This window comes from Streptomyces sp. NPDC047017 (assembly GCF_040644175.1).
In the GTDB taxonomy this organism is placed as follows: domain Bacteria; phylum Actinomycetota; class Actinomycetes; order Streptomycetales; family Streptomycetaceae; genus Streptomyces.
Genome location: NZ_JBEYVW010000009.1, coordinates 56,281 through 113,570 on the forward strand (window position 1 = coordinate 56,281; position 57,290 = coordinate 113,570).

At 73.7% G+C, this 57,290-nt stretch carries 44 protein-coding genes and 3 pseudogenes (2 of these 47 only partly in view); 25 read left to right on the plus strand and 22 right to left on the minus strand.

The genetic code is table 11. The annotated features are described in order from the left end of the window. From ABZ858_RS17045 to ABZ858_RS17060, 4 genes are all read right to left on the minus strand, one after another. A protein-coding gene (locus ABZ858_RS17045) for an MFS transporter (RefSeq protein ID WP_361378198.1) crosses the window boundary here: on the minus strand, positions 1–1,094 show its start. It extends 1,234 nt beyond the left edge of the window; 1,094 of the gene's 2,328 nt are visible here — the first part of the coding sequence; the start codon lies at positions 1,092–1,094; its stop codon lies off the left edge, out of view. After that, entirely contained in the window at positions 1,091–1,585 is a 495-nt protein-coding gene (locus tag ABZ858_RS17050; protein WP_361378201.1) for a MarR family transcriptional regulator, read from the minus strand. Before ABZ858_RS17050 ends, ABZ858_RS17045 begins: the two co-directional genes overlap by 4 nt. Before the next feature lie 94 nt (positions 1,586–1,679). Further along, positions 1,680–3,569: an ABC transporter ATP-binding protein gene (locus tag ABZ858_RS17055; protein ID WP_361378204.1), complete on the minus strand. Its 1,890-nt coding sequence runs from the start codon at positions 3,567–3,569 to the stop codon at positions 1,680–1,682. 5 nt (positions 3,570–3,574) lie between these two features. Beyond that, the gene (locus ABZ858_RS17060) at positions 3,575–5,455 is read right to left on the minus strand and encodes an ABC transporter ATP-binding protein (protein WP_361378207.1); all 1,881 of its coding nucleotides are present in this window, start codon (positions 5,453–5,455) and stop codon (positions 3,575–3,577) included. Positions 5,456–5,607: 152 nt separating this feature from the next. Here ABZ858_RS17060 and ABZ858_RS17065 point away from each other — a divergent pair, with 152 nt between their 5' ends. From ABZ858_RS17065 to ABZ858_RS17090, 6 genes are all read left to right on the plus strand, one after another. Further along, complete coding sequence (locus ABZ858_RS17065; protein ID WP_361378210.1) at positions 5,608–6,390, plus strand: helix-turn-helix transcriptional regulator; 783 nt, start codon at positions 5,608–5,610, stop codon at positions 6,388–6,390. A 146-nt stretch (positions 6,391–6,536) separates the two neighbouring features. Then, a complete protein-coding gene (locus ABZ858_RS17070) occupies positions 6,537–7,658 on the plus strand; it encodes an iron chelate uptake ABC transporter family permease subunit (protein ID WP_361378213.1) in 1,122 nt (373 codons plus the stop codon). After that, complete coding sequence (locus ABZ858_RS17075) at positions 7,655–8,773, plus strand: iron chelate uptake ABC transporter family permease subunit (RefSeq protein ID WP_361378216.1); 1,119 nt, start codon at positions 7,655–7,657, stop codon at positions 8,771–8,773. The genes ABZ858_RS17070 and ABZ858_RS17075 overlap by 4 nt, the downstream gene beginning before the upstream one ends. Before the next feature lie 683 nt (positions 8,774–9,456). Next, positions 9,457–10,518, plus strand: coding sequence for an ABC transporter substrate-binding protein (locus tag ABZ858_RS17080; protein WP_361378219.1), 1,062 nt, complete (start codon positions 9,457–9,459; stop codon positions 10,516–10,518). A gap of 84 nt (positions 10,519–10,602) precedes the next feature. After that, the gene (locus ABZ858_RS17085; protein WP_361378222.1) at positions 10,603–11,637 is read left to right on the plus strand and encodes an ABC transporter substrate-binding protein; all 1,035 of its coding nucleotides are present in this window, start codon (positions 10,603–10,605) and stop codon (positions 11,635–11,637) included. Positions 11,638–11,837: 200 nt separating this feature from the next. Then, positions 11,838–12,374 carry a calcium-binding protein gene (locus tag ABZ858_RS17090; protein WP_361378225.1) on the plus strand — a complete coding sequence of 179 codons (537 nt, stop codon included), beginning with the start codon at positions 11,838–11,840 and terminating at the stop codon, positions 12,372–12,374. Positions 12,375–12,495: 121 nt separating this feature from the next. On the opposite strand, the gene ABZ858_RS17095 is transcribed toward ABZ858_RS17090, so the two are convergent. The 3 genes from ABZ858_RS17095 to ABZ858_RS17105 form a co-directional block, all read right to left on the minus strand. Continuing rightward, positions 12,496–14,025, minus strand: coding sequence for an MFS transporter (locus ABZ858_RS17095; RefSeq protein ID WP_361378228.1), 1,530 nt, complete (start codon positions 14,023–14,025; stop codon positions 12,496–12,498). Positions 14,026–14,184: 159 nt separating this feature from the next. After that, complete coding sequence (locus ABZ858_RS17100) at positions 14,185–15,624, minus strand: cytosine permease (protein WP_361378231.1); 1,440 nt, start codon at positions 15,622–15,624, stop codon at positions 14,185–14,187. A 392-nt stretch (positions 15,625–16,016) separates the two neighbouring features. Beyond that, the gene (locus ABZ858_RS17105; RefSeq protein WP_361378234.1) at positions 16,017–17,084 is read right to left on the minus strand and encodes a substrate-binding domain-containing protein; all 1,068 of its coding nucleotides are present in this window, start codon (positions 17,082–17,084) and stop codon (positions 16,017–16,019) included. A 169-nt stretch (positions 17,085–17,253) separates the two neighbouring features. Here ABZ858_RS17105 and ABZ858_RS17110 point away from each other — a divergent pair, with 169 nt between their 5' ends. Then, entirely contained in the window at positions 17,254–18,756 is a 1,503-nt protein-coding gene (locus ABZ858_RS17110) for a right-handed parallel beta-helix repeat-containing protein (RefSeq protein WP_361378238.1), read from the plus strand. A gap of 85 nt (positions 18,757–18,841) precedes the next feature. On the opposite strand, the gene ABZ858_RS17115 is transcribed toward ABZ858_RS17110, so the two are convergent. Then, positions 18,842–20,920 carry a DUF2264 domain-containing protein gene (locus tag ABZ858_RS17115; RefSeq protein ID WP_361378241.1) on the minus strand — a complete coding sequence of 693 codons (2,079 nt, stop codon included), beginning with the start codon at positions 20,918–20,920 and terminating at the stop codon, positions 18,842–18,844. 331 nt (positions 20,921–21,251) lie between these two features. Here ABZ858_RS17115 and ABZ858_RS17120 point away from each other — a divergent pair, with 331 nt between their 5' ends. From ABZ858_RS17120 to ABZ858_RS17135, 4 genes are all read left to right on the plus strand, one after another. Then, on the plus strand, positions 21,252–22,589 hold the full coding sequence (locus tag ABZ858_RS17120; RefSeq protein WP_361378244.1) for a sugar ABC transporter substrate-binding protein: 1,338 nt from the start codon (positions 21,252–21,254) through the stop codon (positions 22,587–22,589). Next, positions 22,586–23,584 carry a sugar ABC transporter permease gene (locus ABZ858_RS17125; protein WP_361378247.1) on the plus strand — a complete coding sequence of 333 codons (999 nt, stop codon included), beginning with the start codon at positions 22,586–22,588 and terminating at the stop codon, positions 23,582–23,584. The genes ABZ858_RS17120 and ABZ858_RS17125 overlap by 4 nt, the downstream gene beginning before the upstream one ends. Further along, positions 23,581–24,462, plus strand: a complete 882-nt coding sequence (locus ABZ858_RS17130; RefSeq protein WP_361378250.1) for a carbohydrate ABC transporter permease — start codon at positions 23,581–23,583, stop codon at positions 24,460–24,462. The genes ABZ858_RS17125 and ABZ858_RS17130 overlap by 4 nt, the downstream gene beginning before the upstream one ends. 116 nt (positions 24,463–24,578) lie before the next feature. Continuing rightward, positions 24,579–25,562 (plus strand): hydroxyacid dehydrogenase, encoded by a 984-nt coding sequence (locus tag ABZ858_RS17135; protein ID WP_361378828.1) that lies wholly within the window; start codon positions 24,579–24,581, stop codon positions 25,560–25,562. A gap of 167 nt (positions 25,563–25,729) precedes the next feature. On the opposite strand, the gene ABZ858_RS17140 is transcribed toward ABZ858_RS17135, so the two are convergent. Together ABZ858_RS17140 and ABZ858_RS17145 are read right to left on the minus strand one after the other, a co-directional pair. Then, complete coding sequence (locus ABZ858_RS17140) at positions 25,730–28,165, minus strand: polysaccharide lyase 8 family protein (protein ID WP_361378253.1); 2,436 nt, start codon at positions 28,163–28,165, stop codon at positions 25,730–25,732. After that, the gene (locus ABZ858_RS17145) at positions 28,162–28,347 is read right to left on the minus strand and encodes a hypothetical protein (protein ID WP_361378256.1); all 186 of its coding nucleotides are present in this window, start codon (positions 28,345–28,347) and stop codon (positions 28,162–28,164) included. The genes ABZ858_RS17140 and ABZ858_RS17145 overlap by 4 nt, the downstream gene beginning before the upstream one ends. A gap of 444 nt (positions 28,348–28,791) precedes the next feature. On the opposite strand from ABZ858_RS17145, the gene ABZ858_RS17150 reads away from it, so the two are divergent. Then, complete coding sequence (locus ABZ858_RS17150; protein ID WP_361378259.1) at positions 28,792–30,996, plus strand: glycosyltransferase family 39 protein; 2,205 nt, start codon at positions 28,792–28,794, stop codon at positions 30,994–30,996. A gap of 18 nt (positions 30,997–31,014) precedes the next feature. Here ABZ858_RS17150 and ABZ858_RS17155 read toward each other — a convergent pair whose 3' ends face one another. Genes ABZ858_RS17155 through ABZ858_RS17170 form a run of 4 tightly spaced genes read right to left on the minus strand, consistent with a single transcriptional unit; the run spans position 31,015 to position 34,778 of the window. Further along, positions 31,015–31,683, minus strand: a complete 669-nt coding sequence (locus tag ABZ858_RS17155) for a response regulator transcription factor (RefSeq protein WP_361378262.1) — start codon at positions 31,681–31,683, stop codon at positions 31,015–31,017. Further along, positions 31,680–32,987, minus strand: a complete 1,308-nt coding sequence (locus ABZ858_RS17160) for a sensor histidine kinase (RefSeq protein WP_361378265.1) — start codon at positions 32,985–32,987, stop codon at positions 31,680–31,682. Before ABZ858_RS17160 ends, ABZ858_RS17155 begins: the two co-directional genes overlap by 4 nt. Positions 32,988–33,006: 19 nt before the next feature. Next, positions 33,007–33,846 (minus strand): ABC transporter permease, encoded by an 840-nt coding sequence (locus ABZ858_RS17165; RefSeq protein ID WP_361378268.1) that lies wholly within the window; start codon positions 33,844–33,846, stop codon positions 33,007–33,009. Further along, positions 33,843–34,778, minus strand: coding sequence for an ATP-binding cassette domain-containing protein (locus ABZ858_RS17170; protein ID WP_361378271.1), 936 nt, complete (start codon positions 34,776–34,778; stop codon positions 33,843–33,845). The genes ABZ858_RS17165 and ABZ858_RS17170 overlap by 4 nt, the downstream gene beginning before the upstream one ends. 245 nt (positions 34,779–35,023) lie before the next feature. On the opposite strand from ABZ858_RS17170, the gene ABZ858_RS17175 reads away from it, so the two are divergent. From ABZ858_RS17175 to ABZ858_RS17190, 4 genes and pseudogenes are all read left to right on the plus strand, one after another. Next, on the plus strand, positions 35,024–37,366 hold the full coding sequence (locus tag ABZ858_RS17175) for a GH92 family glycosyl hydrolase (protein ID WP_361378274.1): 2,343 nt from the start codon (positions 35,024–35,026) through the stop codon (positions 37,364–37,366). A 33-nt stretch (positions 37,367–37,399) separates the two neighbouring features. Further along, positions 37,400–37,670, plus strand: a pseudogene (locus ABZ858_RS17180) (DinB family protein); the annotation flags it as partial. Positions 37,671–37,725: 55 nt separating this feature from the next. Further along, positions 37,726–38,163 (plus strand): hypothetical protein, encoded by a 438-nt coding sequence (locus tag ABZ858_RS17185; RefSeq protein ID WP_361378277.1) that lies wholly within the window; start codon positions 37,726–37,728, stop codon positions 38,161–38,163. A 19-nt stretch (positions 38,164–38,182) separates the two neighbouring features. Beyond that, the gene (locus tag ABZ858_RS17190) at positions 38,183–38,767 is read left to right on the plus strand and encodes a TerD family protein (RefSeq protein WP_361378280.1); all 585 of its coding nucleotides are present in this window, start codon (positions 38,183–38,185) and stop codon (positions 38,765–38,767) included. Positions 38,768–38,830: 63 nt separating this feature from the next. On the opposite strand, the gene snpA is transcribed toward ABZ858_RS17190, so the two are convergent. Then, positions 38,831–39,529 carry a snapalysin gene (gene snpA, locus ABZ858_RS17195; protein WP_361378283.1) on the minus strand — a complete coding sequence of 233 codons (699 nt, stop codon included), beginning with the start codon at positions 39,527–39,529 and terminating at the stop codon, positions 38,831–38,833. Between the two features lie 182 nt (positions 39,530–39,711). Here snpA and ABZ858_RS17200 point away from each other — a divergent pair. Then, positions 39,712–40,635 (plus strand): annotated as a pseudogene (locus ABZ858_RS17200) (LysR family transcriptional regulator); the annotation flags it as partial. Between the two features lie 396 nt (positions 40,636–41,031). Here the strand turns inward: ABZ858_RS17200 and ABZ858_RS17205 are convergent. Next, positions 41,032–41,397, minus strand: coding sequence for a DUF1330 domain-containing protein (locus ABZ858_RS17205; protein WP_361378286.1), 366 nt, complete (start codon positions 41,395–41,397; stop codon positions 41,032–41,034). A gap of 89 nt (positions 41,398–41,486) precedes the next feature. Further along, complete coding sequence (locus ABZ858_RS17210; protein ID WP_361378831.1) at positions 41,487–42,539, minus strand: ABC transporter permease; 1,053 nt, start codon at positions 42,537–42,539, stop codon at positions 41,487–41,489. Positions 42,540–42,856: 317 nt separating this feature from the next. Between ABZ858_RS17210 and ABZ858_RS17215 the strand changes: the two genes are divergently transcribed. Beyond that, the gene (locus tag ABZ858_RS17215; RefSeq protein WP_361378289.1) at positions 42,857–44,284 is read left to right on the plus strand and encodes an amino acid permease; all 1,428 of its coding nucleotides are present in this window, start codon (positions 42,857–42,859) and stop codon (positions 44,282–44,284) included. A gap of 49 nt (positions 44,285–44,333) precedes the next feature. On the opposite strand, the gene ABZ858_RS17220 is transcribed toward ABZ858_RS17215, so the two are convergent. Then, positions 44,334–45,725, minus strand: a complete 1,392-nt coding sequence (locus ABZ858_RS17220; protein ID WP_361378292.1) for an FAD-dependent monooxygenase — start codon at positions 45,723–45,725, stop codon at positions 44,334–44,336. A gap of 78 nt (positions 45,726–45,803) precedes the next feature. On the opposite strand from ABZ858_RS17220, the gene ABZ858_RS17225 reads away from it, so the two are divergent. Then, on the plus strand, positions 45,804–46,391 hold the full coding sequence (locus ABZ858_RS17225; protein WP_361378295.1) for a helix-turn-helix domain-containing protein: 588 nt from the start codon (positions 45,804–45,806) through the stop codon (positions 46,389–46,391). Positions 46,392–46,526: 135 nt separating this feature from the next. Here the strand turns inward: ABZ858_RS17225 and ABZ858_RS17230 are convergent, their stop codons facing one another. Beyond that, positions 46,527–49,901, minus strand: a complete 3,375-nt coding sequence (locus ABZ858_RS17230) for a pyruvate carboxylase (protein WP_361378298.1) — start codon at positions 49,899–49,901, stop codon at positions 46,527–46,529. A 315-nt stretch (positions 49,902–50,216) separates the two neighbouring features. Here ABZ858_RS17230 and ABZ858_RS17235 point away from each other — a divergent pair, with 315 nt between their 5' ends. The 3 genes from ABZ858_RS17235 to ABZ858_RS17245 all read left to right on the plus strand — a co-directional run bounded on the left by ABZ858_RS17235 (position 50,217) and on the right by ABZ858_RS17245 (position 51,963). Further along, complete coding sequence (locus tag ABZ858_RS17235; RefSeq protein ID WP_361378301.1) at positions 50,217–51,008, plus strand: polysaccharide deacetylase family protein; 792 nt, start codon at positions 50,217–50,219, stop codon at positions 51,006–51,008. 209 nt (positions 51,009–51,217) lie between these two features. Beyond that, positions 51,218–51,697, plus strand: coding sequence for an ATP-binding protein (locus tag ABZ858_RS17240; RefSeq protein WP_361378304.1), 480 nt, complete (start codon positions 51,218–51,220; stop codon positions 51,695–51,697). 71 nt (positions 51,698–51,768) lie between these two features. Further along, on the plus strand, positions 51,769–51,963 hold the full coding sequence (locus ABZ858_RS17245; protein ID WP_361378834.1) for an antitoxin: 195 nt from the start codon (positions 51,769–51,771) through the stop codon (positions 51,961–51,963). Between the two features lie 4 nt (positions 51,964–51,967). Here ABZ858_RS17245 and ABZ858_RS17250 read toward each other — a convergent pair whose 3' ends face one another. Both ABZ858_RS17250 and ABZ858_RS17255 read right to left on the minus strand, forming a co-directional pair. Then, complete coding sequence (locus ABZ858_RS17250; RefSeq protein ID WP_361378307.1) at positions 51,968–52,762, minus strand: SAM-dependent methyltransferase; 795 nt, start codon at positions 52,760–52,762, stop codon at positions 51,968–51,970. A 134-nt stretch (positions 52,763–52,896) separates the two neighbouring features. Next, positions 52,897–54,037: pseudogene (locus ABZ858_RS17255) on the minus strand (enolase C-terminal domain-like protein); the annotation flags it as partial. A 210-nt stretch (positions 54,038–54,247) separates the two neighbouring features. Here ABZ858_RS17255 and ctaD point away from each other — a divergent pair. The 3 genes from ctaD to ABZ858_RS17270 all read left to right on the plus strand — a co-directional run bounded on the left by ctaD (position 54,248) and on the right by ABZ858_RS17270 (position 56,899). Then, a complete protein-coding gene (ctaD, locus tag ABZ858_RS17260; RefSeq protein ID WP_361378310.1) occupies positions 54,248–55,966 on the plus strand; it encodes a cytochrome c oxidase subunit I in 1,719 nt (572 codons plus the stop codon). Beyond that, the gene (locus ABZ858_RS17265) at positions 55,963–56,352 is read left to right on the plus strand and encodes a cytochrome c oxidase subunit 4 (protein ID WP_361378313.1); all 390 of its coding nucleotides are present in this window, start codon (positions 55,963–55,965) and stop codon (positions 56,350–56,352) included. Before ctaD ends, ABZ858_RS17265 begins: the two co-directional genes overlap by 4 nt. Positions 56,353–56,428: 76 nt before the next feature. Then, positions 56,429–56,899 (plus strand): SPW repeat protein, encoded by a 471-nt coding sequence (locus ABZ858_RS17270; RefSeq protein ID WP_361378316.1) that lies wholly within the window; start codon positions 56,429–56,431, stop codon positions 56,897–56,899. Between the two features lie 75 nt (positions 56,900–56,974). Here ABZ858_RS17270 and ABZ858_RS17275 read toward each other — a convergent pair whose 3' ends face one another. Beyond that, positions 56,975–57,290, minus strand: the 3' portion of a protein-coding gene (locus tag ABZ858_RS17275) for a ubiquinol-cytochrome c reductase cytochrome b subunit (protein WP_361378319.1). Its footprint extends 1,328 nt past the window's final position; only the last 316 of its 1,644 coding nucleotides appear in the window; the start codon falls outside the window, past its right edge — the gene reads right to left on this strand; its stop codon occupies positions 56,975–56,977.

Sequence of the window (57,290 nt, forward strand, 5' to 3'; positions counted from 1 at the left end):
CGAGCGCCGAACCGGTCGGACAGCGCCCCGGATATGGGCCCGGCCAGCAGGAAGCCGATGGTGAGCGGCAGCATGTAGACGCCGGCCCACAGGGGGGTGTCGGCGTAGTCGTAGCCGTGCAGGGGCAGCCAGATGCCCTGGAGCCAGATGATGAGCATGAACTGCAGTCCGCCGCGGGCGATGGCGCCCAGCAGGGTGGCCGCGTTGCCGCCCGCGAAGGCGGCGTCGCGGAACAGGCGCAGCGGGAACATCGGCTCGGGGACCTTGGTCTCGACGTAGCAGAACACGCCGAGCAGCACGAGGCCGCCGATCAGTCCGGCCAGCACCCACGGGTTGGTCCAGCCCATGGTGTGGCCGCCGTAGGGCTGGATGCCGTAGGTGATGCCGGCGAGCAGTGCCGTCAGGCCGGCCGCGAAGGTGACGTTGCCCCACCAGTCCATCCGCCCCGGCCTGGGCACACCGGTCTCGTGCAGCGACTTGTACGCCCAGACGGTGCCGATCAGGCCGATGGGCACGTTGACCCAGAACACGGAGCGCCAGTTCCAGGTGACGAGGACGCCGCCCAGGACCAGGCCGAGGAACGAACCGGCGATGCCCGCCACCATGTTGACGCCCAGGGCCATGCCGCGCTGGCGGGCGGGGAAGGCGTCGGTGAGGATCGCCGCGGAGTTCGCCATCAGCATCGAGCCGCCCACGGCCTGCACGATGCGCCAGCCGATCAGCCACAGCGCCCCGCTGCCGCCCTGGAAGGGGTCGAGCGAGAGGACCACCGAGGTGAGGGTGAAGACGAGGAACCCGGCGTTGTAGATCCGCACCCGGCCCTTCATGTCGCCGAGCCGGCCGAGGGCGACCACCAGGACGGCGGTGACGAGCATGTAGCCCATCAGCATCCACAGCAGATAGCTGACGTTGCCCGGTTCGAGCGGGTCGAGGCGGATGCCGGTGAAGATGCCGGGCAGCGAGATCAGCACGATCGAGCTGTTGATGGTGGCGAGCAGCATGCCCACCGTGGTGTTGGTGAGCGCCACCCACTTGTAGCGGGGGTGGTCGACGCCGATCCACGCTCTGCGGCCGCGTTCCTGGACGGTGGTCATGGCGTGCTCCCGGTGGTGTGGTGGGCGGGGAGCGGACGCGGGGCGGTGGTGTCCCCGAGCATCCGCAGCACGATCGGCAGCGCGGTGCGCAGCGCGGCGCCCAGCGCCCGCTGCTCTTCGTCGGGCAGGGCGGCCAGCAGGCCGGCCAGCCGGGCGTCACGCGCCCGGCGGCGTTCGGCCAGCACGTCCTGTCCGGCGTCGGTGAGCAGGACCAGGGTGACCCGTCCGTCGCCGGGGTCGGTGTCCCGTGCCACCAGGCCCTGGGCTTCGAGCCGCTGCACGAGCTGGGTCATCGACGGCTGGGTGACGCCCTCGGCGGTGGCGAGGGCGGTCAGCCGGGCCGGGCCCTCCCGTTCCAGGCGGCCCAGGGTGGCGGCCGCGGTGAAGCTCAGGTCCCGGCGGTCGGTCAGCGCCCGGACGACCGCCGAGGCGGCGTCGGCCAGGTCCCGAGCGGTGTCCTGCGGGGTGTACTCGGCGTACGACTCGTCCACATGTTCTTCGTATCACGTTCTTATATAGGCGGCCTATCAAAACTGGGTAAGGAAACCTCCCCGGAGACCGCCCTCCGCGCGCGGGCGCGCTCGCTCACCGCCGCCCGTTCGTCCAGGCCTCCCAGAGACCGGCGTAGACGCCGCCCGCCGCGCACAGGTCGCCGGGCCGGCCCCGCTCGACCACCCGGCCGTCGTCCATGACGACCACGGTGTCGGCGCCGGCCGCCTGGGACAGCCGGTGCGCGACCACGACCGCGGTGCGTCCCTCGGTGACGGCCAGCGCCGCCCGGTCGAGCGTCTGGGCCGCGTCGCTGCCGCCCTCGGCGGTCGCCTCGTCCAGCACCACCACGTCGGGATCGAGCAGCAGCACCCGGGCCAGGGCGAGCTGCTGGGCCTGGCGCGGCGTCAGATCGCCGCCGCCGGTGCCGACGACCGTGTCCAGTCCGTCCGGCAGGGCGTCGGCCCAGGCCGTGGCGCCCACGGCCGCGAGCGCGGACGCCAGATCCTGGTCACAGGCGTCACGGCGGGCCAGGCGGAGGTTGTCGGCGACGGTGCCGGCGAACAGGTGGTGCTCCTGGGTCACCAGGACGATCCGGCGCCGCCCGTCGGCGGCCGGGCGGGCCAGGTCGGCGGTGGGCACGCCGCCGAGGGCGACCTCGCCCGCGTACGGGGTCCGCAGCCCGGCGATCAGTGTCGCCAGCGTGGACTTGCCCGACCCGGTGGTGCCGACGACCGCCAGGCGCTCCCCGGCGGCCACCTTGAGGCCGACGCCGTGCAGCACCTCCGGGCCGTCCTGGTAGCGGTGGCGCACGTCGCGCAGGACGAGGGTGCCGCCGGGGCGGCCCGGCGGGGGCGGCGGCCCGTCCGGCGTACGGCCGTACGTGGTGACGCCGACGATCCGGGCCAGGCCCGCGCCCGCCTGCTGCACGCTGTCGAAGGTGCCCAGCATGGTGTTGACCGGGTCGAACAGGCCCACGAAGAACAGCGCGGCCGTGGTCGCCGCGCCGATGCCCGCCAGGTCCGCGTGGACCAGGACGTAGGCGACGACCAGGATGGCGCTCAGGCCGAGGAACTCGGCCGCGTTGAGCCGCCCGTAGAACCGGGTCGCCACCCGGGTCGCGGCGAACTCGTACGACATCGCCTCCCGCGACGCCTCGGCCACCCGGGCGCGGCGCCCCGCTCCCAGGCGCAGGGCGCGCAGGGTGGGCAGCGCGGTGAAGGCACCGAGCAGGGCGGAGGCGCGGCGCCCGTCGGCGGTGCGGCCGGCCGCGTACAGCGGACGCGAGGTGCGCAGGTACCAGCGCAGCGTGTACGCCTGCACGGGCACCGCCAGCAGTCCGGCGAGCGCGAAGCGCCAGTCCAGCGCGGTCAGTCCGACGAGGGTGGCGGCGATGGTCAGCGCCGCCGTGGCGAAGTCGCCGAGCGCCTCGGACGCGGCGGCCGAGACGCGTTCCACGTCACCGGAGACACGGGAGACGAGATCGCCGGTGCCGCCCGCCTCGACGACGTCCACGGGCAGCGCGACGGCGGCGGCGACGGCGTCCTCGCGCAGCCGTCCGGCCATCGGCTGCACCACCCGGGCCAGCAGCACGGCCGCGCCCCACACGGTCACGGCGCCCGCCACCGTCGCGGCGGCCAGCAGCACGAGCGGCACCACCAGCGCGCCCGCCCCGCGGTGGTCGGCGATGGCCTGCGTGATCCGCCCGGTCGCCACCGGCCCGGCCAGCGTCAGCGCGCTGTCCGCGACCAGGACGGCCACCGCCCCGGCCGCCAGGCCCCACCGCCCGCGCAACAGCCCGCGCAGACACTCCCGTGTCTCCCGGGCGGAGGCGACGGGCAGCAGGGTCCGGGGGGTGGGGGCGGGCGGTTCGGCTGTGCTTGCGGTCGGGGCGCCCGGGGCGGGGGTGGCCGCCCCGGTGGCGGTCGGCTCCGTGGCGGTCGGCTCCGTGGTGGTCCGGTCGAGATCGGCGGGAGTGGTGCTCACCCCGGTCACCGTCCCTTCGTGGTGGGGTGGGTGGCGGGGGCGGGCGTGTCCGTGCGGGTGGCGCCGTGGGGGTCCGGGGCGGGCGGAGCCGGAGGGGAGGCGGGCGTGTCCGCTTCGGCGGTGCCGTCCTTCCCGGTCGGTGCGGGCGCATCCGCCCCGGTGCCGTCGCCGTCGCCCTCCCCCGCCGGTACGCGAATCACCTGTTCGCAGCGGGCGAGCCAGGCCGGGCTGCTGGTGACGACGAGGGTGGTGCGGCCGGTCCGGAGGCGGTGCACGCGGTCGGCGACGGCGTCCTCCGTGACGGCGTCCACGGCGGTGGTGGGGTCGTGCAGCACCAGCACGCGGGGCCGGGCGGCGAGGGCGCGGCCGAGGGCGATGCGCTGCCGCTGGCCGCCGGACAGGGTCTCCCCGCGATCCCCGACCGGGGTGGCGGCGCCCCGGGGCGCGGTGCGCACGACCTGATCGGCGAAGGACGCGCGGGCGGCCTCCTCGACGGCGGTCCCGTCCGCCGCGAGGGCGCCCAGATTGTCGGCGATGGTGCCGGGCAGCAGCACGGGATCGTGCGGGCACACCAGGACGTCCGCGCGGAGCGTGTCGAGCGGCAGGGCGTCCAGGCCGCTGCCGTCCAGCAGGACCCGGCCGCCGCCTGCGGGGTCCTCCTCGCGGGCCAGCAGGCGTACGACGGCGTCGGCGTCGGCCGGGTCCTCGCAGACGAGGCCGGTCATGAGAGCGCCGGGCACGGACCACCGCGCGCGGTGACCGCCGGGTAGGGGCACGTCCTCGAAGGCGAGCGCCCCGGGGCCCGCGGGCTCCGCGCCGCCGGGCGCCGCCGGTGCCGTACGGTCCTCGACGGCCGCGGGCACGGTCAGCGTCTCGTGGAGGCGGGCCGCGCAGGCCATCGCGCGGGCGTACGCGGCGTGCGTGGCGGAGACCACCCGCATCGGCCCGATGACGAACCGGGCGAGGCCGAGCACCGCGATCAGCTCGCCCAGGCCGAGCCGCCCGTCGAGGGCGAGCCAGCCGCCGACCGCGGCCACGGCGGTCAGATAGAGCCCGGTGAACAGCTGGCCCACCGACAGCAGCGCGGCCTCCGCCGACGCGGCGCCGCGAGCGGCCCGTACGGCGTCCCGGCTGACCCGGGCGTAGTCGGCGGCCACCGTGCGCTCGGCGCCGATGCCCTGGAGCACGCGCAGCCCGCGGATCAGGTCCTCGGCCAGCGCGGCGGCCCGCGCCTGGTGCGCCTGCTCGCCGGTGCTGGTCCGGCGCAGGGCGCGGGCCAGGCGGTTCTGCGCGGCCAGCAGGACGGCGGTGCCGACCACGACCAGCGCGCCGAGCGCGAGGGAGATCCGCAGCAGCAGCGCCGTCGAGGCGAGCAGCACGACGGCCGCGGCCACCGTGGAGGCGACCACACCGGCGAAGGCGCCGACCCGGCCGGTGTCGGCCGAGGCGCGGCTGAGCAGCTCGCCGGGGAGCAGCCGGACGCCGCCGGTGGGCCGCAGCACCCGCTCGGTCAGCCACATGCGCATCCGGTGCTCGGTGTGCTGCTTGGCCCGCATGGAGGCGCGGGCCCCGAACCGGTAGGACAGGGACAGCAGCACGAAGTCCGCGGCGAGCACGCCGAGCCAGCCGGCCAGGGACAGCGCGCTGCCGTGCCGGACGGCCCCGCCGACCGTGGCGCCCACGATCACGGGCACCAGCGACTCGCCGAGCTGGTGGCTGCTGTAGAGCAGCGAGGCCGCCACCAGATCGCGCCGACGGCTGCCCAGCGCCCGCCACAGCAGGGCGCGGGGGGAGGCGGCGGGGGCCCTGGCGGCGTCGGCCGGGTCCGCTGGGTCTTCCGGCGGGGCGGTGGCGGTGGGCGGGGCGGCCAGGGCTGGTGCGGTCACTCCGTCACGTTAGGGTGACCTCACTTTTGTCGTAAACACCGCGGTGCGCCACCGAATGTCGCGCAACAGCCACCGGAGCGGGAAGCCCTTCGGAAAACTCCGAAAAAATCCGAAAAACTTAGAAAAACTTAGAAAACAGGGACACACCCGACATGACACCACCGGACACGCCACCGGACTCGCCACCGGACAACTCCATCGATCTCGAACGGTTCGAGATGCTCCGGGGGCAGACCTTCCGGCACCACACGCACCCCGACCACCAGCTCGCCTGGGCCCGCACGGGTGTCCTCATGGTCGACATCCAGGACCGCTGCTGGGTGCTGCCGCCCCATCTGGCGCTGTGGATCCCGGCCGGGGTCGGGCACGCCACCGCCGCGCTGCGGGAGTCGGTGCTCCAGGGCATCTACCTGGACCCGGCCCTGTGTCCGCTCGCCTGGAGCACACCGACCGTGCTGGCCGTGCCGCCGCTGGCGCGCCATCTGATCGACCACCTGACCGGCGACCTCTCCCCCGGCGCCCGGGCCCGCGCCGAGATCGTCCTGCTGGACGTGCTGCGCCCGGCGGCCGGGGCCGTGTTCGAGCTGCCGCTGCCGGCCGACCCGCGCGCCCGCGAGGTCGCCGGGCTGCTCCTCGAAGACCCCGCGGACCCGCGCGGCCTGGGCCAGCTCGCGCACGTGGTCGGGTCCAGCGCGCGGACCCTGCTGCGGCTGTTCCTGGCGGAGACGGGGATGACGTTCAACCAGTGGCGTGTGCACGCCCGGCTCCAGGCCGCCCTGGCGCATCTCGCCGAGGGGGCGCCGGTGGCGCGGGTGGCCGAGCGGGTGGGCTACGGGACGCCCAGCGCGTTCGTGGCCGCGTTCCGCCGGGTCACCGGGGAGACGCCGGCCGCCTACTTCGCGCGGGCCCGGAGCGGGGCGGACGCCGTGGGGTGAGCGGTGGCGGATGGGCGACATGGCGTGGCGGTCCGTCGGCTTGTCGCCGTCACCGCCCGGCTTATAACTTGCTTAGGCAAGGCTAAGCTAACAACCCCCGCCGGTTCCTTGCATCGGCACCTGTACGTCGTCGAGGAGCAGCACGGATGAGCACCACCAGCATGAACACCGCAGGTGGGGTGGCGACTGGCCAGGACTCACACGGACGGGAAGCGTCGCGGACGGAAGCGGAACCGGAGGGCGACGCCCCGCCCGGCCGGCGCCGGGCCGGCGTCCTCGCCGCCCGGCTGCTGGGCCTGCTCGCCGCGTGCGCGCTGCTGCTCCTGATCGCCGTGGTCAGCATCGGCGTCGGCGCCAAGGCCATCCCGCCCGGCGACGTCGTCCGGGCGCTGCTGCACGGCCGCGGCTCCGTGGACGGCTCGGTCGTCCTGGACCTGCGGCTGCCCCGTACGCTGCTGGGCGTCGCCGTCGGCGCCGCGCTGGCCGCGGCCGGGGTGCTGATGCAGGCGCTGACCCGCAATCCGCTGGCCGACCCCGGCATCCTCGGCGTCAACATGGGCGCCTCGGCCGCCGTGGTCACCGCCATCGCGCTGTGGCACCGCACCGACACCGCGTTCTGCGTCTGGTTCGCCTTCGCGGGCGCGGGCCTCGCCGCCACGCTGGTGCACCTGCTCGGCTCGCGCGGGCGCTCGGGTCCGGCACCGGTCCGCCTGGCGCTGGCCGGCACCGCCGTCAGCGCCGTGCTCGGCGCGCTGATCTCCGTCGTCACCCTGCTGCGGCCCGACGTCTTCGACCAGTTCCGGTTCTGGGGCGTCGGCTCGGTGGCCGGCATCCAGCTCTCCGTGCTCACCGGGGTGCTGCCGTTCCTCGCCGTGGGCGCCCTGCTCGCCCTGGGCCTGACCGGTTCGCTCAACGCGCTCGCGCTCGGCGACGACACCGCCCGCGCCCTCGGCAGCGGCGTCGGCCGCACCCGTCTGCTGGGCACGCTCGCCATCACGCTGCTGTGCGGTGCCGCGACGGCGGCGGTCGGCCCGATCGCGTTCGTCGGCCTGGTCGTCCCGCACCTGGCCCGCGCGGTCACCGGACCCGACCACCGCTGGCTGCTGCCGTACTCCATGGTCCTCGGCTCCGCCCTGCTGGTCGGCTCCGACGTCCTCGGCCGTCTCCTCGCCCGCCCCGGCGAGATCCAGGCCGGGATCGTCACCGCCTTCGTCGGAGCGCCCGTCTTCATCGCCCTCGTCCGCCGCCGCAGAATCGCCGAACTGTGACCCTCCCGACCCTCCCGGCCGCCCCGCCCGCCGCCGCCCGCACCGCACCGCGCACCGGCCGCCCCGGCAGCGTCGTCCAAGGACGTGTGCTGCGCCTGTACGGCGGGCGGGTGTCGCTGCGCTGGCGGCCCCGCACCGTGACCGTCTGCCTGCTGCTGGCCGCCGCCTGCCTCGTGGTGGGCGCGCTCGGCCTCACCACCGGCGCCTTCCGGGTGCCGCTGGCCCGGGTGGTGGCCTGCCTGCTCGGGCAGGGCACCGGGGCCGAGTCGTTCATCGTCGTCAGCCTGCGGCTGCCGCGCCTGGTGTGCGCGCTGCTGGCCGGGGCGGCGCTCGGCATGAGCGGCGCCGTCTTCCAGAGCCTGTCGCGCAACCCGCTGGGCAGTCCCGACATCGTCGGCTTCACCAGCGGCGCGGCGGCCGGCGCCGTCGTGGAGATCGTGCTCCTGCACGGCGGCCCGTACGCCACCGCCGTCGCGGCGATCGCGGGCGGCCTCGCCACCGCCCTGCTCGTCGCCCTGTTCTCGCTCAAGCGGGGCGGCGCCGCCGGCTACCGGGTGATCCTGGTGGGCATCGGCGTCAGCTCCATGCTGACCTCCCTCACGGCGTACCTGCTCACCCGGGCCAGCCTGTACGAGGCCCAGGACGCGCAGATCTGGCTGATCGGCAGCCTGAACTCGGTCAACTGGGCCGTGGTCACCCCGCTCGCCGTCGCCCTGGCCGTGCTGACGCCCGTCACCGTGCTGTCGGCGCGGGCCCTGAACTGGCTGGAACTCGGGGAGGACACGGCCCGCGCGCTGGGTGTCTCCTCGGGCCGGGCCCGGCTGGTGGCGGCGCTCGCCGCCACGGCGCTGGCCGCGGTCACCACGGCCGCGGTGGGACCCATCGCCTTCGTCGCCCTGGCGGCCCCGCAGCTGTGCCGCCGGCTCGTCCGCGCGCCCGGCGCCCTGGTCGTACCGGCGGGTTTCATGGGCGCGCTGCTGCTGGCGGTGAGCGACTTCGCCGCCCAGCGCGTCCTGCCCGGCACCGAACTGCCCGTCGGCGCCATGACCGGCGTGCTCGGCGGCCTCTACCTGTGCCGGCTGCTCGTCGCCCGGCGGAGAGCGGACAGCACATGACCACCGCCCCTCGCACCCGTCCTCCGCGGCGGGAACGGTTATCCCGGGACCGGCCACCGACTCGGGACCGGCGGCCCGGGACCTGATCGGGAACCGTGGCCCGGTACCCGATCGGGGACCGGTGGCCTGGAGCTGGTGGGGAACCGGCGGCCCGGAGCTGGTGGGGAAATCGGCAGCCCGGTACCTGATCAGGGCCCGGCCGCCCGGCAGCTCGGGACGTGATTCGGTCCCGGCTCCCGGCCGACCGGCTCCGGACCAGTGCTCCCGGACCCGACGGCTCCCGCGGACCGGCCTCCAGCGGACCGGCCTCCAGGCCAGTACTTCCGGAGCCCGGCAGCTTCCGCAACCGGTGCTTTCCCGGCCGGGGCCGTGGAACCCGGCCGAGCCGGGCGCCTGGGGCGGTGCCGCCACCGGGTGGCCGGCCCGCAGGCTCCGGAGCCGGACGGTTCCGGGACCCGGCGCCCCCGCTCCGGTGACGGCGAGCCACCCGCCACCTCTGGCCCCCACCCCGGGCCGCCTCCGCCCCACCAAGGGCCTCATCCACCACCGCTCCCCCCGGTGGGCAGCGGGCCGTACGGACCCGCCGCCCGTACGGCACCCCCTGCCCACCCCCGTGCGCCCGTCCCCGTGCGTACGGTCCCCGCGGCCCGACGCGCCGCCCGAACACCTCCGAGGACACCACCATGACCGCCACCGCGACCGGCTCGACCCTGCTGCGTCCCCTCGCCGACCGCCCCGCCCTCACCGCCTCCGCCATCGGCCGCCCCACCCGGCGCGGGCTGCTCGTCGGCGGGCTGGGGGCCGCCGGCCTGTTCGGCCTCACCGCCTGCGGGGCCGGCGGCTCCTCCGCGAAGGCGTCCGGCGGCGCTTCCGCCGGGGCGTGGTCGTTCACCGACGACCGGGGCCGCACCGTACGGCTCCCGCGGCGCCCCCGGCGCATCGCGTTCCTCACCGACACCGTGGGCGCCGCGCTGTGGGCGGCCGGTCTGCAGCCGGTGGCGGCGGCCGACTCCGGCCAGGGCATCGTGCCGGCCGTCAAGCCGGACTGGACCGGGGTCACGAAGATCTACTCGGCCGACAAGGGCGTGCGGCTGGAAGCGCTGGCGCAGGCCCGTCCCGACCTCCTGGTCGACGCCGTCCAGCCCGACGGCACCCTCCAGGTGTCCTCGCAGCTCTCCGAAGTGTCCAAGATCGCCCCCGTGGTCGGGCTCAGCACGTACCAGCCGATCGAGAAGATCGCGGGCACCGCCGACCGGCTGACCGCCTCCCTCGGCTCCCATCTCGCCGACGCCGGCGCCAAGGCCCGCTACACCGCGGCGAGCGCCCGGCTGAAGTCCGCCGTCGCCGCCAACCCGGGCGTCAGGGTCGGCTTCGTCTTCGGGATCGACAAGAACACCATCGGCGTGATGAACCCGGCCACCTGGGCCGTGCTGAAGACGGTCCGCGCCCTCGGTATGCGCCTGGTCCCGGTGCCGGCCGGCTCGGACAACACCTACAGCCAGGCGGTGAGCTGGGAGAACGTCCCGTCCATCCCCGTCGACCTGCTGGTGTGGGCGGTCTCCGACCCGATGCCCGACGCGCCCCTGTGGAAGCGCACCCCCGCCGTGGCCGCCGGACAGGTGTGGAAGCCGGAACTCGCCTCCTGGTACGCGTACAGCTGGGAGAACTTCACCGTGCTGCTCGACGGTCTCGCCTCGCGTGTGGGCTCCGCCCGCGCGGGCGTCGGCCCCCGCGACGCCTCCTGACACCCCCGCCGCCACCCTCCCGAGCCCGCGCTCCCTTCGCCCTCCCCCCTCTCGCATCCGAGACCACACCCACAGGGATCCCCCGTGACCGCCGTACCGTCCCCCGCCACCCCCTCCCCTGCCCCCTCTCCCGCCGTCCCGGGCGCTCCCGCGGCCCGGCGGGTCCGCCGCCGGCTGTCCGCGGTGCTGGCCGCCGCCGCGCTGGCCGCGGTCCTGACCGCCTGCGGCTCCTCCGCCGCCGACGGCACCGGCGGCAAGGACAGCGCGACCCGCGCGGTCACCACCGCGCACGGCACGGTCCGCGTGCCCGACCGTCCGCTGCGGATCGTCTCCGTGCACTCGTGGACCACCGAGTCGCTGTTCGACCTCGGCCTGAAGCCGGTGGGCGTGGAGAACAGCGGCGCCACCTACGTCCCGCCGCGCTACCTGCCGAGCTGGAAGGCCGCCGCCAAGGTGACCACCGGGGCCGACATCGACTACGAGAAGATCGCCGCGCTCAAGCCCGACCTGATCGTGGGCGTCGACGTGCCCTACCTCTCCAAGGCGTACCAGAAGCTCTCCGCCATCGCGCCCACCGCGTTCACCTCGTTCCGGGACAACTCCACGTGGACCGAGTTCCCCGAGGCCACCGCCCGGTTCGTGAACCGCACGACGCAGCTCGCCGCGCTGAAGAAGGAGTACGGCGACCGGATCGCCGCGGTGCGCAAGACCTACGGCGCGAAGCTGGCGGCGAGCCACTGGGACGTGATCCAGGGCGGGTTCGACACCGGCAACTACTGGATCTACAGCTCCGCCTCGCCCGTCGGTGAGATCCTCACCCAGCTGGGCGCCGGGTTCGCCTCGGCCAGCGCGTCGGTCGGCAAGGGGGCCACCAAGTCGGTGTCGTACGAGCGGACGGACCTGCTCCACGACGCCGACCACCTCGTCTACTACACGAACAACGACGGCTCCCCCGCCAACGACATCGGCAAGCTGTTCGCCCTGGACGGGTTCAAGCGGCTGCCCGCCGCGCGGGGCCACCGGGTGGTCGGCACCCCGGACTTCCTGCCGGGGTCGTACCGGGACGCCATGGGCGTCGTCGACAGCGTCGAGGCGGCGCTGCGCGGGGAGCGCGGCTGAGGCAGAGAAGACGGCGGGCCGCTCCGGCTCGCGGCCCGCTTTCCAGGATCGCCGCCTTTCATGCGCCGCGCCCCGCTTTCCCCTCGTTCGTGTGCAGCCGGTCGGCTTTCCCGGCCGGGGCGAGCGCGGCGGCCCGATAGTGAAGCCGCTCCCCGGTCCGCAGGCCGGGTGGCGTACACCGAGCGAAGAGGTGAGGCTTCATGCGTACTCCCGAGGCGACCGACCGCGTCCAGCTCGTCTTCTCCCTGTTCGACGCCAACGGGAACGGCGTCCTGGACCCGGACGACTTCGAACTGATGGGCAGCCGGGTGGTCGCGGCGGTCCCGGCGGCCGACGAGGCCGCCAAGGGCGCGCTGCTCGCCTCCCTCCGCCGCTACTGGACCACGCTCGCCACAGAACTGGACGCCGACGGCGACGGCCGGATCAGCCCGGAGGAGTTCACCGCCTGCGTGCTGTCGCCGGAGCGGTTCGAGTCGACCATCGACGAGTTCGCCCGGGCGCTGTCCACGCTCGGGGACCTGGACGGCGACGGCCATGTCACGCGGCCCGTCTTCGTCGCGCTGATGACGGCCATCGGCTTCGAGCGGCCCAACATCGAGACGCTGTTCGACGCGTTCGGCCCGGTGGACGGCGACCGGATCAAGGTGGACACCTGGGCGGAGGGCATCCGGGAGTACTACCGCCCGGAGAAGGCCGGCATCCCCGGCGACCACCTGACCGCGGGCACGAAGCGGTGACGCGGTGCCGCGGTGTCGTGCGGTGTCGTGCGGTGTCACCTTGACGCTGTGACGCGCTGACACGGCGAGGTCCCGGCGGACAACCGCCGGGACCTCGCCTCCGCCCGCACCGGCGCTGTGCCTAGCCCGCCTTCCGGCCGGCCCGGTACAGCGCCTCGGAGGTGGTGACCAGTTCGCGGCGTTCCTCCGCGGACCCGACCATCGGCTGGGAGCCGTTGAGCGGCACCTGCGCGCTCTCCGGCAGGAACTTCACGGTGATCAGGCCGATCACGCCCGCCAGCATCAGGTAGTAGGCCGGCATGAGGTCGTCGCCGGTGGCGTTGACCAGCGCCGCGGTGACCAGCGGTGTGGTGCCGCCGAACGCGGCGACGGCGAAGTTGAAGCCGATGCCCATGGCCGCGTACCGCACGGCGGTCGGGAACAGCGCGGGCAGGGTGGCCGCGCTCGGGGCGGCGAAGCAGGCCAGCAGCGTGGACAGGATCAGCACACCGCACACCGGCGCCCAGGTGCCGTCCATCTTGAGCAGCAGGAAGGAGGGGATGGCGAGGACGATCATCGCCACCGCCGCGACCGCGTAGACGGGGCGGCGCCCGACGTGGTCGCTGAGGCGGCCGATGAAGGTGATCAGCAGCACGATCCACACCATGCCCACCAGCACCAGGAGATCGGCGGAGCCGCTGGAGCGGTGCAGGGTCTCGGTCTGGTAGGTGGGCAGGTAGCCGGTCACCATGTAGTTGGTGACGTTGTAGAGCAGGACCAGGCCCATGCAGATGAGCAGGGCCGGCCAGTGCTTCTTGACGATGGTCCGGAACTCGCTGCCCGCCGACTTCTTGGCCAGGCTCTCCTCGTGTTCGTCGAGCTGCTTCTGGAAGGCGGGCGACTCCTCCAGCTTGAGCCGCATGTACAGGCCGATCGCGCCGAGCGGCCCGGCGATCAGGAACGGCACCCGCCAGCCCCAGGAGAGCATCTGGGCGTCGCTGAGGGCGAGGTTCAGCACGGTGACCAGGGCGGAGCCCAGCGCGTACCCGACGAAGGTGCCGAAGTCCAGCCAGCTGGAGAGGAAGCCGCGGCGGCGATCGGGTGAGTACTCGGCCACGAAGGTGGTCGCGCCGCCGTACTCGCCGCCGGTGGAGAAGCCCTGGACCATCCGGGCGAGCAGCAGCAGGACGGGCGCGGCGATGCCGATCGTGGCGTAACTGGGGATCAGGCCGATGACGAACGTGCCGATCGCCATCATGATCATGGTGGTGGCGAGCACCTTCTGCCGGCCGAGCCGGTCCCCGAGGGGCCCGAAGACGAGACCGCCGAGGGGGCGCACCACGAACGCGGCGGCGAAGGTCGCGAAGGAGGAGATGACCTGGGCGCCGGGTGAGGCGCCGGGGAAGAAGACCTTCCCGATGGTCGCGGCGAGGTAGCTGTAGACCCCGAAGTCGAACCACTCCATGCAATTGCCGAGGGCGGAGGCGCCGACCGCGCGCCGCAGCAGCGGCGGCTCGACGACCTGGACGTCCTCCTTGCGCAGGGCCCGCCGGTTCCGGCGCAGCCTGCGCGTCAGTTCCTCGCGGACCTGCCGGGGCAGGTGCGCGACGGAATCCCGCAGCCGTTCCGTGCCGGCCGGCCCGGTCTGCCCGTCGGGAGTCACATCCACCACACGCCACCCTTGTTCGCTTGCCGTTGTCTGTTCAGTATTTGCACCCGCGCGGAATTCCGCAGAAGAGCGGCATCCGGTGCGTGGATACGCGCCTGCCCAGACACACATGGTTCACACCAGCAACTTCTGCCCCTCGGGTGCGGCAGGCGGGTGGGCCCGTCACTCCCCCTCGGGTGTCCCGGGGACGGCCGCGGCCTGTTCCCGGGGCGCGGCCGGGGCGGCGGGGGCGGGCGGCGGGGTGGAGGCGTTCCGGCGGGCGCCGGCGAACCGGTACAGCACGGCCGGTACGACCAGGCCCACGATCCAGGAGATGTCCGCGCCGCCCAGCGGGCTCACCAGGGGGCCGGTGTAGAAGCTGGTCGACAGGAACGGGAACTGGGCGGCCAGGCCGATGCCGTAGACGGTCAGGGCCTCCCAGCGCCAGCCGCCGTAGCGGCCGTGCGGGTCGCTGAGCGCGGGCAGGTCGTAGCGCTCCTTGGAGATGAGGTAGTAGTCCACCAGGTTGATGGCCGACCACGGGGTGAAGAAGGTCAGCAGGAACAGCAGGAAGTCGGCGAAGGAGTCCAGGAAGGAGTTGCGGCCCACGATCGCCACGGCGGTGCCCGCGACCATGATGGCGGCGATGTAGGCGGTGCGGCCGCGCTGGGACAGGACGCGCCGGCCGCGGAAGCCGCTCACGCTGGTCACGATCGACATGAACCCGCCGTAGGTGTTGAGCACGTTGACGGTGAGCTTGCCCAGCGCGATGACGAAGTACAGGAAGGACGCGATCAGGCCGGTGCCGCCCAGGCCCACGACGTAGCCGACCTGATCGTCGAGGAACGCGGCGCCCGCGGTGGCCGCCACCAGGACGCCGAAGCACATGGACCACTGGGCGCCCAGCACCGTGCCGGCCAGCGTCCAGCCGAAGGTGGCGCGGGGCGAGGTGGTGCGGGGCAGGTAGCGCGAGTAGTCCGCCACGTACGGCCCGAACGCGAGCTGCCAGGACGCCGACAGGGACATCGCCAGCAGGAACATGGGCAGCGTGAAGTGGTGCTGGTGGGCGAGGTGGCCAAGGTCGGCGCGGCTCAGCAGCCGCCCGCCCAGGTAGAGGAAGCTGAGCGCGCACACCACGCTGGCCACCCGGCCCAGCGCGTGGATGACGCGGTAGCCGACGATCGCCGTCACGGCGGTGATCAGCGCGAAGATGACGATGCCGGGCACCGGTCCGAGGTGGGTGAGTTTGCCGACGGCCTGTCCGGCGAGGACCGATCCGCTGGCGAAGAAGCCGACGTACATCACCACGACCAGGGCGAGCGGCACCACCGCTCCGCGGACGCCGAACTGCGCCCGTGAGGAGATCATCTGCGGCAGTCCGAGCCGGGGGCCCTGGGCCGAGTGCAGGGCCATCACCGCGCCGCCCAGCAGGTTGCCGGCGAGCAGGCCGGCCAGCGACCAGATCACGTCACCGCCGAGGACGACGGCGAGGGCGCCGGTCACCACGGTGGTGATCTGGAGGTTGGCCCCCAGCCAGAGGGTGAACTGCGAGAACGCCGTTCCGTGGCGCTCCTCGTCCGGGACGACATCGATGGAACGCCGTTCCACCATTATCTGGGCCATGGATTGCTCCGTCCTGTGGGCGCCGGTCGGGGGCCAGGGGGGCGCGGGGTGCCGCGCGGGCACCGGCGCCGGGGCCGGTCGACGCCCCGTGAGGAGTTCGGACGCCGCGGAACGCTGTGGCGCGGCCGGGCGAGCCTCTAACCGACTGCATATGACTATGCAGACTATGGCGTCATGAATGGATTGCCAATAGTCCGCAACCGAATCACTTTCCGCCGCCCGGCGCCGGGTGACCGCCTGCCGTACACCCACGTCTGCGACAGCGCCGAACTGTGGGCCTGGGTTTTTCAGGTCCTGTCACCCGGACCGGACCGGACCGGGCCCGACCAGGCCGGACGGGCTGAACCGGGTCGGACGGGCTGAACCGGTCGGATCAGGCGGTGCCGGTCGGATCAGGCGGTGCCGGGGCGGCCGCAGGAGGCGCGCACCTTCAGCTCCGGGAGCAGTTCGACCCGGTGGACCGGGAGGGCCGCGCCGTGCCGCAGCCGGCGCAGCAGCAGGTCGACGGCGGCCGCGCCGACCGCCCGCTTGGGCGGGGCGACAGCGGTCAGCGGCGGGGCACCGAGCGCGGCGAAGACATCGTCGTAGCTGATCAGCGCCAGGTCCTCGGGCACGGACAGGCCCCGCGCGCGCAGCAGCGCCGGGAGCTGGATGGCGTCCTGGTCGTTGTGCACCAGCGCCGCCCGCACGCCTTGCGCGATCGCCTCGGCGAGCCGGCCGGCCACCCGCTCGGGGGCGGTGGCGGGATCGTCGACGTCGATCACCGGCTGCGGCGCGAGCCCGAGGGTCCGGCAGCCCTCCTCGTAGCCACTGCGCACCTTCATCGCCGTCCAGGTGTCGCGGCGGGCGGCGAGGACGACGGTCTCGTGGCCGAGCGCGGCCAGGTGGCGCAGGGCGAGCAGGACGCCGTGGTGGTGGTCGGAGCTGACCGAGTCGAGTTCCGCGGCGGCGGTGCCGGCGGCGGCGCGGCGCTCCACCAGCACGGCCGGCACCGGCAGTTCGTTCAGCCAGAGGCGTTCGTCCGGGGCGTCGGGGGACCTCCAGTTGGGCGTCAGCATGAGCCCTTCGGCGCCCGACTTGAGCAGCTGCTCGGCCTGGCCCCGGTCGGCTCCCGGGTCGTAGGAGGAGATGCCGAGCACCAGATGCGCCCCGGCGTCGGCGGCCGCGGCGCGCGCACCGGCGATCACCTCGTCGAAGTACTGGCTGACGGTGTGGCTCACCGTGGGCACGATCAGTCCGAGGGTGCGGGCGTCGGCCCCGGCGCCGGTGCGTTCGTCGGGTCCGGAGACCGAGCCGTGCGAGCGGCGCAGCAGGCCGGCCTCGGCCAGGCCGGCCACGTCCCGGCGTACGGTGACCGCCGGCAGGTCCAGACGGGCCGCCAGGTCCGTCACCCGGACCGTGCCGAGCTGACGCACGATCTCCAGGATCCGCGTCCGGCGCTCGTCAGCCGCGATCGACATGACGGTCCCTTTCTCCCTGGCCTGACTCACTCCGAGTGTATCATTCGATACACACCTGATCTACTGCTCAGCGATCTGATCGATATTCGATCGCCTCGTTCATGTGCATTGACTCGCTCAGAGGGTGCTCCTAGCTTCTGGAGCCCATCCAGCGCAGGAGTGCACCTGTATGAGAAACAGCGCCTTCGCCACCGGAATCCTCGCCGCGGCCCTGGCCGCGGCCACCGCGTTCACCCCCGCCCCGGCCTCCGCCGCCCCGGTCTCCCCGGCCGCCTCGGGCACCACCGTCCACCTGGACTGCTCCCGGTCCACCGACGGCACCGGCTCCGCGAGCGATCCGTACAACTCCCTGGCCTCCGTCGACGCCCTGACCTTCCGGCCGGGCGACACCCTGGCCATCACCTCCGGCACGACCTGCCACGGCACGCTCGCCCCCAAGGGCAGCGGCAGCGCCGACGCCCCGGTCACCATCACCCCGTACGGTACCGGCGCCGCCCCGGTCATCGACGCGGGCGGTGCGGAGAACGCGCTGCACCTGGTGAACCAGGACCACTGGAGCATCAAGGCCGTCGAGCTGACGAACCCGGCCGGCACCCTCGCCCAGCGCCAGGGGCTGCTCATCGAGTCCACGGACGGCCGGACGCACTCCGGGTTCGACGTGGACGGTCTGATCGTCGACAAGGTCGCCGGGCAGACCGACAAGGCGGCCCAGGCCACGGCGTTCTCCCAGTCCGCCTGCATCCGCACCGGCGTCACGGGCACCGGCTCACTCCTCGGCGACGTGCGTGTGCACGGCACCCGGGTGTCGAACTGCGGCGGTGGCGGCATCAAGGTCCGGGTCGGCTCGGTCAACACCCGCCTGGGACAGGGCGTCCACGTCGACGGCAACACGGTCGGCACGGTCGGCGGGGACGGCATCATCGTCTCCTACGCCGAGTCGCCGCTGATCGAGTACAACACCGCGGCCGGTCTCGGCACCGGCACCTACCCGTGGACGGGCGGCAACTTCGCCGGGATCTGGGTGCTCGGCGACCACGACGCCGTCATCCAGAAGAACGCCGTGTACGGCAGCGTCATGTCCGCCCACGACAGCGAGGCGTTCGACTGCGACTGGGGCAACACCGGCCACTGCACGGTCCAGTACAACTACAGCCGGGACAACGCCGGCGGGCTCTTCCTGGACTGCGACGGCTGCGGGACCAGCGGCGGCGCCACCGAGGTGGTGCGTTACAACGTCTCGCAGAACGACTGCCGCATGGTCGGCGCCGCCGGCGGCCGGTCGGCCCTGAACTTCTACGACAACGTCGTCTACTGCCCCGGCCGCACGCTCTCCGTCGGGGTGCCCGCGCACAGCGTCCTGGAGAACAACATCTGGGTCGGCTCCGCGGACTCCCGGCTGCCCACCGGGTCCGGCATCTCCTGGCAGTGGAACGTCTTCCAGGGCGTGCCCCGGCCCACGGCCAACGGCATCACGGGCGACCCGCGGTTCACCGCCCCCGGCACCGGCGGCGACACCCTCGCCTCCGCCGACGGCTACCGGCTCCGCGCCGACTCGCCCGCGCTGGGCAACGGCGGTGTCGTCACGGACAACGGCGGCCGCGACTTCTGGGGCAACCCGGTCAGCGCCACGGCCAAGCCCCACCGGGGGGCGTACAACGGCCCGGGACTCTGAGTGCCGTACGGACGAGGGACCGCGGCGCTCACCGGTCGACCGATCCCCGATCCCCGGTCATCGGTCATCGGTCATCGGTCATCGGTCATCGGTCATCGGTCAGGTCATCGGTCATCGTTGATCGGTCGCCGCGGTCCACGGTCACCTCGTCCGCGCGGACCAGCGCCTCGCACCGGCGGCCGTCGGGCCAGGTGACGAGCAGCCGGTGCGCGGCGGTCCCGGCCACCACCCGCACGCGCGGCGCGGGCCCGGCCTCCGCCGCGCTCAGCCGCAGCGCCGAGACGAACAGGCACGCGTCCCCGGTGACCGTGCCGGCCAGCACCGGAACCGCCGCCGCCGGCCCGAACGCGGTACCCGCCGGCACAGGCTCGGCCGCGGCGGTGCGCAGACCGTGCAGGGCGGCCGCCTCGGACACCAGCGCGGGCCCGGACACCAAAGCCGCCCCGGACGCCGAATCCGGCCCGGACACAAAAGCCGCCCCGGACCCCGGCACGGACCCGGACCCCGGCGAGGGCCGGGCCGCCCGCACCCGGGCCCGGCCGCCACCCGCGTCCGTCTCCACCGTCTCCCCGGCCACCGCCCACCCCGTGTGCCGCACTTCGGTCCCGGCCGCGGCGCCGGTGACCAGATGCGCGTGGATCTCGTCGGCGCCCGCGGCCAGCACCAGCGAGGTGACGCGCACGCCGGGCAGTTCGGCGCCGCCGGCCCGGGGCCGGTGGGTGGAGGCCGCCCAGCCGGGCCCGGTGCCGAGCGGCAGGATCCGGCCGCGCTCGCTCGCCCCCTGCCCGGTCAGCAGGGCGAAGTGGTTGTCGGCGACACCGACGCGGTCTCCGGCGGTGCCCGCGCAGGCCGGGCCGGTGACGGTGGAGTACGCCAGGCGCGCGTACAGCGGGTCGTCGGGCAGGACCTCGTCGGCCGGCTGGTCGTCGCTGCCGTGGTTGTGCACGCGTACGACACCGTCGGCGGCCGTCGACTGGACCAGCCAGCCCGGCCCGCTCAGCGGGACGACGGCGTCGGCGCGCTCGGCCGGCCCGGGCTCCTCAGCCTCGGTCCACACCGGGTGCCCAGGGGGCAGCAGCAGGCCGAGGAAGCCCTTGCTCGCCCAGTACGGCGAGGCCGGGCCCGAGTAGGACTGCACCAGCGGCGGGCAGGGGCCGTACCAGCCGAGTGTGAGCAGTCCCTCCTCGTTCAGGGCGCCGCGGTCCAGGAAGTGGCGCAGCGCGCCGGAGGCCAGCCGCCGGGTGGTGCCCGGGGACAGCGGGGTGTGCCCGGTCAGGGCGCCGGACCAGAGCGCGGCGGCGGAGGCGAACCGGTAGCTGAGCGAGCGGCCCTGGTGCAGCGGGGCGCCGTCGCCGCCGAAGGTGTGCGCGTACCCCTCCAGATGGGCGGCGAGCCGGGCGCCGTAGCGGTCGAGCAGGTCCTTGTCGCCGGACAGGTGGGCGTGCAGGACGGGGTAGAGGTGGAAGGCCCAGCCGTTGTAGTGGTCGAAGGCGCGCGGCCGGCCGTCGGTGTACCAGCCGTCGCCCCGGTACCACCGCTCGATCCGGGTCAGGCCGCGGGTGACGGCCGCCTCGGCGGCCTCGGTGTGGTGGCCCGTCGCGGCGAGGAAGCCGCCTACGGTGACCTGGAAGAGCCACCAGTTGTTGTCCACGGGGGTGTGGCGCAGCGCTCCGGCGAGCCAGTCGGCGGCCCGGGCGCGGACCGGGCCGGGCAGCCGGTCCCACAGCCAGGGCCGGGTCAGGCGCAGGGCGAGCGCGACGGAGGCGGCCTCGACCATGGCCTGTCCCCGGTCGGTGACGCGGGGCCAGGCGGCCGGGTCACGGCCGGTCAGCTCCCGTTCGGCGGTGGGGGAACGCGTCCCGGCGGCCAGTCCTTCGGCGTACCGGCCGAGCAGGTCCAGCGGGTCCCGGCCGCCGGCACCGGTGACGCGGAGGGCGGCGAGCAGGAAGGTGCGGGCGTAGCCCTCCAGCGCGTCCGAGCGCGGTCCGGAGCGGCTCGGGCGCGGGCCGGGCAGGGCGATCAGCGCGTGGCCGGGTCCGGCGTGCCGCAGCGCCGCGGTGAGCAGTCCGTCCGCGGCGGCCTCCCAGTGGGCGCGGGTCCAGCCCGTGTACGGGCTGAGCGAACGGTCCTCGGACGGGAGGGACATGTACGGCATGGCAGGCATGGCGGGCTCCTGGCTCGGGGTTCCGAATCTAGGAGTGGCCCGATCGATCGTCAATGCGATCGATCGAATGATCTGAAGCTTGGGCGCCGATGCCGCGAAATCCCCAGAATGACCGCATCGAAGCCACCCAACCCCGCGATCAGGTTCGATCGTTCGATCGAAAGGTATTGACTTCGATCTGAACTCTTCCCAAGATGTGCCTACTCGGGCCCGACGACCTCGGAGCCCGGCGGCCCCGGGCTCGCCGCCTCCGACGCACGCGCCGGGCACCCGCCACCCAGCTCACCCCACCCATCCCGCCCCACCCGTCCCGTCTCCCAGGAGCCGAGCCATGTCCGCTGCCCCCGCCCGCAGTCGCAGAGCCCTCCGCGCCGCCGCCGCGTTCACCGCCGCCGCGCTGTCCGCCACCCTCCTCGCCGCCTGCGGCAGCGACGACTCCCCGTCGGCCGGTTCGGGCAAGGCCGTCGACATCACCTTCTGGGGCTGGGCGAAGGGCACCCAGCAGGTGGTGGACGCCTTCAACGCCGCGCACAAGGACGTCCACGTCACCTACGAGGAGATCCCCTCCGGCTCGGCGGGCGGCTACGCCAAGCTCTCCAACGCGGTCAAGGCGCACAACGCGCCCGACGTCTTCAACGTCGAGTACCCGCAGCTGCCGGACTTCGTCAGCCAGGGTGCCGTGAAGGACATCAGCGAGTACGTCGGCGCGGACCTGAAGGCCAAGTACCTGCCGCAGGCGGTGCGGTTGACCACCCTGGGCGGCGCCAGCTACGCGCTGCCGCTGGACGCCGCGCCGCAGTCCTTCTACTACCGCAAGGATCTGTTCGACAAGGCGGGCATCGCGGTGCCCAGGACCTGGGACGAGTTCCGCACGGCCGCCGAGAAGCTGAAGAAGGCCGACCCGGCGAGCCGGATCGCCACCTTCTTCCCCGACGACCCGACCACCTTCGAGGCGATGGCCTGGCAGGCCGGCGCCCAGTGGTTCGGCACCTCCGGCGACACCTGGCAGGTGGGCCTGGAGGGTGCCGAGACCAAGAAGGTCGCCGACTACTGGCAGAAGATGATCGACGACGATCTGGTCCGGGTCGAGCCGTCCTTCAGCCAGCAGTGGACGGCCTCCCTCCAGAAGGGCCGGACCGCCGGGTATCTCGGGGCGTCCTGGGGCGGCGGCGTGCTCAAGGGCACCCTGCCCAAGGACCAGTCCGGCAAGTGGGCCGTCGCCCCGCTGCCCTCCTGGGACGGCACCGCCGCCAGCGGCATGCTCGGCGGCACCACCTTCGCCGTCTCCAAGGACAGCGAGAAGGCGAAGGCCGCCGTCGAGTTCGCCACCTGGGCGACCACCACCGCCCAGGGCATCCAGGCCCGGATCTCCTCCGGCGACTCCTCCGCCTACCCGGCCGACCCCGCGCTGGTCCCGGTCGCCGCCAAGGCGTTCAAGGCCGGCTTCTACGGCGGCACGGACGTGTACGCGGTCTACCAGGGCGCCGCCGAGTCCATCGGCCAGAAGTGGACCTGGGGCCCGGCGATGGGCGTCACCAACAACTCCCTCAAGGACGCCTTCGGCAAGCTCGCCAACCACTCCGGCACCATCGGCCAGGCGCTGGCGGGCGCGCAGAAGGACACCGTCGGCGAGCTGAAGAACCGCGGCCTGAAGGTCTCCACCCGATGACACCGACCACTCCCGGGACCGCCCCCAGGACCGCCCCCACGGCCACCCGCGCGGTCCCCGCCGCGCCGCCGCGAACCGCCGCCGCCCGCGGGCGGCGGCGGTTCGCGGCGCCCACCGTGCTGCTCGCGCCGTTCTTCGTACTCTTCACCGGCGCCACGCTGGTGCCGATCGGCTACGCCGTCTACCTGAGCCTGTACACCGAGCACCGCTCGGGGCTCGGCTTCGGTGGCGGCGAGACCGTGTTCACCGGCCTCGGCAACTACACCCGGGCGCTCGGCGACGCCGCCTTCCGCGGCGGTTTCGCCGGCCTCGCCGAGTACTGCCTGCTGTACATCCCGCTGATGATGGGCCTCGCCCTGGTGCTGGCCCTGCTGCTGGACTCCGCCCTGGTCAGGGCCCGCCGGTTCTTCCAGCTCGCGCTGTTCCTGCCGCACGCGGTGCCCGGCACCATCGCCGCCCTGATCTGGGTGTACCTCTACACCCCCGGCATCAGCCCGGTGATCGGCGCGCTGAACTCCCTGGGCACCCAGGCCGATCTGCTGGGCCATCCGCTGCCGGCCGTCGTCAACATGGCGGTGTGGGAGTGGACCGGCTACAACATGGTGATCTTCTTCGCCGCGTTGCAGGCCATCCCGCGCGAGGTCCTGGAGGCCGCGGTCGTCGACGGCGCCGGGCCGGTGCGCACCGCGCTCAGCGTCAAGGTCCCGCTGATCCGCTCCTCGCTCACGGTCGTCGGCCTGTTCACCGTCATCGGCTCGCTCCAGCTGTTCACCGAGCCGATGATCCTGCACGGCACCACACCCAGCGTCGTCTCCACGTGGTCCCCCAACATGTACGCCTACACCGCGGCCTTCGAACGGCACGACTACGGCCTGGCCGCCGCCTCCTCGGTGCTGCTCGCGCTGGCCGCCGCCGCGCTCTCCTTCGTCGTCACCCGGGTCACCCGCGGCCGGGGCGAGCGCCGCTCCCCGCACGGAACGGAGGCCGCCGCATGACCACCACCACCGCACGGCCGGGCGCCACCCGCGGCGAGCACCGCCCCTGGTCGCTGTCCAGGACCGCCGTCAACGGCGCCCTGGTGCTGGCCACCGCCTACACCCTGCTGCCGCTGGGCTGGCTGCTCACCGCCGCCGCCAAGAACACCGGTGACCTGCTCGGCGGGCGCACCCTGTCCCCCGCCACCTGGCACCTCGGCGCCAACCTGCACGCCCTGTTCACCACCGGCGACGGCATCTACGTCCGCTGGTACGTCAACTCCCTGCTGTACGCCGGGATCGGCGCGGTGCTGTGCGCGCTGGTGTGCGTCTGCGCCGGGTACGCCTTCCATGTGTACCGCTTCCCCGGCAAGGAGCAGCTCTTCGGTCTTGTCCTGCTCGGGGTGCTGGTGCCCACCACCGCGCTCGCCCTGCCGATGTACCTGCTGGCGTCGAAGCTGGGCGTCGTCAACACCTTCTGGGCCGTGTTCGTGCCCAGCCTGGTCAACCCCTTCGGGGTCTACCTGGCCCGGGTCTTCTGCGCCGGGTACGTGCCGGGAGAGGTGCTGGAGGCCGCCCGCATGGACGGCGCCGGCGAGCTGCGGACCTTCTGGTCGGTGGGCCTGCGGATGGTGATGCCGGGCTTCGTCACCGTGTTCCTGTTCCAGTTCACCGCCATCTGGAACAATTTCTTCCTCCCTCTGGTGATGCTGTCCGACAACCGGCTCTTCCCGCTCAGTCTCGGCCTGTACAGCTGGAACACCCAGACCCACGCCTTCCCCGAGTACTACCCGCTGGTCGTCACCGGCTCCCTGCTCGGCATCGTCCCGCTGGTCGTCGCCTTCATCGCGCTGCAGCGCCACTGGAAGGCCGGCCTCACCGCAGGAAGCGTCAAGTGACGTCCGCCCCTGCCGCACCCGCACCGGAGAACCGAGTGTCCAACCCCCCGACCGCACCCGCCGCGCAGCCCGCCCCCGGCCCCACCGGGCACCGGCGCCCGCGCACCCTCCTCGCCATGCACGCCGACCTCGCCGGCCGGCTGATCGACGACACCACCCGGGACCGGCTCACCGCCCTCGCCGACCTCGACCCGGCCCTGGTCGTCGACGACTTCACCGACCCGCGGGCCGCCGAGGCGCTGCGCGGGACCGAGGTCATCGTCTCCAGCTGGGGCTGCCCGCCGCTGGACGAGGACGTGCTCGCCCGGGCGCCCGCGCTGCGCGCCGTCATCCACGCCGCCGGGTCGGTCAAGCACCACATCACCGACGCCTGCTGGCGGCGCGGCATCCAGGTCACCTCCGCGGCCTGGGCCAACGCCCTGCCGGTAGCCGAGTACACGGTGGCCGCCGTCCTGCTCGCCAACAAGCGGCTGCTGCGGCTGCGCGAGGACTACCGGGCCCGGCGCGGCACCCCCCAGGACTGGCTGGCCGCCTACCCGGACATCGGCAACTACCGGCGCGCGGTCGGTGTCGTCGGCGCCTCCCGCATCGGCCGCCGGGTCCTGGAGCTGCTGCGCCCGCACGATCTCGACCTGCTCCTGTACGACCCCTACGTGGACGCCGCCGAGGCTGAGCGGCTCGGTGCCCGTGCCGTGGAGCTGGACGAGCTGTGCGCGGCGAGCGACGTGATCACCGTGCACGCCCCCGAACTGCCCGCCACCCGGCACCTGATCGACCGCCGCCGGCTGGCCCTGCTGCGTGACGGCGCGACCCTGGTGAACACCTCCCGGGGCTCCCTGATCGACCAGGACGCGCTGGTCGCCGAACTCGTCACCGGCCGTCTCGACGCGGTCCTTGACGTCACCGAACCCGAGGTGCTGCCCGCCGGCTCGCCGCTGTACGACCTGCCGAACGTGCTGCTCACCCCGCACGTCGCCGGTTCGCTCGGCGGCGAGCTGCACCGGATGGCCGCGGCCGCCGCCGACGAACTCGCCCGCTACACCGCCGGGCTGCCGTTCGCGCACCCGGTGCACCACGAGGAGACCACGCGCTCGGCGTGAGGTCGGGCGCGCAGCGCGGTGCCGCCCGGGAAGGCCACGGTCACCGCCTCGCCCGGCTGCCGGGGACGGACCTGTCCCCGGACAGCACCACCGGGGACACGTGCACGTGGCGGCCGTCCGGGCCGGGGCCCGTCCCGGCAGGCGGGCGGGTCCCGGGCCGGTGGGGGTCAGCGCAGTTCGGCGGTGTGGGTGTGGCCGTGGGAACCGCCGACGGCCACGGTGAGCGCGGGGCGGCGGCCCGTGGCCACGGTGACCGTGCCGTCCGCGGCGCGCACCCGGTACGCGGGCCAGGGCAGGGTGACGGTGAGGGTGGTGGCGGTGCGGCCGGGGTCGGCGACGGCCACCGAGACGCCCCCGCCCCGCCGCCGTACCAGGACCGTGCCGGGCCCGTCGCAGGTGATGCCGCCGGCGGTGCCCGCGCTCCAGAAGTGGACGGCGGTCAGGCCGAGCGAGGGCACGTGGACGGCCTGCGCCCGCGCGGTGTTGGCGAGGACCCGCACCGGCCGGGAGCGGGACCAGGCGGCGGTGTGCCGGGCGTCCAGGCCCGGCAGCAGGACGTAGGCGTAGTCCGCGGCGGCCGGGGAGACGCCGTGGTCGATCCACAGCGTCTCGTAGCGGCGGGTCAGCCGGGTGGCCGAACCGGCGGTGTCGGCGCCGGTGTTGATGTCCGACCAGGCCCCGGTGCGCTCCTCGCGCCGGGTGCGCAGCGCGACCCCCTCCGGGAAGACATAGCCGCCGACGCCCTCCAGGTGGGCCCAGCGGACGTGCCCGTAGGCCCTGTCGCGGCCCGGGGCGCTCGACCGGGCCGCGCCGTCGACGGTGAGCCGGGCCGTGCCCGCCGCGTGCAGGCTGCGGTTCTCGACGACCGTCTCGACGGTGCGGCCGTCGGAGGCGGTGATGTCCGCGCCGAGGGCGACGACCGCGTCGTCGAGGAAGAACCACGCCTTCCTGGCCCGCAGGGTGCTGCCGGCCGCGATCAGTTCCATGGCCGAGGCCCCGAACCGGTCCTCCAGCACGGCGCCGCCGGCCACCGCGTTGGCCGGCCGGTAGGTGCCGGTGCCGCCGCCGGTGCCGAGATCGGCGCGGGGACGGGTGTCCACCGTGGTGCCGGGCAGCCGGTACGCGTCGACCGTGGGCCAGAAGCCGTCGGAGAACTGGGTGCGGTCGCTGTCGTACAGGTACAGCATGCCGTCGCCGGTGTACCAGCCGCGCAGGTTCTCGCCGTTGCCCGCCTCCCAGGCGGCGATCCGCCGGGAGGACAGGCTGAGCGCGGCGGTCCAGCCGGGGCGGCGGTGCACGATCCGGTCCATGTCGGCGAGGACGGTGTGTCCGGTCGGGGCGGGGGCCGCGCGGACGGCGGGGTCGGCCAGCACGGCGGCGGCCCGCCGCAGCGCGGGCAGACCGGCGAGGCCGGTGTACGGGGTGTCGGTGTTGCGGCGGATCCAGCCCTTGGCGAGCGACCGCCAGCGGGCGGCGTGGGCGGCGGGTGCGCCGGTGGCCAGGAGCAGCACGTTGGTGGTGGTCCCGGCGCCGGTGTCGTAGTCCTTCTCCCGTTCGCGGGAGATCGCCCGGCCGCGCGCCGCGTCCATGGTGAGCCCGTCGAAGGTGACGGCGGCGAAGGCGCGTTCGACGGCGTCGTGGATCACCGAGATGCCGGGGTCGGTGATCTCCCAGTCGGAGCCGGTGAGCAGGGCGGCGAGGTAGGCGACGCGGCTGAGCAGGACGTTGCCGTAGGTGCCGGTGTAGGCGACGCAGTCGTGCTGGACGAAGGAGCCGTCGCGGTAGAAGCCGTCCCCGGAGGTGACGTAGGTGAACAGGCTGTACCGGCCGGCGTCGCGGGTGTCGGACAGTCCGTCCCGGGCGAGGGCGAGTTTGCCGGCGCTGCGGCCGACGATGCCGCGCAGTGCGACGATGGCCGCCTTGTCGGCCCGGTTGGCGCCGGTCTCGGCCAGTGAGGGGCTGTTGGTGCGCCGGTCCGGGTCGGGGCAGAAGCGGTCGACGGCGGCGCAGTAGGCGGCGATCCGCTCGGCGGGGATGCGGTCGTACAGCAGGACGCACAGGTCCATGAGGCCGCGCGGGGCGCCGATCTCCCAGAACCACCAGTTCCCGGTCTCGGGCCGGGACGGGTTGAAGGCGGTGTCGTCGAGGAAGGCGAGGGCGTCGGTGAGGGCGCCGGCCACGGTCTCGTCGCCGTGCAGCGCGGTGCCGGGGGTGGCCCAGGCGGTGGCGAGGGTGAGCAGCCGCCCGTAGGACTGGCTGAAGTTGCCCGGGTCCGTGACGGGGGCGAGGTCGGGCCAGAGCGCGGTGCGGCCGGTGGCGCGGTCCATGGCCGTCCACTGGGCCGCGGCGGCGGTGTCGAGCGCGGTCAGCGCGGCGGCGAAGACCGGGTCGGCGGGGTCGATGGCGCCGCCGGTGGTCAGTTCGGCGGCCCGGGCCCGCAGGGCGGCGAACGGGTCCGCCGGGTCGGTCGCGGTCGCGGCGGGCTCGGTGGCGACGGGCTCTGTGGCGGCGCGCGCGCCCGGCGTTCCCGTGGCGAGCGGGAGCAGGAGGCCGCCGGCACCGGCGGCGAGCAGGGTCCGGCGGCGGGGCTGGGCGAAGGTCATGGGTGTCCTACTCGGCGGTGTCGGTCGGTGAGGGTGCTGGGGTCGGTGGTGGGCGCGGGCAGGTGCGGCGCGGCCGGTCCGGCCTCACCCCGGTGCGGGCCGGGGCCGGCGCCCGGTGCCGCGGCGGTGCCGGCCCGGCCGAGCAGGACGCAACCGCGGCCGGGGCGTGCGGAGATGCGCATACGTTCTCCCTCGCACTCCCTCGAAGGCGGGCGACCGTGGGCGTGGTGCGCGGGGAGCCGCCGGACAGCATGTAAGCGGTTGCCGTCCGAGAGCAAGAGGCGGTGCGATGTTTCTGCGTCTTTCTACGGCCGGTCGGACGGCGTACGCGGGAAAGCGCTCACTGCCCGTAGAGGCCACGCCGGGGCGGGGCGTGGCGCGGCTTCGGCGCCAAAGGGCCGGCCGGACGGGACGCCTGACGGTCGCGGGAGCTGCCGGCCCTGCTCCGGCATGCCCGCCCTCGACCCCGAACCGGCCGCCTACTTCGCGCGCGGCCAGAAATGAAGGCGGGCCCGTACTGAATTCGACGAAGGCCGGTTAAAGAGTTGTTCTGAGGTTGATGAGAATTCACTTGAAGCGGCCTGCCCCGGCTCGGGCGGCCTGAGCCGTGGCGAAGACTGCTGCCCATGGCTACGACAGTCCTCGACCCGACCGCCCCCGCCGGCGCCGATCGGCGCGCGCCGTGGAGATCGCCGGCGGACCAGCCGGCGTACGCGCGTCCGGCGCTGCTGGTCATCACCGTGCTGGCCGCCGTGCTCTACACCTGGGGCATCGGCCACAGCGAATACCACACGTTCTACGCGAACGCCGCCCGCAGTATGACGGAGAGCTGGAAGGCATTCTTCTACGGCTCTTTCGATCCCGGTAATTCCATCACGCTCGACAAACTCCCCGGATTCCTCTGGCCGCAGGCGCTCTCCGCCCGCGTCCTCGGTTTCCATCCGTGGTCGCTGGTCCTTCCGCAGGTTCTCGAAGGGGTGGCGAGCCTGCTGGTCCTGTACCGGCTGGTGCGCCGCTGGGCGGGCGTGCACGCGGCGCTGATCGCGGCGGGCGCGTTCCTGGTGACGCCGGTGGTGGTGGGCCTGTTCCGCACCGCGGTCGAGGACCCGCTGTTCACGCTGTGCGTGCTGCTGGCCGCCGAGGCCGTGCAGCGGGCCGCGCGGGACGGCCGGGCGCGCCCGCTGGTGCTCGCCGGGGTGTGGGTCGGCCTCGGTTTCCAGGCCAAGATGCTGGAGGCGTGGGCGGTGCTTCCCGCGCTGGCCCTGGTGTATCTGGTGTCGGCGCCGCTCCCGCCGCGGCGGCGGCTGGCGCATCTGGCCGTGTCCGCCGTGGTGATGACCGCCGTGTCGGCGTCCTGGGTGCTGGCCGTGACGCTGACCCCGGCCCGGGACCGGCCCTATGTGGATGGGACCACCAACAACTCGGCGTTCAGCATGGTGGTCGGCTACAACTTCCTGAACCGTTTCTCCTCACTGGGTGTCAGCGCCGCCGCCACCGGCAGTGTGAGCGCGACCCAGGGCGGCGGCCGGACGGGCGGACACGGCACCGCGCGGCACACCGCGGAGGCCGCCGGCGGCGGGGCGCGGGAGCAGGCCGGGCGGACGACGGGCGGCGGCGGTGGCGGCGTACGGACCGGCGGCCAGGAGGGCTGGTCGAAGATGTTCGGCACCTCGCTGGCCTCGCAGACCGGCTGGCTCTACCCGATCGCGGCGGTCGCCGCAGGCTGCGGGCTGCTGTGGCGCCGGGGCAGGCCGCGCACCGACCCGGTCCGCGCCGGATATCTGTTGTGGGGCACCTGGCTGGCGACGTACTTCCTGGTGTTCAGCGCGGGCAGCGTCGGCGGCCACACCTACTACATGGGCGTGATCGCCGTGCCGCTCGCCGCGCTCACCGGCGGCGGCACCGTGCTGCTGTGGCGCGCCCACCGGGCGGGCGGCCGCCGGGCCTGGGCGCTGCCGGGCGCGGTGGCGGCGACGGCGGCGTGGAGCGCGTACCTCGCCGGGGAGTTCCCCTCGTTCCTGCCGTGGCTGGCACCCGCCGTGGGCCTGCTGGCCCTCGGCGCCGTCCTCCTCCTGGTGCTCGGCCGCACGGGCGGCGCCGCGCGGGGCGGCCGGCTCGCCGTCGCGGGGCTGGCGGCGTCCCTCGCGGCGGTGCTGCTCGCGCCGGCCGCGTGGGCGGTGCAGGTCTTCGACCCGGTGTACGGCAGTTCGGGGAGGGGCGCGGTCGGCCCCACCGGGGCGGGCGGCGGTCACGGTCGGGTGGCCTCGGCGGCCGGACGGCCGGGCCCGCCGGCCCAGGCGGGCACCGCGCGCGGGAAGGCGGCGGCCCAGGGCCCGGCGGGCGGCTTCGCCGGTCCCCGGGGCACCGACGGCCGGCTCACCGCCGCACAGCGCGGGCTGCTGCGCTACACCACCGCCCATCAGGGCTCGGCCGCCTACGTCTTCGCCACCACCGGCTGGAACGGCGCGTCCCCGTACATCCTCACCACGGGCGCCCGCATCCTGCCGCTCGGCGGCTTCAGCGGCCGGGTGCCGTTCCCCACCGAGGCGCGGTTCCGGCAGCTGGTCGACACGGGCCGGCTGCGGTACGTGGTGCTGGGCGGCGGGCGCGGCCCGAGCGCCCTGTTCGGCGGCTCGGGCGAGTCCGCCACCGAGCGGATCACCCACTGGGTCGAGGGTTCCTGCGTCAAGGTGCCGGCCTCGGCGTACGGCGGCACGGAACCCTCCGGCCGCACGCGGCCCTCCGGCGCCGCCTCGGCCGCCCCGCGCCCCGGGAAGGACCCCGGGGCGGCCGAGGCCCAGACGCTGTACCGCTGCGGCCCCGGCCGCTGAACACCGGCGGCCCGCCCCTCAGCACGCCTGGGGGCGGGCCAGCCCGAGGTCGTAGGCGAAGATCACCGCCTGGACGCGGTCGCGCGCGCCGGTCTTGGCGAGGACCCGGCCGACATGGGTCTTGACGGTGGACTCGGACAGGACGAAACGGGCGGCGATCTCGGCGTTGGTCCAGCCCTTGCCGATCGCGACGAGGATCTCGCGCTCGCGGTCGGTGAGGGCGCCCAGCCGGGGATCGGCGGCCGTCCGCTCCGGCCGCGGCGGGACGTACCGGGTGAACTCCTCCAGCAGGCGGCGGGTGAGCGCGGGGGCGATGACGGCGTCCCCGGCGGCCACCGCGCGGATCCCGGCGAGGAGTTCCTCGGGGCGGGCGTCCTTGACGAGGAAGCCGCTGGCCCCGGCGCGCAGCGCGGCGTGGACGTACTCGTCGAGGCCGAACGTGGTCAGCACCAGGACGCGCGAGCGTTCGCCCGCGGCGACGATGCGCCGGGTGGCCTCGATGCCGTCCATGCCGGGCATGCGAACGTCCATGAGGACGACGTCGGGACGCAGTCCGGCGGCCATCCGGACGGCCTCGGCACCGTGCCCGGCCTCGCCGACCACCTCGGTACCGGGCACGGAGTCGAGCAGCATGCGGAAGCCGAAGCGCTGGAGCGGCTGGTCGTCCACGACGAGCACGGTGGTCACCGGCCATCACCGCCCCGCGGCACGGGCGCGAGGTCGAGGGCCGCGTCCACGCTCCATCCGCCGCCGGGCGCCGGTCCCGCGCCGACGCTGCCGCCGTACAGCGCGGCCCGCTCCCGCATGCCCACCAGGCCGTGCCCTTCCCCGCTCGCCGGGCCGGGCCCACAGGCGCCCGCGGGCGGTCCGGTGTCGCGGACCCGGACACGCAGCCGGGTGTCCTCCACCGCGATCTCCAGGGTGACCCGGGTGCCGGGGCCCGCGTGCTTGAGGGTGTTGGTGAGGGCTTCCTGCACTATCCGGTACACCGTCAGCTGCACTCCGCCGTCCAGGGCGTCCATGTTCCCCGCGGTGCGGTAGACGACGTCGAGCCCGGCGGCGCGCACCCCGGCGCACAGCGCGTCGACGTCAGCGATGCCGGGCTGCGGGCTGAGTTCCGGCTCGCCCGGCGGGCCGTCGGCGGCGGCGCGCAGGACACCGAGCAGGCGGCGCAGTTCACCGAGGGCCTGCCGTCCGGTGTCGCCGATCAGCCGGAGGGCCTCCTGCCCGCGTTCGGGGGCGCTGCCGGTGGCGTACGCCCCGGCGTCCGCGAGGGTGATCATGACGGACAGGTTGTGGCCGACGATGTCGTGCATCTCGCGGGCCACCCGGGCGCGTTCACCGGCGGCCGCGAGCCTGCTGCGCTGGTCGCGTTCGATCTCCAGCCGGGCGGCGCGCTCGCGCAGTCCGGCGAGCTGGGCCCGGCGGATGCGGACCACCAGGCCGAGGGCGAGCGCCGCGGTGGCCGTGCCCAGCAGGAAGAACAGGGCGTCGCAGACGGACACCACCGGCGCCATGCGCAGCGCGACCAGTGCCATTCCGGCCGCCATGACGGCGCAGGCCCAGGGCAGCTGCCGCAGCCGTCCGTGCAGGGCGAGGCTGTACAGCGCAATGAACAGGGCGATGTCGCCGCGCAGCGCGGCGCCCAGGGACCACTGGAGCACGAACACGGCGGCGACGGTGGTGAAGGCGAGCGCGGGGCGGCGCCGGCGCCACAGCAGCGGCAGCACGAGACCGGCCCGCAGGACCAGCAGGCCGGCCGGCGGCAGCCGGCTGAAGACCAGGTGGAACCGGCGCGGGCCGGCACCGTCCGGGGCCGCGGCGTGCAGCAGGTCCGGCAGGCACACCAGCAGCAGGGCCGCCGCCACGACGGCGGTGTCCAGGACCCACGGGCGGGCCCGGTCGGCCAGGCGCAGCCGCCGGGCCGCCCGGACCAGCCGGGCGGCCGGCGGTCCCAGTCCGCCGATGTCGTCGGTGATCGCACAGGTCACCTGGCCATGGTGGCGTGGATCAGGCGTCCGCGCGCTTCAGCCGGTACGCCGCCCCGGCCAGCGCGAGGGCCGTCCAGCCCAGCAGGACCAGCCCTCCGGCCAGCGGGGACAAGGTGGTCGAGTCGTGCGTGAGGGCGTACATCGACGCGCCCGCGTCACCCGGCAGATAGGGGCCGATGGTGTCCTTCCAGGAGCTGGGCAGCAGCGTGGTCAGTCCCGGGATCAGCAGGAGGGCGGCGACGAGCACCGAGATGCCGCCGGCGATCGAGCGCAGCAGCGCGCCCACGGCGGTGCCGATCACCGCGACCAGGGCGAGGTAGAGCCCCGCGCCCAGCAGGCTGCGTACGGCGCCGTCGTGGGAGAGGTCCATGGCCGCGGGCGTCGTCGCGAGGACCCGGTGGCCGGCGAGGAAGGCGGCGAAGGCGCCGGCCGTGCCCACCACCAGGGCGACCAGACCGAACACCGCCGCCTTGGACCACAGCACGGGCAGGCGGCGCGGCACCGCCGCCAGCGTCGAGCGGATCGTGCCGGTCGAGTACTCCCCCGCGGTGGCCAGCACCCCGAGCACGCCCAGGGCGAGCTGGGCGAAGTTCGTCCCGAAGAGGGACAGGCTGACGGCCGACTGCCGGGCGAAGCCGGGATCGATGCGGCCGGAGTTCATCCCCGACCGGTAGCGGACCGAGGCGATCAGCCCGAACACCACCAGGAACAGCAGGGCCAGGCCCAGGGTGATCCAGGTCGAGCGCAGCGACCACAGCTTGGCCCACTCCGAGCGCAGCACGCGGCGTCCGGTGACCCGGTACTCGGGTCCCGCGGAAGCGGCCCGCCGGGCGGCGGCGGTCGCGGTGAGGGTGCTCATGCCGGCCTCCTGAGCGTGTCCGTGCCGGTGGCGCCGTGGTACTCCACGGCGTCCCTGGTCAGTTCCATGAAGGCCTCCTCCAAGGAGACCGCCCGGGTGCTCAGTTCGAACAGGGCGATGCCGTGCTCGGCCGCCTTCAGCCCGATCTCCCGTGCGCTCACCCCGGTGACCTGAAGTTCCTCGGAGCCGACCCGGCCGGTGACGACGACGTCCGGGCCCGCCAGCACGTCCCGCAGCCGGGCCGGGTCCTGCGCCGCCACCTTCACCGTGTCGCCGCCGGTCTCCCGGATCAGCTCCCGCACGGTGGTGTCGGCGAGCAGCCGTCCGCGTCCCACCACGATCAGGTGATCGGCGACCAGCGCCATCTCGCTCATCAGGTGCGAGGAGACGAACACCGTCCGCCCCTGGGCCGCGAGCGAGGTCAGCAGGTCCCGGATCCAGCGCACGCCCTCGGGGTCGAGGCCGTTGACCGGTTCGTCCAGCATGACGGTCTGCGGGTCGCCGAGCAGCGCCGCCGCGATGCCGAGCCGCTGGCCCATGCCCAGGGAGAAGCCGCCCACCCGCTTCCCGGCCACCTCGCCGAGGCCGGCCAGTTCGACGACCTCGTCGACCCGGCGGCGCGGGATGCCGTGGGTGAGCGCCAGGGCTCTGAGGTGCTGGTACGCCGTGCGGCCCGGGTGCACGGACTTCGCCTCCAGGAGCGCGCCGACCTCCTGGAGGGGCGCCCGGTGCCGGGCGTAGCGGCGGCCGTTGACCGTGACGGACCCGTGGGTCGGGGCGTCCAGGCCGACGATCATCCGCATGGTGGTGGACTTCCCGGCGCCGTTGGGTCCCAGGAACCCGGTCACGGTGCCCGGCCGCACCACGAAGTCCAGCCGGTCCACGGCCGTCTTCTCCCCGTACCTCTTGCTCAGCTGCTGTGCCTCGATCACCGGCGCTCCTTCCCTCGGTCGCCGCGCACCCGGTGTCACGCGCCTCACCGGCAACGCTAGGTCCGCACCGGGCCGCGGCGCTGGTACCAGGGGGCCGAACGGCGGCCCGGGGGTGGTACCGCGGTACTACGCGGCCGGTGCGCCGACCCGGCGGCACTCTTGACGAGTACACGCAATGCGTCGAAGAATGAGCGCTCGCTGACAACGTTGTCCGATTGTTCTTCTCCACGAGGAGCTGACGCCCCATGAGACGGTTCCGGCGCACACGGCGCACGCGCGGGGCGGGAGGGGTCCTCGCGGCCGTCGTCGCCCTCCTCGGCGCCGCGCTGGCCGCGCCCCCGGCCCAGGCGGCCGCCGCCCGGCCCGGCGCGGACCCCACCACCTACGTCAACCCGTTCATCGGCACCGAGAACGAAGGCAACACCTATCCCGGCGCGGCCGTCCCCTTCGGCATGGTGCAGTTCTCCCCGGACACCGGCCACAACACCGGCTACGACCACTCCCAGAACCACATCCGCGGCTTCTCCCTGGTGCATCTCTCCGGCGTCGGCTGCGGTCTGGGCGGTGACCTGCCGGTGCTGCCGGCCACCGGCGACATCACCCGGACGGACAACGCCCAGTACCAGGCCGAGTTCAGCCACGACACCGAGCAGGCGAGCCCCGGCTACTACAAGGTGGACCTGAAGAACGGCATCAGGGCCGAACTGACGGCGTCCGCCCGCACCGGCGTACAGCGCTACACGTTCCCCGCCACCGACAAGGCCGACGTCCTCCTCGACGCGGGCCAGTCGCTGCACAGCATGGTGTCCAGCCGCGTCGAGGTGCTCGACAACCGGACCGTGCGCACCGCGATCACCGGCCGCGGCTTCTGCCAGGACACGAAGCCGTACACCGTCTACACCATCACCCGCTTCGACCGGCCCTTCACCGCCTACGGCACCTGGGACGGGTCCGCGGTCACCGCCGGATCGAGGACCGGCCGGGACGGCGCCTACGTCCGCTTCGACACCAGCCGCGACCGCACGGTGGAGGCGACCACCGCGCTGTCCTACGTCGACGCCCGCGGCGCGGCCGTCAACCTCCGTGCGGAGGGCGGGCGTTCCTTCGACCGGGTCCGTGCGGCGGCCCATCGGGCCTGGCGGGACCGGCTCGACGACGTACGGGTCCAGGGCGGCGCCGACACCCTGCGCCGCACCTTCTACTCGTCGCTGTACCGGTCCTTCCTCGCGCCCAACATCGGCAGCGACGCGGACGGCCGCTACACCGGCTGGGACCAGAAGACCCACCGGGCGCGGGACTTCACGTACTACCAGAACTGGTCGCTGTGGGACACCTACCGCACCCAGTCGCAGTTGCTGTCCCTGCTCGCGCCGCGCGAGGCGCGGGACATGGCGATATCGGTCGTCAGGATCGACGAGGAGAGCGGCTGGCTGCCCAAGTGGGGCTACGGCACGGTCGAGACGAACATCATGACCGGCGACCCGGTCACCCCGTTCCTCACCAACGCCTTCCAGCAGGGCCTGCTCAAGGGGTACGAGGAGCGGGCGTACCGCGCCCTGAAGAAGAACGCCGACGGGGTGCCGCCCGCCGGCTCCCCGGCCGTGGGCCGGGAGGCGAACAAGGAGTACCTGGCCGGCGGCTTCGCGCCCTATGTGAAGGGCCGCCCGCACGCCAAGCCCGGTGACTCGGACTACGACCACGGCGCGTCCGCGACGCTGGAGTACGCCCTGTCGGACGCCATGCTCGCGCAGATGGCCCGCGCCCTGGGGCATGACGCGGACGCGGCCCGGTATGCCGCCCGGGCGCAGGACTACCGCCGGATCTTCGACCCCTCGACCGGCTTCTTCCGGGCCCGGGACGCCTCCGGCGCGTTCACCGGTCCGGCCGACCCCGCGCGGAGCGAGGGCTTCCACGAGGGCACCGCCTGGCAGTACCAGTGGCTCGTGCCGCAGGACCTGCCCGGCATGATCGGCCTGATCGGCGGCGAGCAGGCGGCCGATGCCCGGCTGGACTCCTTCTTCGCCTACGACCAGTTGGTGAAGGACCCGGCCAGGACCGCCCGCCAGGTGTGGGTGAACGGTCCCTACGACTACTACAACGCCGACAAGTACAACCCGCAGAACGAGCCCGACCTCATCGCCCCGTACACCTATCTCTCCACCGGGCAGCCGTGGAAGACCACCGACGTGGTGCACGCGGCGCTGACCCTGTTCACCGACACCCCGACCGGGATGACCGGCAACGACGACCTGGGCACCATGTCCGCCTGGAACGTGCTCTCCTCGATCGGTGTCTACCCGGTCCAGCCCGGCTACTCCACCTGGGGCCTGTCCACGCCCGTCTTCGACCGGGTCGACCTCACCCTGGACCGGCGCTACCACCCGCGCGGTGCGCTCACCATCACCGCGCCCGGCACCTCGGACGCCCGGCGCTACGTCCGGTCGGCCCGCGTGGACGGCTCGCCGTACGGCCGTACGTACCTCACGACGGACACCCTGCGGCACACCCGGTCCCTCGCCTTCACGGTCGGCACCGCGCCGTCCTCCTGGGGCACGGGCCCCGAGGACGCGCCGCCCGCCCTGCACTGACCCGGCGGTACCGTCGGCCCCGGGCGCGCCCGGGGCCGAGGCCCCCGGCCGTCCCGGCTGGACGGCGCCGGCGACCGGGGACGCGACGCGGCGCCCTACCCCCACCCCTGCCCGCCACCGTTCACCACCCCCGCGTGGCGGCTGAGCCACCCGGCCGAGCCGCACACCCTGCGCGCGGACCGCACCGCCGGCGCCCACACCCTGGGTCGGCCGGGAACTGCTGCGCCACGGCGCCGAGATCGCCCTGCTCCGTGATCTGTACCGTGCCGGGCACCGGCCGGTAGCGTCACCCTCCGCGGCTTGACGGAGTGCCGGCCGCGCGGCACGGCGCACCGCGCGGCGCGGAGGGGAGAGGACGGATGAGCAGCCCCGCCGACGAGCCCGCCGACGAGTCCGCCGGTGCGCGCCCGCCGCGTGACATCGCGGACCCCCGCCCGCGCGGCCCCCGCGACCTGGGCCGCTTCGACGCGGTCGGCGCCTTCTTCTCGCTGCTCGTGCCGGGGCGCGCGGAGATCCCGGACGCGTCGGCGGCCGTACGCCATCTCCTGCCGCCCGGAGGGCTGTTCGTGCTGTCGATGGTGGAGGCCGGCCTGGACGACGTGCCGATCCCCTTCCCGGGCCGCACGATCCGGTGTCCGGCTGTCCACGGGCCGTTCTGCGCGAGGTGGTCGAGGCGGCGGGCTTCGAAGGGCGTCGAGGAGTTCTCCCGCTCGTACGCCCCGGCGGGAACCGACGGACGCCCCGGGGAACGTCTCTTCCTGTGCTGCAGGCAGACTGTACCTGCGGCAGTCTCATGAACAGAGGATGATCGAACGCATGATTACGTTGACGAAGGAAGACGGTCCCGCCGACCTGGACGGCGTCACCCACCTGTCCATCGGGGTGTCCTGGGACCCCACCGCGGGTTCCAGCGGCGGCGTGCTGGGCGCGCTGCGCCGCAAGGCCGGCACCGACCTCGACCTCATCGCGATCGCGATGCAGGGCGGCGACCCGGTGCGGCTGGCCGGGCTCGACTCCCTCGACCCGATGGGCAACGGCTCGCTGACCCACAGCGGCGACAACCAGACCGGGCGCGGTGAGGGCGACGACGAGGTCATCACGGTCGAGTTCGCCCGGGTTCCGCAGAACATCACCTCGATCGTGTTCGTCGCCGCCGCCTTCAAGAAGAACAGCTCCTTCCAGAAGGCCCGCAACATCAGCTTCAAGGTGTACGACGCCACTGGCGGCTCCACCCAGCAGGTCGCGGACATCTGGCCCAGCCTGCTCACCCAGGACAACGGCTGCGCGGTCGCCAAGGCCGTGCGGGTCGGCGGCGCCTGGAAGCTCGAAGTGATCAATGTGACCGGGAAGATCAAGCAGGGCGACGAGCACGCCCTGATGCGCTTCGCCGTCAGCAAGTGACCGGAAGCGCCCCGGCGGGGACCGTGGCCGGCGTCACGGTCCCCGCGGGGCGCTCCGGCCCGGTCAGTGCGCCGCTTGCGCCTGCTTGAGGGCCTTGGCCAGGCCGTTCGCCCACAGCTGGTTGACGCGGGCGCGCTCGTTCGCGTTCGGGTAGCGGTTGGTACAGGACGGGCCGGGGCCGCCGCCCGACATCAACTCGCTGCACGGTCCGCTGTAGTGGTCCGGCAGGCCCAGTACGTGGCCGGTCTCGTGGGCGGCGACGCGGACCGAGTCGTACTGCCGGTTCTGCGCGTAGTCGAGGAAGACGTACCCGCTGCCGTGGCCGTCGGTGGAGGCGTAGGAGCCCTGCGGGTCGCTGCCCTCGTAGTAGGCGAAGTCGCCGTTGCCCGAGGTCGCCTGGAGCTTGACGTTGGACACCGAGCTGTTCCAGATGGACGCGGCGCTCGATATCTGCGAGCGGAAGCTCGGCGCCTGGGAGGCGTTGTAGTAGACGGTCACCGCCTTCAGGTTCGGGTGGGCGGCCTGCCTCTCGGCGACCGACCGCAGCACGGCGTCGAAGAACGCCTTGTTGTTCGCGGCGTTCTCGGCCGAGCCGGCGTACCGGGCGTAGCCGGCGGCGGTGCCGGACGGGGCGGCGGCGTCCTGGGCGCTGGCCGGCAGCGCGGTGCCGAGCGCGGCGGACGCCAGGCCGAGACCGAGCGCGAGGGCCACGAGTCTCCTGGAGGTCTTCGCGGACGCCGGCTTCGTGCGGAGCGGCTTCATGTGGGGGCTCCTACTCGTTCCATGTGGGGTGAACGATCGGTTGCGCACGAGTCTCGGGCAGGCGACGGGACGGCGGATGATGGCAACCGGGGATAGCGCGGAGCTATCGGCGGCCGACTCGTACGGTTCCGTTGGGGTTTGAACATCTGGTGCGGCACCACGGGCCGCCCTACGCTCCCCCCATGGAGCTGGAGGTGAGGCATCTGCGGGTGCTGTGCGCCATCGCCGACACCGGCAGTCTGCACCGGGCGGCCCGTGAACTCGGCCTGGCGCAGCCCTCGTTGAGCACCCAGCTGCGCCGGATCGAGCACGCGCTCGGCGGCCAGCTCTTCGTCCGCGCGCGCACCGGCTGCCGCCCCACACCGCTGGGCCGGGCCGTCCTCAGCCGGGCCCGGCCGCTGGTCGCCGAACTCTCGGCGCTGGTCGCCGACACCCGGGCGGCGGCCGCCCGCGCGAGCGGCGGGCCCCAGGTGCGCATCGGCGCCACCGCGAGCCGGGCCATACCGGGCTGGCTGCGCCGGCTGCGCGCCCGCGGCCCGCACGGCGGACCCACACTCCAGATGGACGTGTCCGCCAACTCCCTGCTGCGCATGGTCGCCTCGGGCCGGCTCGACATGGCCTTCGTGCACGAGGTGGAGGGCAGCCCGCTGCGCGTGCCGCCCGGGCTGTGCCTGCGGGTGCTGGTGGAGCGCGAACCGCAGTTCGTGTCCCTGGCGGTCGACCACCCGGCGGCGGCGCGGCCCGAGGTCCGGCTCGCCGATCTCGCCGGCGACCGCTGGATGGTCGACGCCACGGTGGACGGCGAGTGGGACGCGCTGTGCCGGGTGCTGCGCGGGGCGGGACTTGAGCCGGTCCTGCTGCACGGCGACTACCTCACCGCGTACTCCCTGGCCGCCACCGGCGAGGTGGTCACGGTCAGCCAGCCCACCGCCCACCCGCGCTCCGATCTCGCCATCCGGCCGCTGGAGGGCGACCCGATCGGCGTACGCCTGCTGCTCGCCGCCCGCACCGAGGACCAACTCGACCAGGCGTACGCCGAGTTGGAGGCGGCCTACTGGGAGGCTGCCGACCAGGCACCGGCATACCGGGAGTGGCTGCGCCGCGCGGGCGTTTCGGGAGCGGGGGTCGCTGTGGGGGGCCTGGACGCGGGGGACCGCGCGAACGCCCTGGACTCCGGGCCCTGTGCGGACGTCCTGGACGTGGAGGGCCGTCCGGACGCGGACGCCCTCGGCAGGAAGGGCCGTCCGGGCGCGGACGCCCTGGGCGCCGGAGCCGGCGGGGGTGTCCCGACAGCCCGTGCGGATCTCCCGGACGCAGGGACCGGAACCGTCACCACCGGCGTCCCGGACGCGGAGGGCCGGGCGGGCGGCCCCGCGCGGTGGGTGCGGCCGGTCGCCGTCGGCCCCTGAGCGCCGCCCCGCACGGCGAGGTCACGGCTGCACACGCCCGCCGCGCGGGCGGGCTGGCGGCCTGCGTGGGCCGCGCCGGGCGGGCCCGCCGGGTCAGTGACCCGGCGCCGCCTCCGGCCCGGCGGGCCCCTCGCGCATCGCGCGGGCGGTGGACGCCGAGTCGTAGTCCTCGGGCACGCCCGGGACGAAGACGATGTCGCTCTCGATGTGGCGCGAGCGCAGCGGTGCGATCTCCTGGTAGGCGGGCGAGTCCCACCAGGCGCGGGCCTCCGCCATCCCGGGGAACCCGATCACCACGACGTGCCCGGGCCAGCTGCCCTCCATCACCTCGTGCCGGCTGGCGTGCACGAGGAAGCGGCCGCCGTACGGCGCGAAGGTGCCGGGGATGCGCTCGATGTACTCGGCGATCTCCGGGTGCGGGTCGGCGTCACGCAGGTGGGCTATGGCGTACGCGGTCATCGGGTCCTCCGGTCGGTCGCTCGGTTCCTGCACCGCAGATCATGCCAGGACCGCCGTACGGGATCGATTACCTCCGGGGTCATGGGACGTCAGGGGGCCGCGTGCGCGGGGGTCGCCTGCCGGCCGCCGGGGTGGCGGTGCCGCCACACCCAGAAGACGGCGCAGGAGACCAGCGCCCAGGCCGTGAGCACCAGGAACGGGAAGGCGTGCTGGTGACCGGCGAAGTACACGGCCGTGTGCTGGGCGTTCACCGATCCGCCGGGCGGCAGCCAGCGGCCGATCCGGCCGAGCGGGGAGGGCAGCAGCGGCCAGGAGACCGCGCCGCCGGAGGACGGGTTGCCGAGCAGGACCATCAGCCCCCAGGTCGGGATCATGGCCCAGCGCCCGAACAGGGTGTTGAACATCGAGAAGACCATGCCGGTGGTGAACATCGTCAGCGCCAGGATCATCCAGGACTCGACGAACGGCAGGTGCAGCGCGCCCAGCATCCAGTCCACCACCGCGGCGATCACGAACCCGCCGAGCAGGGCGTAGGCGGCGGTGAACAGGATGCGCTCCAGCGGATTGAGGGCCCACGCGTGCACGCTGAGCTGAATGGCGCCGACGAAGCCGATGATCACGGCGGCCAGCGAGATGTAGAAGATCGCCAGCCCGCGCGGGTCGCCCTTCTGCAGCGGCTTGAGGTCGAGGACGACAACCGGCACGCCGGTGGCCTTGCCGACCTGCTGCGCCGCCTCCTCCAGCACCTGGGCGACCGTAGCCCCCGAGGCGCCGGACACGTCGAGCCGGACGGTGTTCCCGCCTTCGGGGACGTCGAGCACGGCGAAGACCTGCTGGTCGTCCACCGCCGCCCGGGCCGCGGGCAGGTTGTCGTACGGGTGCAGTTTGAGGGAGGCGGACAGGGCCTTCTCCATGCCGGTGATGAAGCGCCCGCCCTGCGGCTGGTCGTAGGCGCCGACGACGGCGGTGGGGATGGTGTGCGGGGTGGGGTTCGCCATGGCGTACGTGTAGGAGCCGGCGAAGAGTCCGGCGGCGGCGGCGAGGATCAGCACCAGGACGGAGGCGGGCAGGAAGGGGGACTCGCGGAAGGCGGCCCAGCGCTCGGCCGGGGTGGGCGGCCGGCCGTGCTCACCATGCGGCATCTCGGACATACCGACCACGCTAGGTCATCCTGCCGTCACTCCTCTCGCCGACGACCGGCACGCCCGCCCCGCCACCGCCGGGCCGAGGGAACGGATCGGAGCGGATCGGAGCGGATCAGAGCGGAACATCTGGTTCCGGCGGCACGGGAGGCGGGTGGACGATTCCCGGCCCAGGGGGCGCGCCGACGTACTTTTACCGGCCCGGGTGACCTCGCACGAGACAAAAACCGGTCATTTGGCGACAGGCCGGACGGTGCCGGACCATGGGTGCCGCCCGGCGATCCCGGGCACCCGTTCGACGAGAGGCGCACCACCCCATGCACGTCCCCGGAACCGTCCCGCCGTCGGCTCCGGCCCCGCAGGAAAGCCCCGCCGCCCCCTCGACCGGCACGCCCCCGAACAGCGCGCCCCCGACCGGCCCGTCCCCGGCCGCCGGCCGGCACACCCGCCGCTTCGGGCTGCCCGTCGCCACCGCCCTGGTCATGGGCAACATCATCGGCGGCGGCATCTTCCTGCTCCCGGCCTCCGTCGCCCCGTACGGCACGGTCAGCCTGGTCGCCTTCGGCGTCCTGACCGTCGGCGCGATCTGCCTGGCCCTGGTCTTCGGGCGGCTCGCCGGACGCGACCCGCGCACCGGCGGCCCCTACGTCTACGCCCGCGGGGCCTTCGGCGACTTCGCCGGTTTCCTGGCCGCGTGGGCGTACTGGATCACCACCTGGGTGTCGAACGCCGCGCTGGCCGTGGCCGCCGTCGGCTACCTCGACGTGCTGATCCCGGTGAACGGCCACCGCTGGAGCGCCTGCCTGGCCGCGCTCACCCTGCAGTGGCTGCCCGCGCTCGCCAACTTCGCGGGCACCCGGTACGTCGGCGCGGTGCAGTTCGTCTCGACCGTGCTCAAGTTCGTGCCGCTGCTGCTGGTGGCCGTCGGCGGGCTGTTCTTCTTCGACCCGCGCAACCTCGGCCCGTTCCACCCGGGCGGCGGCAGCGCGGTCGGCGCGGTCTCCGCCTCCGCCGCGATCCTGCTCTTCTCCTACCTCGGCGTGGAGTCCGCCGCCGTCAGCGCGGGTGAGGTCGAGAACCCCCGGCGCAATGTCGGGCGCGCCACCGTCATCGGCACCGCCGGAGCGGCGCTGGTCTACCTGCTGGGCACGCTGTCCGTCTTCGGCACGGTCGCCCACGACCGCCTGGTGGGGTCCACCGCCCCCTTCTCGGACGCCGTGAACGCCATGTTCGGCGGGTCCTGGGGCGGCTGGGCCGTCGCGCTGGCCGCGCTGGTGTCGATGACCGGCTGCCTCAACGGCTGGACGCTGCTGAGCGCCCAGACCCCGTACGCCGCCGCCGAGGACGGCCTGTTCCCCGCCGCCTTCGCGCGCCGGCGGCGGGGCGTGCCGACCTTCGGTGTCGCCGTCACCGTGGTCCTCGCCTCGCTGCTCACCGTCTACAACTACACGTCGGGTTCGGCGAAGGTCTTCCAGACCCTGGTCCTGGTCACCACCTTCACCGCCACCGTCCCCTATCTGCTGGCCACCGCCGCGCAGCTCTTCCATCTGGTCGCCGGCCGGCGTGAGCTGGTGGACCGGGGGCGCCTGGCGCGGGACGCCGTGGTCGCGGCGGTCGCCGCCGCCTTCTCCCTGTGGCTGGTCGCGGGCGCCGGGTACGCCGCGGTGTACCAGGGCGTGCTGTTCCTGTTCGCGGGCGTGCTCGTGTACGCCGTGATGGCCGGCCGGCGGCAGCGGACCGCGTGACTGCCCCGGCGGCCCGCCGCGCGCGCTGCCGGTCGGGCCGGGCAGCCGGTCAGGCCAGGTAGCCGTCCGGGCGGACGAGGACGCTGTCGCCGGGCGCGGCGGCGTAGGCCGTGTGGGCGTGTCCGTCCGTGTCGACGACGCAGGGCGCGACGCCGCTGTCGGCGGGCGGCACCGGCGCGCCGGGGCGCAGCACGCTGTACGTGTGCGGCTCGCCCGCGGGGGCGGCGGCGCCGAAGACCAGGCGGGTGGAGTGCGGTCCGCGGAAGAGGTCGAAGAGGCGGACGGGGGCGCCCGCGGCGTCGTGCACCGGGGCGTCGGGGGCGCGGTCGCCGCTGACGAGGCGGCCGGTGGCCTCGGGGTCGCGGTAGGTGATGTCGAGGCCGAAGCTCTCCTCGCCGCGGCGGTAGGCGTCCTCGCGGCCCTCGGCGTACCGGTTCAGGAGTTCGGTGCTGACGCCGAGCACCCGTGCCGCGACGGCGCGCCGCTCGGTCTCGTAGCGGTCGAGGTCGCGCTCGGCGGCGAGTCGCCAGCCGAGGCTGTAGGCGTCCTGGACGCCGGTGTTCATGCCCTGGCCGCCGGTCGGCGGGTGCACGTGGGCGGCGTCGCCGGCCAGGAAGACCCGGCCGGCGCGGTACCGCTCGGCCAGCCGCACATTGGGCCGCCACACCGTCGACCAGCCGTGTCCGGTCAGCCGCACACCGGCCGAGAAGCGGTCCAGGACGGCTTGCATGCTCTCCAGCGAGGCGTCGTCGCCGCTGCCCAGGACGGTGGCGAACTGGAACGTGCCGGTGCCCGGCAGCGGAGTCATGACGACGCCCGAGGCGGGGTCGCCGGGCGCGGCGAACCAGTGGCCGAGGGCCGGGTCGAGGTCCGGGGCGGTCACGTCCGCGACCAGCACGCGGAAGGTCTCGTCGGTGGTGCCGGGGAAGGCGACGCCGATCGCCTTGCGGACGAGGCTGGCGCCGCCGTCGGCCCCGACGAGGTAGTCGGCCCGGTCCGTCTCGCCGGTGGACAGCCGGGCGGTGACCCGTTCCCCGTCCTGTTCCAGACCGACCAGGCCGGTGCCGAGTTCGACCCGGACGCCCAGCTCGGCGAGGCGGGCGCGCAGGATCGCCTCCAGCTGCGACTGCCCCAGCACCCACGGGTTCGGGTACGGCACGTCGGGGCGGGGCTCGCGCAGGTCGACCATGCGGCGTTCACCGGCCGGGCGGCCGTCGAGGTGGACGCGGATCGCGGCCGGCGGCGCGCCCTCCTTCAGCACGGCCTCCAGGACGCCGAGGTCGTCGAAGACCTCCAGGGTGCGCGGCTGGATGCCGTCGCCGCGTGAGCCGTCGAAGAAGGCCAGGGCCTTGTCGACGATCCGGACCTCGACGCCGCGCCGGGCCAGGTCGATGCCCAGGGTGAGGCCGGTCGGACCGGCGCCGGCCACGAGTACACGCATAGTGAATCTCCATTCAGTGAATGTAGATTCATCGTGGGGGCTGCTAGCGTGCGCTGTCAAGCAGACGAGGAGAACGGCGTGAAGCGTGCGGCGCAGGCGGCTGACACGAGGGCCGCGCTGATCGAGGCGGCCAAGCGGCTGTTCGCCACGCGCGGCTATCTCAACACCAAGATCACCGACATCACGGCGGAGGCCGGGCGCTCGGCGGGCTCCTTCTACAACCACTTCGCGGGCAAGGAAGAGCTGCTGGAGGCGCTGCTCGCGGAGGTCGGCGCGGCGGGCGACCGCGAGGCGAGCAGCGCCGAGCACAAGGCCGACTTCACCGACCCCGAGGCGATCCGCCGGCATGTCGCCGGGTACGCGCGGGTGTACCGGGAGCACGCGGCGACCATGCTCGCGCTGCACCAGGCGGCGCTGGTGGACGAGGACTTCGCCCGCACCCTGCGCGCCTGGCGCCGTACCCAGTTCGACGATCTGCGCGACCACCTGGCGCACATCCCTGACCTGCCGGCCTCCCCCACGGTCACTCTCACCCTGCTGGCCTCGATGTTCGACAGCCTCGGCCAGCTGTGGCCGGACATCCCCGAGGAGGAGGCCGTCGAGGTGATCACCCGGTTCGCCTACCGGGCGCTCAACGGCCGGGACCTCCCGGCCCGTCGGCCCTGACGGCGCACGGCGTACGGCGTACGGAAAAGGGGGCGCCGGCCACCGTTTCCGGCAGCGGCGCCCCCTGAGACCCTGTGCCCCTGCCGCCCGGCGTTCGGGTCGGGCCGGGCCGGGCCAGGCCGGGCCAGGCCGGGCTCAGCGGACCTCGATCAGCAGATCGCCGCCCTCCACCTGCTGGATGCGGTTGACGGCGAGCCGGCCCACCCGGCCGGCCTGGGGGGAGGTGATGGCGGCCTCCATCTTCATCGCCTCGATGGTGGCGATGGTCGCCCCGGCCGCCACCTCGTCGCCCTCGGCCACCGCGAGCGTCACCACACCGGCGAACGGCGCCGCGACATGGCCCGGGTCGGTGCGGTCGGCCTTCTCCGTCACCGGGACGTCCGAGGCCGCGGCGGTGTCCCGCACCTGGATGGGGCGCAGTTGCCCGTTCAGCGAGGACATCACGGTGCGCATGCCGCGTTCGTCCGCCTCACCGACGGCCTGCAACTCGATCAGCAGCCGTACGCCCGGCTCCAGGTCGACGGCGTACTCCTTGGCGGGGCGCAGTCCGTAGAAGAAGTCCTTGCTGTCCAGCACGCTGGTGTCGCCGAAGGACTGGCGGTGGTTCTCGAAGTCGCGGGTGGGACCCGGGAACAGCAGCCGGTTGAGGGTGGCGCGCGGTGTCTTCTCCAGGCCCTCGCGGTCCTCGGCGGTCAGTTCGGCCACCGGCTTGGCCTCGGCGCGGCCCTTGAGCGCCTTGGTGCGGAACGGCTCGGGCCAGCCGCCGGGCGGGGTGCCCAGTTCGCCGCGCAGGAAGCCGATCACGGAGTCCGGGATGTCGAAGGTGTCGGGGGACTGCTCGAAGTCCTCCGGGGCGACCCCGGCGCCCACCAGGTGCAGGGCGAGGTCCCCGACCACCTTGGACGAGGGGGTGACCTTCACCAGGCGGCCCAGGATGCGGTCGGCGGCCGCGTACATCGCCTCGATCTCCTCGAAGCGGTCCCCGAGGCCCAGCGCGACCGCCTGGGTGCGCAGGTTGGACAGCTGGCCGCCGGGGATCTCGTGGTGGTAGACGCGGCCGGTCGGGGCGGCGAGGCCCGCCTCGAAGGGGGCGTAGATCCGGCGCACGCTCTCCCAGTACGGCTCCAGGTCCCCGACCGCCTTGAGGTCCAGGCCGGTGGGCCGCTCGGAGTGGTCGGTGGCGGCCACCAGCGCCGACAGCGACGGCTGGGAGGTGGTGCCGGCCATCGAGGCGACCGCGCCGTCCACCGCGTCGGCGCCCGCCTGGACCGCGGCCAGGTAGGTGGCGAGCTGGCCGCCCGCGGTGTCGTGGGTGTGCAGGTGCACGGGCAGGCCGAACTCCCGGCGCAGCGCCGACACCAGCCGGGCGGCGGCCGGGGCGCGCAGCAGCCCGGCCATGTCCTTGACGGCCAGCACGTGCGCGCCGGCCTCGACGATCTGCTCGGCCAGGCGGAGGTAGTAGTCCAGGGTGTAGAGGCGTTCGGCGGGGTCGCACAGGTCGGCGGTGTAGCACAGGGCGACCTCGGCGACGGCCGTCCCGGTCTCCCGTACGGCGTCGATGGCCGGGCGCATCTGGCCGACGTCGTTGAGCGCGTCGAAGATGCGGAAGATGTCGATGCCGGTGGCCGCGGCCTCTCGCACGAAGGCGTCGGTGACCTCGGTGGGGTACGGGGTGTAGCCCACGGTGTTGCGGCCGCGCAGCAGCATCTGCAGGCAGATGTTGGGCACCGCCTCGCGCAGGGCGGCCAGCCGTTCCCAGGGGTCCTCGGCGAGGAAGCGCAGGGCCACGTCGTAGGTGGCGCCGCCCCAGCACTCCAGGGAGAGCAGTCCGGGCAGGGTGCGGGCGACGACCGGGGCGACGGCGAGCAGGTCCCTGGTGCGTACCCGGGTGGCCAGCAGGGACTGGTGGGCGTCGCGGAAGGTGGTGTCGGTGACGCCGAGCAGGGGTGCCTCGCGCAGCGCGCGGGCGAAGCCCTCGGGGCCGAGTTCGACCAGGCGCTGCCGGGAGCCCGCGGGCACCTCGCCGGCCGGCAGCGGCGGGAGCTTGGTGGCCGGGTCGATGGTCTCGGGGCGTTCGCCGTGCGGCTTGTTGACGGTGACGTCGGCGAGGTAGGTGAGCAGCTTGGTGCCGCGGTCGGCGGAGGAGCGGGCGGTGAGCAGGTACGGGCGCTGCTCGATGAACGAGGTGGTGACCCGCCCGGCCTGGAAGTCGGGGTCGTCCAGGACGGCCTGGAGGAAGGGGATGTTGGTGGCGACGCCGCGGATGCGGAACTCGGCGACCGCGCGCCGGGCGCGGCCGATGGCGGCCTGGAAGTCGCGGCCCCGGCAGGTGAGTTTGACCAGCATGGAGTCGAAGTGCGCGCTGATCTCGGTGCCGGCGTGGGTGGTGCCGCCGTCCAGGCGGATGCCCGAGCCGCCCGGGGAGCGGTAGGCGCTGATCCGGCCGGTGTCGGGGCGGAACCCGTTGGCCGGGTCCTCGGTGGTGATCCGGCACTGCAGGGCGGCGCCGCGCAACCGCACGGTGTCCTGGGACAGTCCGAGGCCGGCCAGCGACTCGCCGGCCGCGATGCGCAGCTGGGCCTGGACCAGATCGACGTCGGTGACCTCCTCGGTCACCGTGTGCTCGACCTGGATGCGCGGGTTCATCTCGATGAAGACGTGGTGGCCGGCGGGATCGAGCAGGAACTCCACGGTGCCCGCGTTGCGGTAGCCGATCTCGCGGGCGAAGCGCACCGCGTCGGCGCAGATCCGCTCGCGCAGCGCCGGGTCGAGGTTGGGCGCGGGGGCGAGTTCGATCACCTTCTGGTGGCGGCGCTGAAGCGAGCAGTCGCGCTCGAAGAGGTGGATGACGTTCCCCTCGCCGTCGGCGAGGATCTGCACCTCGATGTGGCGGGGTTCGACGACGGCCTTCTCCAGGAAGACGGTGGGGTCACCGAAGGCGGAGGCGGCCTCGCGGGAGGCGGCCTCGATGGACTCGCGCAGCGCGGCCGGGTCCTCGACCCGCCGCATGCCGCGCCCGCCGCCGCCCGCGACGGCCTTCACGAAGACGGGGAAGCCGATGTCCTCGGCGGCGCGGACCAGTTCGTCCACGTCGGTGGAGGGCGCCGAGGAGCCGAGCACGGGCACGCCGGCGGCCCGGGCGGCGGCCACCGCGCGGGCCTTGTTCCCGGTGAGTTCGAGGGTGTCGGCGTCCGGGCCGACGAAGGTGATGCCCGCCTGTTCGCAGGCGCGGGCCAGTTCCGGGTTCTCGGAGAGGAACCCGTAGCCGGGGTAGACGGCGTCCGCGCCCGCCTGCTGCGCCGCGCGGACGATCTCCTCCACGGAGAGGTAGGCGCGCACCGGGTGCCCCGGCTCACCGATCTCGTACGCCTCGTCGGCCTTCAGCCGGTGCAGCGAGTTGCGGTCCTCGTGGGGGAAGACGGCGACGGTGCGCGCGCCGAGTTCGTAGCCGGCGCGGAACGCGCGAATCGCGATCTCGCCTCGGTTGGCGACCAGTACCTTGCGGAACATCCTGGATCCCTTCGGCCTGCCGGGTGACGAGGACCATGGTGTCGGCGCCGCTCCCGGCACGCCATGTGAGCCGGGCCACTTGTTTCCGAGTCTCCCCCGGGCGGGCCTGCCCACGGGGGCGCGGGGCGGTGGACGCGGGGTCCGTGCCGGGCCCGACGGGCCGTCAGGAGGGAGCCGGGGCGGGCGTGGTGTCGCCGGGCGGCGGCGGAATTGTCCGTGATCAGTAACAGAGGGCGCCCGCGGGATCCCGCCGGGACGTTTCCCCGTCATCCAAGGTGCGCAGGAACTCGGAGACGACACGGAGCGGGGCGGGGCATGGTGCGGCATGGCGGCGGACGGGGATGGCACGGTCGGGTGCTGGCGGCGGCTCTCGGAGTGACCGCGGTGGCGGCCGCCACCTCGGTGTGGACCGCGCAGGCCGAGTCCTCCGGGGGGCACAAGTCGCCGGCGGCGATATCGGGGCAGCCGTCCACGCCGCAGGCGGGCGGCCAGGACGCCGCGAAGGTGGATGTGTCCATCGCGCACTCCTCGGACAAGGGCCCCCGGGGCGTCAACATCACGATCGACGACGGACCGGACCCCACCTGGACCCCGCAGGTGCTCCAGGTGCTGCGCGACTTCGGCGTGAAGGCGACGTTCTGCATGGTCGGTACGCAGGCCAAGGCGCACCCCGACATGGTCAAGGCGGTGGTGGCGGCCGGTCACCGGCTGTGCGACCACACGGTGTCGCACGACACGGCCATGGACCACAAGCCGGAGTCGTACCAGTCCAAGGAGATCCTCGACGCCGAGAAGATGATCACCGACGCCTCCGGGGGTGTCCGGCCGATGTACTACCGGGCGCCGGGCGGCGCGTTCACCCCGTACAGCCGGCAGCTCGCCGCCTCCCACGGGATGCGGCCGCTGGGCTGGAACGTGGACACCAAGGACTTCGAGCACCCGGGTACGGCGGCCATCGTCGCCACCGTGAAGAAGGAGGTCGCCAACGGGCCGACCGTCCTCTTCCACGACGCGGGCGGCAACCGCGCCCAGACCGTGGCCGCGCTGCGCGAGGTGCTGCCCTGGCTGAAGCAGCAGGGGTACTCCTTCGGCTTCCCGGTGCGCTGACCTCGTCTCCACGGGTCCCGCGGTGGCCGGCCACCGCCACTACTGGTGACCGACGACCGAGCCCGGCAGGCCCCTCGCGCCCCCTGCGGCGCGGGGGGTTTATCGCGTGTTCCCGTGCTCGTGGACGAGGAACGGACTGTTCCGCGTGGGGCTGGGTAGCCGGAGTAACGGAAGAGATGTAACACAGTGTGACAATACGAGGCAACCTTATGGCCATCCCGCTTAGGCAGAAGGCGTCGGATGAGCCGGACCGCAACGGGGACACCCCCGTCGCGCTGCGCTGGAACGCCCACTGGGACAGCGGCGAGATCACCGCCGCCGAAGCCCGCGCAGCCGTCGGAAGATTCCTGGAGCGCGTCCGTGTCACCGGCCCCGCCCCCGTTCCCGACCGCGTGGTACAGGACGCGCAACTCGTGGTCAGCGAGCTGATCACCAACGTCGTACGGCACGCTCCGGGCCCCTGCGGGCTGAGCCTGGAAGCGGAACCCGAAGGCGGGATCGTCCGCATCTCGGTGTGGGACACCTCGCCGCTGCCGCCCCGGCCCCGCGCGCCCGACGCCGGCCGGGTGGGCGGTCACGGCCTGGAGATCGTCCAGGCACTCAGCGACACCGTAACCGTCACGGATCGTGAAGGCGGCAAGCAGATCACCGCGCGACTCGTCCTGCCCGCCGCCCCCGGGCAGCACTGAGCCGGCTGCGGATGCGCGCCTCGTGGGGGTCGGCCATGCTGGGAATGAACCACGCCGTGAAGGAGTACGCGATGAGCATGATGGACAAGCTCAAGGGCCTCATCAAGGGGCACGAGGAGCAGGCCGGCAAGGGCATCGACAAGGGCGGCGACTACCTCGACGAGCGCACCCAGGGCAAGTACAGCGGCCAGGTGGACACCGCTCAGGACAAGCTCCGCCAGCAGCTGGGCGACCAGGACCGGGGCACCGACCAGCCGCCGCGCTGACCGGTCAGGGGACGCGGGCCACAGCGGCGTAGATGCCGCTGTCCTCGGGCTCGGGCGCGGGTGACGTCCGGTACCACTCGGGCGCGGTCACCAGCCCGGGCTCGATCAGTTCCAGGCCCTCGAAGAAGCGGGCGACCTCCGGACGGGTGCGGAAGCCGAGACGGATACCGCCCTTGGCGTACTCGTCGACGACCTTCCGCACCAGTTCCGGGAACAGGTCGGAAGCCGCGTGCGACAGCACGAGGTAGCTGCCCGAGGGCAGCGCGCCGAGCAGCTCCCCCACGATGCCGTGGGCGTCCTGGTCGTCGGGGATGAAGTGCATGAGCGCGATCAGCGACAGCACGACGGGCCGGTCGAAGTCCAGGACGGTCCGGGCGTGTTCGAGGATCTGGTCCGGCCGGCGCACATCGGCCTCGATGTAGTCGGTGGACCCCTCGGGCCGGCTCACCAGCAGCGCCTCGGCGTGCCGCAGCACGATCGGGTCGTTGTCCGTGTAGACGACCCGGGCGGTGGGGACCGCGCGCTGCACGATCTGGTGCAGGTTGGGCTCGGTCGGGATGCCGGTGCCGATGTCGAGGAACTGGTCCAGGCCCTGCGCGGCCAGCCAGGCCGCCGCGCGGTGCATGAACGCGCGGTTGTGCCGGGCGGCGTCATGCGCCTCGGGCGGGAGCCGGCGCCCGACGGCCTCGTCCACGGGGTAGTTGTCCTTGCCGCCGAGCAGCCAGTCGTAGACCCGGGCCGGATGGGCCTTGCTGGTGTCTATCTGCGGGGACGGGAGGTCGGGGGTTCCGGTCGCCATGGCGGACTCCGTCGTGCGAGTGGATCATGCGGGAATGTCGATCACCGCAGTCTCGCACACCGATTCCCGTGCCGGTAAGGACAGTTGTCCCGGCTTCCGGGCGGCCGGCCCGTCCCGGCGCCGGGTGCGGGTCGGGCCGGCCGCTCCCGGTACACGCGGTGGGGTTCCGCGTCGGACCACCGGACCTCCAGGCCGAGCCCGGGCCGGCCGGGGTCGGGCCGCAGCGCGCCGCCGTCCGGTGACAGTGCGCCGTCGAAGGCCCGCCGCTCGAAGCGCACCTGGTCGTGGAAGTACTCCAGGTGCCGCAGCCGGCGCACGGCGCAGTACGCGTGGGCGGAGACGGCGGGGGCGCAGTGCGCGGACAGGTCCAGGTGCCGGGCCGCCGCGAGGCCGGCGGCCTCCAGGACGCCGGTGACGCCGCCGCAGCGGGTGACGTCCGCCTGGAGGCAGTCCACCGCCCCCGCCTCGACGAGGTCGACGAAGTCGCGGCTGGTGTACGCGTACTCCCCCGCGGCGATCTCCAGCCGCGCCGGACCGCGTTCCCGCAGCGTCCGCAGGCCCTCGATGTCCGCGGAGCCGACCGGCTCCTCGAACCACCGCACGTCCCACTCGTCGTGGAACCGGTGCGCCCAGTACAGCGCCTCCTTGCGGCCGAGCGCGCCGTCGGCGTCGGTGAGCAGTTCGGGCGCGTCGCCGATCGCCTCGCGCACGGCGGTGAGCCGCCGCGGGTCGCGCTCGGGGTCCCGGGAGGTCTTGAGCTTCACCCGCCCGATGCCCTGTTCCACCCAGCCGCCCGGCTGTCCGGCGAGACGGTCCGGCGGGTGGTCGGTGAAGCCGCCGCCGCCGTAGACCGGGACGCGGTCGTGGTGGGCCGGCAGCAGGTGGAGCAGGGCAGGTCCAGCAGCCTGGCCTTGAGGTCCCACAGGGCGATGTCCGCGCCGGACACCGCCATCGCCCCCACGCCGGGGCGTCCGGCGTTGCGGATCCGCCGGCCCATCAACTCCCCCAGCCGGGGGGCGAGGAGGGGGCCTGTCCCTGGAGCAGCGGGGCGACCTCGCCGGACAGGAACGCGGCGGCGGACACGTCACCGTAGGTGTAGCCGGTGCCGGTGCGCCCGCCGGCGTGCACCCGGACCAGGACCATGGTGGCGGCGTCCCATTCCAGGGTGCCGTCCTGTTCCGTGCCGCCCGGGCCGTCGGTGGGCAGTTCGAAGGCGTGCACGTCGACGGCGTCGATCCGGCACCCGCTCAGCGCCCCGCCGGCCACCTGTGCCATGTCTGACTCCCTGGGGACAGTTGTGCCGTCACCGCTGCCGTCACCGCTGGGTGACCCGCGCCGGGCGGCGCACACGCCGTGGTCACCCGGGAGACGGAACGCGCGGGGCAGGTGGCGCAAGCCCCGCATGGGGCGGCGGCCGAACGGGACCGAATGACTCACCTGCCCTCCGGTGCCGAGTCGCGGGTCCTCAGCGCGTGGAGGGCGCCCATGTCACCGACACATCCCGGCCCGGCCGGACCCCGGCGCACCGTCCGGCCGCCCCGGGGCGGCGCCGGTGAGACGATCCGGGACTGCCTGACCACGACCGATCACAAGAAGATCGGCAACCTGTATCTGGTCACCTCGTTCGGCTTCTTCCTGGCCGCCGGTGTCATGGCGCTGCTGATGCGGGCGGAACTGGCCCGGCCCGGGCTGCAGATCATGGACGAGAACCAGTACAACCAGCTGTTCACGATCCACGGCACGATCATGATGCTGCTGTTCGCGACGCCCACCTTCGCCGGGTTCACCAACGCGATCATGCCGTTGCAGATCGGCGCCCCCGATGTGGCCTTTCCCCGGCTCAACGCCCTCACCTACTGGTTCTTCCTGTTCGGCGGGCTCACCGTGCTGTCCGGGTTCACGGTCGACGGGGGCGCGGCGCCGTTCGGCTGGTTCGCCTACGCGCCGCTGAACAGTTCCGTGCACACCCCGGGCCACGGCGGAGACCTGTGGGTGATGGGCCTGGTGGTCGCGGGCCTGAGCACCACACTGGGTGCCGTCAACTTCATCGCCACCATCCTGTGCCTGCGCGCGCCGGGCATGACCATGTTCCGGATGCCGATCTTCACCTGGAACGCGCTGTTCACCTCGATCCTGGTGCTGCTGGCCTTCCCGGTGCTGACGGCGGCGCTGCTGGCGCTGGAGGCCGACCGCAAGTTCGGCGCGCACATCTACGACCCGGCCGACGGCGGGGCGCTGCTGTGGCAGCACCTGTTCTGGTTCTTCGGCCATCCGGAGGTGTACATCGTGGCGCTGCCGTTCTTCGGCGTGGTCACGGAGATCATCCCGGTGTTCAGCCGCAAGCCGGTCTTCGGGTACGTCGGCATGGTGGGCGCGACGATCGCGATCACCATGCTGTCGGCGACCGTGTGGGCGCACCACATGTTCGCCACCGGCGGGGTGCTGCTGCCGTTCTTCTCCCTGCTGTCGTACCTGATCGCCGTCCCCACGGGGGTGAAGTTCTTCAACTGGATCGGCACGATGTGGCGGGGCAGCGTCTCCTTCGAGACGCCGATGCTGTGGTCGATCGGGTTCCTGGTCACCTTCCTGCTCGGCGGGCTCAGCGGGGTGCTGATCGCCTCGCCGCCGCTGGACTTCCACCTGACCGACAGCTACTTCATCGTCGCCCATCTGCACTACGTGCTGTTCGGGACGATCGTCTTCGCGATGTTCGGCGGGTTCTCCTTCTGGTGGCCGAAGCTGACGGGCCGGATGCTGGACGAGCGGCTGGGGAAGATCCAGTTCTGGACGCTGTTCGTCGGCTTCCAGACCACGTTCCTCGTCCAGCACTGGCTGGGCGAGATGGGCATGCCCCGGCGGTACGCCGACTATCTCGCCGCCGACGGGTTCACCGCGCTGAACACCGTCTCCTCGATCGGCGCCTTCCTGATCGGGCTGTCCAACCTGCCGTTCTTCTACAACGTGTGGAAGACCGCCCGGTACGGGGAGAAGGTGACGGTGGACGACCCCTGGGGCTACGGCAGGTCCCTGGAGTGGGCGACCTCGTGTCCGCCGCCCCGGCACAACTTCACCGCGCTGCCGCGCGTGCGGTCCGACTCGCCCGCCTTCGACCTGCACCACCCGGAGGTCGTGCGGGAACTGCCGGCGGCGCCGCACGGCACCGCGGAGCCCACCCAAGACCCGCTGGGGGCGCGGAGCGAATGAAATCCGAGTCGTATCTCTTCGCCGGTGTGGCCGTGTTCTTCCTGCTCACCGATGTGGCCTACGGCTGGTTCGCGCGGGAGCCGGCCGGTGTCGCCGCGCTGACCGTGTCCTGCTTCATGGCGTCGGTGATCGCCTTCTTCTGCCTGGTCAACCACCGGCGCAGGGGCGAGCGCCCGGAGGACCGGGCGACCGGTGAGATCCACGAACGCAGCGGCCATGTCGGCTTCTTCCCGCCGAGGAGCGGCCGCCCGGTCGTGACCGCCGCGGGCGTCACCGTCTGCGCGATCGGTGTCGTCTACGGGCTGTGGCTGTTCGTCATCGGCTTCGGTGTGCTCGCCGTCGGGCTGATCGGCATGGTGCTGGAGTTCGTGGAGAAACCGGGATAAAAGGCGCATAAGTCACCCGTACGGGGGAACCCTTGCAGCAGGCAAAGGAACCCCTTTTGGAGAGGAGACGACAGGAATGTCGTATCCACATCGCTCCAGTGACGTGGGCACCCATCCGGAGATGATGGGCTCGCATCCCGAGATGGCGGAGATGCGGGAACGCCTTGAGCGCACGGCCTCGACCCCACCGGCGATCGCCGTGGAGGGCCTGATCGTCCTGGCCGGCCTCTACGCCGCGATCTCCCCCTGGGTCGTGCACTTCGCGATCCAGCCCGCCATCACCGTCAACAACCTGATCGTCGGGATCACCATCGGCGTGATCGGACTCGGCCTGGCCCTGGCCCCGGAGCGCATGTTCCGACTGGCCTGGGCGCTCGTGCCGCTCGGCATCTGGCTGTTCATCTCGCCGTGGGTGGTGACCCTCACGCACGGCGCGCGGGCGGGCATCGTCTGGAGCAACTGCTGGGTCGGTGCGGTGACCGCTCTTCTGGGTCTGGCCGCGATGGGGATGACCATCGGCATGGCACGCCGAGGCCGTCGCCGGTGACCCCACCGGCAAGACCGTCGTGCCCGCACCCTGACGTGCGGGCACGACGCGTGGGCCGCCCCCGGCTCACCCCGGTCATTCCCGCGGTGAGCCGGCTCCGCCCGCCACCGGATCGGCCGTACGGCCGCTGATCTGCAGGCGTTCCTCCGCCGTGGCGGGCGGCTCGACGCGCACGCCGTAGTACCAGCCGCTGAGCGCGGCCCGCAGCCGGTGCCGCAGCGGGGCCCCGGGCCCGGGGTGCTCCAGCGGCAGCGGGACGTCCCTGACCAGCAGCTTGTAGCGGCGGCGCGGACCGATGTCCTGGTGGCTCTCCGCCATGCCGCCGGGCAGGTCCTGGGAGACCTCGCCGGTCTCCTCGCCCTCGTGCAGCAGCCGCCGCTCGTGCAGTTGC

What these genes read in the sequence shown, in the direction of transcription:
- ABZ858_RS17065 (WP_361378210.1), top strand. Translation starts at nt 5,608, where the DNA reads ATGACACCACCGGACACGCCACCGGACTCGCCACCGGACAACTCCATC.
- ABZ858_RS17070 (WP_361378213.1), top strand. Translation starts at nt 6,537, where the DNA reads ATGAGCACCACCAGCATGAACACCGCAGGTGGGGTGGCGACTGGCCAG.
- ABZ858_RS17080 (WP_361378219.1), top strand. Translation starts at nt 9,457, where the DNA reads ATGACCGCCACCGCGACCGGCTCGACCCTGCTGCGTCCCCTCGCCGAC.
- ABZ858_RS17090 (WP_361378225.1), top strand. Translation starts at nt 11,838, where the DNA reads ATGCGTACTCCCGAGGCGACCGACCGCGTCCAGCTCGTCTTCTCCCTG.
- ABZ858_RS17100 (WP_361378231.1), bottom strand. Translation starts at nt 15,624, where the DNA reads ATGGCCCAGATAATGGTGGAACGGCGTTCCATCGATGTCGTCCCGGAC.
- ABZ858_RS17105 (WP_361378234.1), bottom strand. Translation starts at nt 17,084, where the DNA reads ATGTCGATCGCGGCTGACGAGCGCCGGACGCGGATCCTGGAGATCGTG.
- ABZ858_RS17110 (WP_361378238.1), top strand. Translation starts at nt 17,254, where the DNA reads ATGAGAAACAGCGCCTTCGCCACCGGAATCCTCGCCGCGGCCCTGGCC.
- ABZ858_RS17115 (WP_361378241.1), bottom strand. Translation starts at nt 20,920, where the DNA reads ATGCCTGCCATGCCGTACATGTCCCTCCCGTCCGAGGACCGTTCGCTC.
- ABZ858_RS17120 (WP_361378244.1), top strand. Translation starts at nt 21,252, where the DNA reads ATGTCCGCTGCCCCCGCCCGCAGTCGCAGAGCCCTCCGCGCCGCCGCC.
- ABZ858_RS17125 (WP_361378247.1), top strand. Translation starts at nt 22,586, where the DNA reads ATGACACCGACCACTCCCGGGACCGCCCCCAGGACCGCCCCCACGGCC.
- ABZ858_RS17130 (WP_361378250.1), top strand. Translation starts at nt 23,581, where the DNA reads ATGACCACCACCACCGCACGGCCGGGCGCCACCCGCGGCGAGCACCGC.
- ABZ858_RS17135 (WP_361378828.1), top strand. Translation starts at nt 24,579, where the DNA reads ATGCACGCCGACCTCGCCGGCCGGCTGATCGACGACACCACCCGGGAC.
- ABZ858_RS17140 (WP_361378253.1), bottom strand. Translation starts at nt 28,165, where the DNA reads ATGACCTTCGCCCAGCCCCGCCGCCGGACCCTGCTCGCCGCCGGTGCC.
- ABZ858_RS17145 (WP_361378256.1), bottom strand. Translation starts at nt 28,347, where the DNA reads ATGCGCATCTCCGCACGCCCCGGCCGCGGTTGCGTCCTGCTCGGCCGG.
- ABZ858_RS17150 (WP_361378259.1), top strand. Translation starts at nt 28,792, where the DNA reads ATGGCTACGACAGTCCTCGACCCGACCGCCCCCGCCGGCGCCGATCGG.
- ABZ858_RS17165 (WP_361378268.1), bottom strand. Translation starts at nt 33,846, where the DNA reads ATGAGCACCCTCACCGCGACCGCCGCCGCCCGGCGGGCCGCTTCCGCG.
- ABZ858_RS17175 (WP_361378274.1), top strand. Translation starts at nt 35,024, where the DNA reads ATGAGACGGTTCCGGCGCACACGGCGCACGCGCGGGGCGGGAGGGGTC.
- ABZ858_RS17185 (WP_361378277.1), top strand. Translation starts at nt 37,726, where the DNA reads ATGAGCAGCCCCGCCGACGAGCCCGCCGACGAGTCCGCCGGTGCGCGC.
- ABZ858_RS17190 (WP_361378280.1), top strand. Translation starts at nt 38,183, where the DNA reads ATGATTACGTTGACGAAGGAAGACGGTCCCGCCGACCTGGACGGCGTC.
- snpA (WP_361378283.1), bottom strand. Translation starts at nt 39,529, where the DNA reads ATGAAGCCGCTCCGCACGAAGCCGGCGTCCGCGAAGACCTCCAGGAGA.
- ABZ858_RS17205 (WP_361378286.1), bottom strand. Translation starts at nt 41,397, where the DNA reads ATGACCGCGTACGCCATAGCCCACCTGCGTGACGCCGACCCGCACCCG.
- ABZ858_RS17210 (WP_361378831.1), bottom strand. Translation starts at nt 42,539, where the DNA reads ATGCCGCATGGTGAGCACGGCCGGCCGCCCACCCCGGCCGAGCGCTGG.
- ABZ858_RS17215 (WP_361378289.1), top strand. Translation starts at nt 42,857, where the DNA reads ATGCACGTCCCCGGAACCGTCCCGCCGTCGGCTCCGGCCCCGCAGGAA.
- ABZ858_RS17220 (WP_361378292.1), bottom strand. Translation starts at nt 45,725, where the DNA reads ATGCGTGTACTCGTGGCCGGCGCCGGTCCGACCGGCCTCACCCTGGGC.
- ABZ858_RS17230 (WP_361378298.1), bottom strand. Translation starts at nt 49,901, where the DNA reads ATGTTCCGCAAGGTACTGGTCGCCAACCGAGGCGAGATCGCGATTCGC.
- ABZ858_RS17235 (WP_361378301.1), top strand. Translation starts at nt 50,217, where the DNA reads ATGGTGCGGCATGGCGGCGGACGGGGATGGCACGGTCGGGTGCTGGCG.
- ABZ858_RS17240 (WP_361378304.1), top strand. Translation starts at nt 51,218, where the DNA reads ATGGCCATCCCGCTTAGGCAGAAGGCGTCGGATGAGCCGGACCGCAAC.
- ABZ858_RS17245 (WP_361378834.1), top strand. Translation starts at nt 51,769, where the DNA reads ATGAGCATGATGGACAAGCTCAAGGGCCTCATCAAGGGGCACGAGGAG.
- ABZ858_RS17250 (WP_361378307.1), bottom strand. Translation starts at nt 52,762, where the DNA reads ATGGCGACCGGAACCCCCGACCTCCCGTCCCCGCAGATAGACACCAGC.
- ctaD (WP_361378310.1), top strand. Translation starts at nt 54,248, where the DNA reads ATGTCACCGACACATCCCGGCCCGGCCGGACCCCGGCGCACCGTCCGG.
- ABZ858_RS17265 (WP_361378313.1), top strand. Translation starts at nt 55,963, where the DNA reads ATGAAATCCGAGTCGTATCTCTTCGCCGGTGTGGCCGTGTTCTTCCTG.
- ABZ858_RS17270 (WP_361378316.1), top strand. Translation starts at nt 56,429, where the DNA reads ATGTCGTATCCACATCGCTCCAGTGACGTGGGCACCCATCCGGAGATG.